Annotated in this window: 51 protein-coding genes (1 of these 51 running past the window's edge); 17 read left to right on the top strand and 34 right to left on the bottom strand. The window is 71.7% G+C overall.

The features are described 5' to 3' along the window. Nucleotides 1-204: the 5' portion of a sigma 54-interacting transcriptional regulator gene (locus tag LZ198_RS30835; protein WP_253975691.1), read on the bottom strand. The gene continues 1521 nt to the left of window position 1, outside the view; only the first 204 of its 1725 coding nucleotides appear in the window; it begins with the start codon at nt 202-204; its stop codon lies beyond the left edge, outside the window. A 587-nt stretch (nt 205-791) separates the two neighbouring features. Here LZ198_RS30835 and LZ198_RS30830 point away from each other — a divergent pair. Continuing rightward, nucleotides 792-1778: a tetratricopeptide repeat-containing protein kinase family protein gene (locus LZ198_RS30830; RefSeq protein ID WP_253975690.1), complete on the top strand. Its 987-nt coding sequence runs from the start codon at nt 792-794 to the stop codon at nt 1776-1778. Between the two features lie 571 nt (nt 1779-2349). Here LZ198_RS30830 and LZ198_RS30825 read toward each other — a convergent pair. From LZ198_RS30825 to LZ198_RS30785, 9 genes are all read right to left on the bottom strand, one after another. Continuing rightward, nucleotides 2350-3195, bottom strand: coding sequence for a class I SAM-dependent methyltransferase (locus LZ198_RS30825; RefSeq protein WP_253975689.1), 846 nt, complete (start codon nt 3193-3195; stop codon nt 2350-2352). Nucleotides 3196-3270: 75 nt separating this feature from the next. Then, nucleotides 3271-4347 (bottom strand): lysylphosphatidylglycerol synthase transmembrane domain-containing protein, encoded by a 1077-nt coding sequence (locus LZ198_RS30820; RefSeq protein WP_253975688.1) that lies wholly within the window; start codon nt 4345-4347, stop codon nt 3271-3273. A 13-nt stretch (nt 4348-4360) separates the two neighbouring features. Next, nucleotides 4361-4798, bottom strand: a complete 438-nt coding sequence (locus LZ198_RS30815; RefSeq protein ID WP_253975687.1) for a CBS domain-containing protein — start codon at nt 4796-4798, stop codon at nt 4361-4363. A 176-nt stretch (nt 4799-4974) separates the two neighbouring features. After that, nucleotides 4975-5760: a ZIP family metal transporter gene (locus tag LZ198_RS30810; RefSeq protein WP_253975686.1), complete on the bottom strand. Its 786-nt coding sequence runs from the start codon at nt 5758-5760 to the stop codon at nt 4975-4977. A 31-nt stretch (nt 5761-5791) separates the two neighbouring features. Further along, on the bottom strand, nt 5792-7045 hold the full coding sequence (locus LZ198_RS30805; RefSeq protein ID WP_407667481.1) for a COG3014 family protein: 1254 nt from the start codon (nt 7043-7045) through the stop codon (nt 5792-5794). Nucleotides 7046-7049: 4 nt separating this feature from the next. Continuing rightward, complete coding sequence (lpoB, locus tag LZ198_RS30800; protein ID WP_253975684.1) at nt 7050-7658, bottom strand: penicillin-binding protein activator LpoB; 609 nt, start codon at nt 7656-7658, stop codon at nt 7050-7052. 14 nt (nt 7659-7672) lie between these two features. Then, a complete protein-coding gene (locus LZ198_RS30795; protein WP_253975683.1) occupies nt 7673-8503 on the bottom strand; it encodes a hypothetical protein in 831 nt (276 codons plus the stop codon). A 24-nt stretch (nt 8504-8527) separates the two neighbouring features. Continuing rightward, complete coding sequence (locus LZ198_RS30790) at nt 8528-9115, bottom strand: hypothetical protein (RefSeq protein WP_253975682.1); 588 nt, start codon at nt 9113-9115, stop codon at nt 8528-8530. Between the two features lie 121 nt (nt 9116-9236). Beyond that, on the bottom strand, nt 9237-10880 hold the full coding sequence (locus LZ198_RS30785) for a mechanosensitive ion channel family protein (RefSeq protein WP_253975681.1): 1644 nt from the start codon (nt 10878-10880) through the stop codon (nt 9237-9239). Between the two features lie 183 nt (nt 10881-11063). On the opposite strand from LZ198_RS30785, the gene LZ198_RS30780 reads away from it, so the two are divergent. The 4 genes from LZ198_RS30780 (at nt 11064) to LZ198_RS30765 (ending at nt 16678) form a co-directional block, all read left to right on the top strand. After that, nucleotides 11064-11447 carry a response regulator gene (locus LZ198_RS30780; protein ID WP_120202605.1) on the top strand — a complete coding sequence of 128 codons (384 nt, stop codon included), beginning with the start codon at nt 11064-11066 and terminating at the stop codon, nt 11445-11447. Between the two features lie 5 nt (nt 11448-11452). Next, nucleotides 11453-13036: a cytochrome c family protein gene (locus LZ198_RS30775; RefSeq protein WP_253975680.1), complete on the top strand. Its 1584-nt coding sequence runs from the start codon at nt 11453-11455 to the stop codon at nt 13034-13036. Nucleotides 13037-13178: 142 nt separating this feature from the next. Further along, nucleotides 13179-15704, top strand: coding sequence for a LysM peptidoglycan-binding domain-containing protein (locus tag LZ198_RS30770; protein WP_407667480.1), 2526 nt, complete (start codon nt 13179-13181; stop codon nt 15702-15704). A 32-nt stretch (nt 15705-15736) separates the two neighbouring features. After that, nucleotides 15737-16678: a L,D-transpeptidase family protein gene (locus LZ198_RS30765; RefSeq protein WP_253975679.1), complete on the top strand. Its 942-nt coding sequence runs from the start codon at nt 15737-15739 to the stop codon at nt 16676-16678. Nucleotides 16679-16687: 9 nt separating this feature from the next. On the opposite strand, the gene LZ198_RS30760 is transcribed toward LZ198_RS30765, so the two are convergent. The 9 genes from LZ198_RS30760 to LZ198_RS30720 all read right to left on the bottom strand — a co-directional run bounded on the left by LZ198_RS30760 (nt 16688) and on the right by LZ198_RS30720 (nt 28682). Further along, entirely contained in the window at nt 16688-18445 is a 1758-nt protein-coding gene (locus tag LZ198_RS30760; protein ID WP_253975678.1) for an ATP-binding protein, read from the bottom strand. Nucleotides 18446-18551: 106 nt separating this feature from the next. Then, nucleotides 18552-21185: a serine/threonine protein kinase gene (locus tag LZ198_RS30755; RefSeq protein WP_253975677.1), complete on the bottom strand. Its 2634-nt coding sequence runs from the start codon at nt 21183-21185 to the stop codon at nt 18552-18554. A 119-nt stretch (nt 21186-21304) separates the two neighbouring features. Next, the gene (locus tag LZ198_RS30750; RefSeq protein WP_253975676.1) at nt 21305-22081 is read right to left on the bottom strand and encodes a hypothetical protein; all 777 of its coding nucleotides are present in this window, start codon (nt 22079-22081) and stop codon (nt 21305-21307) included. Beyond that, nucleotides 22078-23355: an ABC transporter permease gene (locus tag LZ198_RS30745; RefSeq protein WP_253975675.1), complete on the bottom strand. Its 1278-nt coding sequence runs from the start codon at nt 23353-23355 to the stop codon at nt 22078-22080. Before LZ198_RS30745 ends, LZ198_RS30750 begins: the two co-directional genes overlap by 4 nt. Then, complete coding sequence (locus tag LZ198_RS30740; protein WP_253975674.1) at nt 23352-24053, bottom strand: ABC transporter ATP-binding protein; 702 nt, start codon at nt 24051-24053, stop codon at nt 23352-23354. The genes LZ198_RS30745 and LZ198_RS30740 overlap by 4 nt, the downstream gene beginning before the upstream one ends. Further along, a complete protein-coding gene (locus LZ198_RS30735) occupies nt 24050-25714 on the bottom strand; it encodes a hypothetical protein (protein ID WP_253975673.1) in 1665 nt (554 codons plus the stop codon). The genes LZ198_RS30740 and LZ198_RS30735 overlap by 4 nt, the downstream gene beginning before the upstream one ends. 149 nt (nt 25715-25863) lie before the next feature. Further along, entirely contained in the window at nt 25864-26676 is an 813-nt protein-coding gene (locus LZ198_RS30730; RefSeq protein ID WP_253975672.1) for a hypothetical protein, read from the bottom strand. A gap of 35 nt (nt 26677-26711) precedes the next feature. Further along, the gene (locus LZ198_RS30725) at nt 26712-27899 is read right to left on the bottom strand and encodes an ABC transporter substrate-binding protein (protein ID WP_253975671.1); all 1188 of its coding nucleotides are present in this window, start codon (nt 27897-27899) and stop codon (nt 26712-26714) included. Between the two features lie 45 nt (nt 27900-27944). Next, complete coding sequence (locus LZ198_RS30720) at nt 27945-28682, bottom strand: PspA/IM30 family protein (protein WP_253975670.1); 738 nt, start codon at nt 28680-28682, stop codon at nt 27945-27947. A gap of 249 nt (nt 28683-28931) precedes the next feature. On the opposite strand from LZ198_RS30720, the gene LZ198_RS30715 reads away from it, so the two are divergent. Further along, on the top strand, nt 28932-30296 hold the full coding sequence (locus LZ198_RS30715) for a sensor histidine kinase (RefSeq protein ID WP_253975669.1): 1365 nt from the start codon (nt 28932-28934) through the stop codon (nt 30294-30296). A gap of 6 nt (nt 30297-30302) precedes the next feature. Here LZ198_RS30715 and LZ198_RS30710 read toward each other — a convergent pair whose 3' ends face one another. From LZ198_RS30710 to LZ198_RS30690, 5 genes are all read right to left on the bottom strand, one after another. Next, nucleotides 30303-31646, bottom strand: a complete 1344-nt coding sequence (locus LZ198_RS30710) for a 5'-deoxyadenosine deaminase (protein ID WP_253975668.1) — start codon at nt 31644-31646, stop codon at nt 30303-30305. Nucleotides 31647-31660: 14 nt separating this feature from the next. Then, nucleotides 31661-32065 (bottom strand): cytidine deaminase, encoded by a 405-nt coding sequence (locus LZ198_RS30705; RefSeq protein WP_253975667.1) that lies wholly within the window; start codon nt 32063-32065, stop codon nt 31661-31663. A gap of 33 nt (nt 32066-32098) precedes the next feature. After that, complete coding sequence (locus LZ198_RS30700; protein WP_253975666.1) at nt 32099-32443, bottom strand: PilZ domain-containing protein; 345 nt, start codon at nt 32441-32443, stop codon at nt 32099-32101. Between the two features lie 41 nt (nt 32444-32484). After that, nucleotides 32485-32685 (bottom strand): hypothetical protein, encoded by a 201-nt coding sequence (locus LZ198_RS30695; protein WP_253975665.1) that lies wholly within the window; start codon nt 32683-32685, stop codon nt 32485-32487. 159 nt (nt 32686-32844) lie between these two features. After that, entirely contained in the window at nt 32845-33255 is a 411-nt protein-coding gene (locus tag LZ198_RS30690; protein ID WP_253975664.1) for an SET domain-containing protein-lysine N-methyltransferase, read from the bottom strand. Nucleotides 33256-33618: 363 nt separating this feature from the next. On the opposite strand from LZ198_RS30690, the gene LZ198_RS30685 reads away from it, so the two are divergent. Continuing rightward, nucleotides 33619-34173, top strand: a complete 555-nt coding sequence (locus tag LZ198_RS30685; RefSeq protein WP_253975663.1) for a DUF4328 domain-containing protein — start codon at nt 33619-33621, stop codon at nt 34171-34173. Between the two features lie 39 nt (nt 34174-34212). Here LZ198_RS30685 and LZ198_RS30680 read toward each other — a convergent pair whose 3' ends face one another. Further along, on the bottom strand, nt 34213-34821 hold the full coding sequence (locus LZ198_RS30680) for a TetR/AcrR family transcriptional regulator (protein ID WP_253975662.1): 609 nt from the start codon (nt 34819-34821) through the stop codon (nt 34213-34215). A 160-nt stretch (nt 34822-34981) separates the two neighbouring features. Between LZ198_RS30680 and LZ198_RS30675 the strand changes: the two genes are divergently transcribed. Beyond that, entirely contained in the window at nt 34982-35731 is a 750-nt protein-coding gene (locus LZ198_RS30675) for an SDR family NAD(P)-dependent oxidoreductase (RefSeq protein ID WP_253975661.1), read from the top strand. 126 nt (nt 35732-35857) lie between these two features. Here the strand turns inward: LZ198_RS30675 and LZ198_RS30670 are convergent, their stop codons facing one another. Continuing rightward, nucleotides 35858-37162 carry a thymidine phosphorylase gene (locus tag LZ198_RS30670; protein WP_253975660.1) on the bottom strand — a complete coding sequence of 435 codons (1305 nt, stop codon included), beginning with the start codon at nt 37160-37162 and terminating at the stop codon, nt 35858-35860. Between the two features lie 75 nt (nt 37163-37237). On the opposite strand from LZ198_RS30670, the gene LZ198_RS30665 reads away from it, so the two are divergent. The 5 genes from LZ198_RS30665 to LZ198_RS30645 all read left to right on the top strand — a co-directional run bounded on the left by LZ198_RS30665 (nt 37238) and on the right by LZ198_RS30645 (nt 43515). After that, nucleotides 37238-38431, top strand: a complete 1194-nt coding sequence (locus LZ198_RS30665; protein ID WP_253975659.1) for a BMP family lipoprotein — start codon at nt 37238-37240, stop codon at nt 38429-38431. A gap of 53 nt (nt 38432-38484) precedes the next feature. After that, nucleotides 38485-39945, top strand: a complete 1461-nt coding sequence (locus LZ198_RS30660; RefSeq protein ID WP_253975658.1) for an ABC transporter ATP-binding protein — start codon at nt 38485-38487, stop codon at nt 39943-39945. After that, a complete protein-coding gene (locus LZ198_RS30655; RefSeq protein WP_253975657.1) occupies nt 39938-41083 on the top strand; it encodes an ABC transporter permease in 1146 nt (381 codons plus the stop codon). Before LZ198_RS30660 ends, LZ198_RS30655 begins: the two co-directional genes overlap by 8 nt. Continuing rightward, the gene (locus LZ198_RS30650; RefSeq protein WP_253975656.1) at nt 41076-42005 is read left to right on the top strand and encodes an ABC transporter permease; all 930 of its coding nucleotides are present in this window, start codon (nt 41076-41078) and stop codon (nt 42003-42005) included. Before LZ198_RS30655 ends, LZ198_RS30650 begins: the two co-directional genes overlap by 8 nt. Nucleotides 42006-42351: 346 nt before the next feature. Continuing rightward, nucleotides 42352-43515, top strand: coding sequence for a sensor histidine kinase (locus LZ198_RS30645; RefSeq protein WP_253975655.1), 1164 nt, complete (start codon nt 42352-42354; stop codon nt 43513-43515). Nucleotides 43516-43599: 84 nt separating this feature from the next. On the opposite strand, the gene LZ198_RS30640 is transcribed toward LZ198_RS30645, so the two are convergent. Genes LZ198_RS30640 through LZ198_RS30630 form a run of 3 tightly spaced genes read right to left on the bottom strand, consistent with a single transcriptional unit; the run spans nt 43600 to nt 47427 of the window. Further along, nucleotides 43600-44208, bottom strand: coding sequence for an HMA2 domain-containing protein (locus tag LZ198_RS30640; protein WP_253975654.1), 609 nt, complete (start codon nt 44206-44208; stop codon nt 43600-43602). Between the two features lie 10 nt (nt 44209-44218). Continuing rightward, nucleotides 44219-44461, bottom strand: coding sequence for a hypothetical protein (locus tag LZ198_RS30635; protein WP_253975653.1), 243 nt, complete (start codon nt 44459-44461; stop codon nt 44219-44221). After that, on the bottom strand, nt 44458-47427 hold the full coding sequence (locus LZ198_RS30630; RefSeq protein WP_253975652.1) for a cation-translocating P-type ATPase: 2970 nt from the start codon (nt 47425-47427) through the stop codon (nt 44458-44460). The genes LZ198_RS30635 and LZ198_RS30630 overlap by 4 nt, the downstream gene beginning before the upstream one ends. A gap of 336 nt (nt 47428-47763) precedes the next feature. Between LZ198_RS30630 and LZ198_RS30625 the strand changes: the two genes are divergently transcribed. Further along, nucleotides 47764-48852, top strand: coding sequence for a YcjF family protein (locus tag LZ198_RS30625; RefSeq protein ID WP_253975651.1), 1089 nt, complete (start codon nt 47764-47766; stop codon nt 48850-48852). A gap of 21 nt (nt 48853-48873) precedes the next feature. Here LZ198_RS30625 and LZ198_RS30620 read toward each other — a convergent pair whose 3' ends face one another. The 4 genes from LZ198_RS30620 to deoC all read right to left on the bottom strand — a co-directional run bounded on the left by LZ198_RS30620 (nt 48874) and on the right by deoC (nt 52641). Next, nucleotides 48874-49512 (bottom strand): hypothetical protein, encoded by a 639-nt coding sequence (locus LZ198_RS30620; RefSeq protein ID WP_253975650.1) that lies wholly within the window; start codon nt 49510-49512, stop codon nt 48874-48876. Between the two features lie 82 nt (nt 49513-49594). Then, complete coding sequence (locus LZ198_RS30615; RefSeq protein WP_253975649.1) at nt 49595-51328, bottom strand: phospho-sugar mutase; 1734 nt, start codon at nt 51326-51328, stop codon at nt 49595-49597. Nucleotides 51329-51393: 65 nt separating this feature from the next. Then, nucleotides 51394-51786 carry a TraR/DksA family transcriptional regulator gene (locus LZ198_RS30610; protein ID WP_253975648.1) on the bottom strand — a complete coding sequence of 131 codons (393 nt, stop codon included), beginning with the start codon at nt 51784-51786 and terminating at the stop codon, nt 51394-51396. 15 nt (nt 51787-51801) lie between these two features. After that, complete coding sequence (gene deoC / locus LZ198_RS30605) at nt 51802-52641, bottom strand: deoxyribose-phosphate aldolase (protein ID WP_253975647.1); 840 nt, start codon at nt 52639-52641, stop codon at nt 51802-51804. A 114-nt stretch (nt 52642-52755) separates the two neighbouring features. On the opposite strand from deoC, the gene LZ198_RS30600 reads away from it, so the two are divergent. Genes LZ198_RS30600 through LZ198_RS30590 form a run of 3 tightly spaced genes read left to right on the top strand, consistent with a single transcriptional unit; the run spans nt 52756 to nt 55495 of the window. Then, nucleotides 52756-53988, top strand: coding sequence for a ComEC/Rec2 family competence protein (locus LZ198_RS30600; protein WP_253975749.1), 1233 nt, complete (start codon nt 52756-52758; stop codon nt 53986-53988). Then, nucleotides 53985-55241, top strand: coding sequence for a ComEC/Rec2 family competence protein (locus tag LZ198_RS30595; RefSeq protein ID WP_253975646.1), 1257 nt, complete (start codon nt 53985-53987; stop codon nt 55239-55241). The genes LZ198_RS30600 and LZ198_RS30595 overlap by 4 nt, the downstream gene beginning before the upstream one ends. Beyond that, nucleotides 55238-55495: a DUF3006 domain-containing protein gene (locus LZ198_RS30590; protein WP_253975645.1), complete on the top strand. Its 258-nt coding sequence runs from the start codon at nt 55238-55240 to the stop codon at nt 55493-55495. The genes LZ198_RS30595 and LZ198_RS30590 overlap by 4 nt, the downstream gene beginning before the upstream one ends. Before the next feature lie 34 nt (nt 55496-55529). Here the strand turns inward: LZ198_RS30590 and LZ198_RS30585 are convergent. Continuing rightward, nucleotides 55530-56741, bottom strand: a 1212-nt coding sequence (locus tag LZ198_RS30585) for an AgmX/PglI C-terminal domain-containing protein (RefSeq protein WP_253975644.1), incomplete at its 5' end; no start/stop codon positions are given.

Below are 56741 nucleotides of genomic sequence, written 5' to 3'. Positions count from 1 at the left end.
ATCGAGCGCGGCCAGGCGGCGATAGGCCTCACCGGGCCTCAGGTGGACGATTCCGCGGAGCACGCGGGCACGGGCTGCGTACCGACTGGACGCAACCGCCTCCTGGGCCAGGGCCAGCATCCGCTTGAGGGTCGTGGCCGCCGCCGTCTCGAAGTCCTTCGCCCCCCGCAGCGCGCTCATGAGCTGCGGCATCTCCTCGTGCATCCACTCGCCTCCGTCCGGAACCATCCGACAGTACCCGCCAGGGCCGCGTCGGAGGGAGGCAAGTGTAGCGGAGATGAAGAACGCGGAAGGAGCGGCCCCTCCTTCCGCGTTCCCGAACCTCCATGACGGCTGGGCATCCGGTGTCCCGCGATGCCGCGCGCGATGGCCATGCGCGGCGCGTGCCAACGCCCCGTTTTTCGTCATTCCAAGGGTTTACCGGCCAAGACCCCCTTCCCTACCTCCATCCTGCGTCCAACTGGGACGCGGCTGCGTCCCAACGAGACGCAGAAGGGACGCGGCAGGGCGGACCGGTACCTCGGAACCCCCCATGCCGGTGCATCCAGGGCTCGCTGAGCTACCCGGGGTGGGCGCGACCATCGACCGCTACGAGCTGCTCGAGGTGCTCGGGCACGAAGGGATGGGGGGGCGTGCATCGTCGACGATGCACGCCACGCCCAGGTGGAGCAGCCGCCTGCGCGCGTGGAGCTCCCGGCGGAGGCTCGTCAGGGGCACCTCGGACGCCGCGCGCACCGTCTCCACCACCACAGCGTCGCCGGTCTCTGGATGGGTGGCACCCCTGATACGCGATGGAGCTGCTGCGCGAGCAGACGCTGTCGCTGGCCACGCCACCGCCATCTCCGGGGCCGCTGTTCGACGCGCGGCCGCATGCGACGTTGTCACTGTCGCGAGGGCTGTCCTCGGCACTGGGGCTCCTGCACGCCAACGGCAGCGTCCATCGGGACCCCATGCCGGAGAACCTCTTCCTGCGACCGGATGGAGCGCCGGTGCGGATGGACTTCGGCATCTCCGCGCGCTTCGGCGGTTCGCGCGGGAGGGAGACGCTCGACGTGAGCGGCGCGGTGGTGGGCAGTGATACGTCCATGGCGCCGGAGCAACCGCGCGGGACCTACGTGGACGCGCGCGGATCTCTACGCGCTGGGGTGCATGCGCTACGAGCGGCCCACGGGACGACCGCCCTTCGTCCCCGGACGCGAGGGGTCACCGCCGCACCCGCACCCGCATCTGTCGCCCGTGCCGCCGGAGCTGGACGCGCGGCAGTTGTCGTCGCGGCCGGTGCTGCTCGTGGGCACCTACCGGAGGGACGAGCCGCTGCGCGCGGGCGTGCCTCCTACACCAACGGAGACATCCGCGATGACGCATCCACCCTGGGCGAGGCCGAGGCGTTCTCGCTGAACGCGGACGCGTCCCCGTCGAACGCACGGCCGCTCGCATTTGGAACAGTCTGGGAGGGATTCGGCGAAGCCCTTGCCCTCTCCGGCCGCCAGGCGCAGGCGCGCAAGGCCTTCATGGAGGCCCTGGCACGGATTCAGCAAGTTGCCCGCGTTCGTCGCGCCAACGTGCTGCGGAAGGCAGGCAAGTCCTTGCAAACGCGCCATCAGAACGAAGAAGCGCTGCGAGTCCATGCCCAGACGGGCGGCGCCGAGTTCGGCCCCGCGCCGGGCCCCAGGGCCACCGCGGCAGGAGGGCCAAAGCAATGTGGTGGCAGGAGTGAAGCCAGCGCCAGGAAAGGTGCATCACCACGCACTCCTGGCTGGCCCAGCTCGACGAGATGAAGGACCTGGTGGAGGGGGTGTGCCCAGTGATGCTCGCCCATGGCACACCCCTACGACGCGCTCGCTTGTTCAACTCGACGATTCAGATGCAACTCCATAGCGAAAGTCACCAGGCCTCCGAGGAAACCGTGGCCCACGCCCGGGTCTACGCGCAGTCCGCGCTGGAGTCAGAGGGGGATGCGGAGCCTGCGAGTACCCGGTGCGTGGTGTCCATGGTTCGGCGCTTCCACGATGCGCTGGGGTAGCGCAGGAGGACGTGGACAGGGAGACGGCTACGACGCTGTGCCGGGGATGGCGGACGTCCAGGACAGGGCCCGCGCCAACCGGGCGTGCATTCACCTGCGAGAGGAAGACACCGTCGCCGCGCACGCCACCACCACCGAGGCCCGCCGCCCGTAGGCCCCGTCGCGCATCCACCCCGTTCAAGGGCCGGCGCCCTTGCGCCTTCCTGTCCGTGGTGCAGGTCGAGGAGGCCTCGGGCCATGCGGGCGCGATACGCGCGGTGCATCACCCCTGACCGCCGGACGCGCGCCGGGCCCGCATGGCATTGGCGGTAGGCGCGGCGCCGGGGCTACGCCTTCTTCGCCCGGGCCTTCTTCCGCGCACCTGTCGCCGCGCGGCGGCGCGTGGAACCCTTGGACGGCTTCAGGACGAAGACGCGATCCAACCGCAGGCTGCCGCGCGCCACGGGAGCCGCGAGGTCGTAGTCGAAGTCGTAGACGGCCACGACGTCCAGGCCCGCGTCGCGGAACAGCTTCTGGGCCTGCGGCCCGCTGTACGTGCGGAAGTTCCACGTCGTCTCGATGAGCCAGTCCTTGCCCGGCCCCGTCACGCGCAGGCGGTTGCGCATGGGGGAGCGGCGCGCGCGGCGCTCGGGCAGGCCTTCGTGCGTGTTGCAGACGACGGCGTCCTCGCCCACGCGCCCCACCCACCGCTCGTGCTCCGGCGCGGTGCGCGCGTAGTCCGTCAGGTGGAACCCGAGCACGTAGAGCCCGTCCGGCTTGAGCAGCCGCCGGGTGCCCTTCAGGTGCGCCAGGGCCGCGGCCTCGCTGTCGAGGTAGCGGAAGGTGGAGACCAGGTTGTGCGCCACGTCCACCTTGCCCTCCAGCGAGGGCACGAAGAACTCCTCCATGCGGGACTGGGACAACTTCACGCGGCGCCGCTGCGCGGGCGTCAGACGCTTGCGGGAATGGGCAAGCATCGCATCGGAGATGTCGTAGCCCACCACCTTCTTCCCACGCTTCGCGGCCTCGGCCACCAGCCGTCCCGCGCCGCAGGCCGGCTCCAGCCACAACGAGCCGCCGGTGCCATGGCGCGCGCTGAGCGCCTCGAGGAAGTCCACCTCGCGCACGGTGTCCGTGCCGAAGATGGCTTCGTAGTACGCCGGGTGCTCATACCAGTCGGTGCGCTTTTCCATGAGAGTGCCCGCTCGGGCGCGCGCATCCTCCAGTCCCGCGCCGCGAAAGCCAAGCCAAAGCGTGGCCCGCCCCCCTCACACGTGGCCAGCGTCCGCCTGGGCATCGGACCGCGGGTCGGAGTGCGCCATCACTTCGCGCAACCGGACCCCCAACATCCGATGCAGCAGCACGACGCCGATGGGCAGCGGCAACCACAGCGTGAAGCCACGCAGGAGCAGCACCGCCGTCAGCCCCACCTGCACCGGGACCCCCAGCGACGACAACGTGCCCACGGCGGTGGCCTCGAAGGTGCCCACGCCGCCGGGGATGATGCTCAGGGTCATCACCAGCGTGGCGAGCATGAAGCTGGCGAACACGTCCGGGAGGTCCACGGGGTGCCCCACCGCGACGAGCATGCAGGACAGGGTGAGCGAGTCGAGCACGAAGACGGTGAACTGCCACGCGCTCGCGCGCAGCAGCAGCCCCTTGTTCCGCACCAGCTCCGGCGGCACCTGGGAGATGGACACCAACAGGGACGAGAACCCGGGGATGCGGCGCGTCCAGCGGGGCGGCGTCCAACCGCCATGTCGGGTGAGCCAGAGGATGGCGACGGGCACCGCGCACGCGAGCGCGCCGAAGGCGGTGGCCAGCCCGAGGATGGCCGCGTGCAGGCGGGCGCGGAACCAGAGCACCAGGATGGCGAGGACCACCGCCACCGCCTGCGCGGCGTAGAACGACACCATGTCCACCAGCAGCGCCGCCGTGGCGACGCGCGGCGGCGCACCCTCGCGGTGCAGTCCCCGCATCACCACCACCGAACCACCGATGCCCGCGGTGGGCACGAGCTGGTCGAAGGAGAGCTTCATCACGGACAGGCCCGCGGTCCGCATCACCGGCACCCGCACCCGCGCCAGCTTCAGCACCTGGAGCCAGCACCCCGCCGCCGCCACGTACGACGCCACCTGGAGCACGGCGGCGACCAGCAGCCACTGCGGTCGCGCGTGCCGGAGCATCCGCGCGAACTGCCGCTCCTCGTCGGAGCGCAGCGCCACGAACGCCACGAAGGCCGCCAGCAACACCAGGCCTGGAAGCCAGCTCCACACGCGCCGGGGACGGGTCCGCCGGGGCTCGACGGCGCGCCGGGGCTGGGTGGCGGGGCTCGCGGTGCTCATCCGGTCCTCGGCCTCACGGAGCGGAAGCGCCCAGGGACTCACCCCGGCGGGCCTCGGCCGCCTCCAACAGCCGCACGGCCATGCGCATGAAGTCCGCCTCGGTGATGATGCCCACCAGCCGCCCTCCCGTGTCGACGACGGGCAGGCAGCCGAAGCGGTGGTCCAACAGCTTGTAGATGGCGTCCTGGACGGACAGGTCCGGCCGCGCCGTCACCACGTCCCGAGTCATGATGGAGACGACGGACACGGGCTCGAACCGGGGAGCCCCCACCTGCCGGGCCAGGGCCTGGATGAGGTCGCGGTGGCTCACCAACCCCACGAGCCGCCCCTCCCGCACGACGGGCAGGTGCCGGATGTGGTTGAGCTTCAACAGGTCGTCGCCGCGCAGCAGGTCATCCGCCTCGTCGAGCGTGATGACGTCGCGGGTCATCAGGTCTCCCACCGTGAGCATGGCGCGGTCGCCTCCCCTTCACGTGCGCTCGGCCCCGAGTCGACGCGCGAGCCACGCGCCACTCCAGCCGAAGTCCGCTCGTAGGGTGCTCCCGCCTCGCGGCGCGCGCAGCGTGTCCCCAGTCAGCCGAGCGGGCGCCAGGGGCCTCCGCCGCCTTCCACGGACCGCCGTGGACGTCAGTGCCCGGGGTGACCCGGGTGCCCCACCCAGCGCGCGAGCAGGAACATCAGCGCGAGGCCCACGAAGAGCGCCAGCACGTTGCGCCCCGGCTGGTCCTTGCCGTGGCGATGCACGTGCGGCAGCAGGTCCGACACGGCGATGTAGAGGAACGTGCCCGCCGAGAACGACAGCGCCTTGGGCGCCATGCTCTCGAAGTGCAGCACCGCGTCGAAGACGAAGTACAGGAGCGCGCCCGCGGGCACCATCGCGCCATAGAGCGCGGAGAGCATCAGGATGGCGCCGCGCGAGCGCCCCTCCGACTTGAGGATGGAGGCCAGCGACAGCGCGGACGGAACCTTGTGGGCGACGATGGCCAGCAGCGCCATGAACCCCACGCCCTCCTCCACCGCCGAGCCCAACGCGATGCCGTCGAACAGCGTGTGCGTGGACAGGCCCAGGAACGCGGTGAGCCCGAGCACCTGCCCCGCCTGCTGCGCGGGCCGCCCGTGGCTGGACATGTGGTCCCCCGGCAGGTCCTCTCCCGCGTGCGCCACCAGGTAGCGCTCCAGCACCAGCAGGAACACGAAGCCCGCGGGCATCAACGCGAACGCCCACCACCCGCCCCCGGCATACGCCTCCGGCAGCATGTGGAAGAACGCCGCGCCCAGCATCACGCCGGCGGCGAAGGCCAGGAAGCGCACCATGTGCGTGGCGCGCTCGTTCAACACCACCCCCACCGCGCCGAGCAGCGCGCCGAGGACGATGATGAGGGAATAAAGGGCCGTCGTGGCCAGGACCGACATGGGGCGCGCACCCTACAACAAAACCGCCGGGTTAATAGCGCCGCACCACCAACAGGCCCACCCGCCCCGCTTGGACCTCCACCGAATGCACGGTCTCCCGACCTCCGGCCATCACACGCACGGCGTGCTGCCCCGGCGCCACCCGGAACCGCGCCACCTGGAACTCCGCCGGCAGGGAAAGCCAGGAGCGCAGGTCTGGCGCATTGTTGGCGTTGAGCAGCAGGAACGCGAGCGCGCCCACCCCCTCGCTCTTCGTCAGGGCCCCCACGCCCGCGGCCACGCCCGCCTTCACCGCCACGCCCGCCAACTGCTTGGCCAACATGCCGCCGATGCGGGTCTCCAGGTGCAGACGCGCGACGTTCGCCAGCGACGTCACCGTCATCGCCTCCGTCCGGGCGTCGCCCACCTGGACGCGCACCAGCGGCGCGCTGCCACGGTCGCGGTAGACGGGCACCTCGATGAGGTTGCCGCCGTCACCGTAGTCGCGCGACGCGCGCTGCTTCTCCGGGGACAGGCCCGCCTCCACCACCACGACGACCTGCGCCTCACCGGCCGTCAGCGGCGTATGGGGGATATCCGGATAGCGTTCGGTCAGCTCGCGATACGCGTCGTCGCGGCCCGTCTTCTTCGCCAGGCGCAGGAGCGGCTCCACCAATGAGCCCATGCGCGGCGACAGCTCGTACGCCTTCGCGTAGTCGATGTAGGCGGAATCCCAGTCGTGCTGGTCCTCGCGGATGACGCCGCCCAGGTAGCGGGCGATGGCGAGCTGCTCGTAGGGCTTCTTCTCGTCCGTCACCATCTTCTGGAGGCGCTCGTTGACCTGACGCACCTCCACCATCGCCGCCTCGTCGTCGCCCAGCTCCGCGTAGTTGAGCGCCTGGACGACGGAGATCATCAGCTTCTCGAAGTCCTCGCCCCGGTAGGAGCGCTGGCGCTCGTTGGTGAGCAGCGCCCCCGCCTCCTCGCCGACGGAGACGTAGTCGAGCTGGGAGCTGAGCTTCTCCGCCTCCTCCAGCACGACGTTGCTCTCCGCCCACCGGCCGGCGGTGTGCAGCACCATGCCCCGGTCGAGCAGCACCAGGAGCCGGTCCTTCTCCGTGCCCTCGCGAGCCACGGCATCCAGGACGTCGAGCGCGTGCGAATAGTCCTCGGATTGATACGCGGCGCGCACACCTCGCGTGCGCGCCACGTAGTCACCCGCGCAGCCCGACAGGAGGAGCACGCTCACCAGCCCGAGCATGCCCCACCCTCGGACGCGTGCCGGAGAGCGGGAGGCGGAGGTCATGGAGCTACCAGCTCACCCCGCGCTTCTCGAACTTCTTGCGGATCTGCTTCTCGTCCGTCCACTCGATGAGGCCGGTGCGCACGTTGCTCAGCTTCGCCGTCATCTTGTAGTACACGAGCTTGTCGCGGCCGACCTCCTGGATGATGGAGGCGAGGTCTCCCGTCATGAGGAAGTCCACGGAGACCTGCTGGCCCGGGCCCTTGGCCGCGTTGGGATTCACATAGCCGGAGTTCTGGTACTCGTACTCCTCGGCGATGTCCTGGCGGGCGGACTGGTCCACCATGCCGAAGCGCCCCGTCTGCGCCAGCGCCGTCTGGATCTTGTCCCCCAGCGAGCGCATGTCGATGTGCTCGGAGGTGCTGTTCTTCAGCTTGCCCACGAGGACGATGGGCAGCGAACCGTCCGGACGGGCCTGGCTGAAGCGCGGCGAGCCCGCCAGCGACTCCGCCATCTTCTTGGCGATGAGCTGCAGGTCGTTCTCGTTGAACTGGTCCGACAGCATCTCGATTTCGTTCGGGTCCTCGTAGGTGCCGCGGGTGAACGCACGCGGGCCGCCGCACGCGGCGAGCGACAGGGCGAGGCAGGCGGACAGGATGAGGCGATGGGTCTTCATGGTGGGGGTGGCTCCTAGTTCCATTCGCATTCGAAGCGGCTTCCCTCGAAGTTCCACTTGTAGGCCAGCACCGCGTCGCGGCGGTACCCAGCCGTCAGGCGGCACAGGCTCTGGAGCGAGGCACGGGGGTAGTCGAAGGTGTAGGTCTGCGACTTCGCCCGCTCCTGGTCATTGAGCTGCGAGGGATGGGTGAGCGTGGGGCTGGCGCTGGCGGCCACCAGCACCGTGTGCTTGCCATACGTCTTCAGCGGCACGCGGCCCGCCAGCTCCACCCGGCGCACGGTGCGTGCGACGAGGATGTCGCTGCGGTCCACCATCGACTCGTGGCGGTTGCGGCGCTGCAGGAGCTCCGGGATGTTGGCGGTGAAGACGCGGGTGACGTCGCCGTCCTCCACGAAGAAGTAGAGGAAGGCCTCGCGGGCGGTGCGGCTCTCGCCGGTGAAGTCCAGCGTCACCAGCAGGTTCAGCTCGCGGTTGGGCGCAAGTCCGTGACGCGACACCGCCGCGAGCACGTTCTTGTCGACGCCGGCCTTCTTCAACCGGATGAGGCCGTCCGCGCTCGCGTCACACGCGCAGCGCCGCTCCTCGATCATCTTCACGAGCTGCGCGGGCTCGAAGCCCGCCTGCGACAGCTTGGTCAGCTCCTCGTCCGTGAGCGGGAGCTGGTCCGACCGCTCGTAGATGCGCGGCAGGTTGTTCGGATCCCACTGGATGATGTTGTACGTCTGCACGCTGCTCGACGGGAACGGCAGGCTCATCGTCGGGCTTGCGCCGGCCACGGGCATGCTGATGGTGGCCTGACCGGAGGCCAGCGCCAGGGTGGCGGCGAGGACTTGGGCAATCATGTCGGAACCTCCCCCTTCGCGAGACTAGAAGCGGTACCCCACGGACATTCCCAACCGGTGCGTCACGTAACCGCCACCGATGGGGATGTCCGGCGTGTAGTGCAGCCCCAGGGAGATGTTGTCCCGGTGCCCCACGAGCACCTCGGCGCCGACGTCGGGGGAGATGCCGAAGTGCAGCTCCTCCTTGTCGAACGAGGAGTTGATGTACTCGGGGGTGTAGATGGCGCCCGCACGCAGACCGGCGGAGAACACCAGCGGCCAGCCCCAGGAGCGGAAGCGCGGGCCCACCATGGCGGAGAAGCGGCCACCGTCGAAGACGTAGGTGGCGCTGGCGTCCAGCGCGAACCAGTCCGCGCCCCACCACGACACCGTGGCGCCCACGTACAGCGGAGGGCCATCTGGAGCCGCGCGGGAGGGCTTCTCGTCGTTGATGGCCGCGCCCCAGTCGAGCTGGAACGAGACGCCCGTGCTGTTCGAGCCCGAGTAGCCCCCCTTGCCGTACTCGGACCCCTCGGGCCCGTCCGTACGCCCCCGCTCCTGCGCGCCCGCGGTCAGCGGCGCCGCGGCGGCCAGCAGCACAAGGGCTCCGCACAACCTGGAATGACGCTTCATCTCGAAGACTCCCACATGCGGTAGATGCGAAAACTCCAACGCTCTGACGAAGCGTCCGTCGCAATATTCAAAGACGCCTCGACCCCAGGCAAGCGCTCCCTGTCTCCCCCATTTTCCCAGGTCATGAGCGGGGTCCAAGTCCCTGGGAATCCGGGGGAAGTGCCTCCGGCGCAGGAGAAACGGGCGGGGACGCCGTTCTTGACTCGGTGCGGGTGAACGGCAGCCACTGGGGTTGCTGTCGCAAGAAGGCGACCAGGCGCTCGCGCACGAGGCAGCGCAATTCGAAGAGCTTGTCGGGGTTCGCCGCGCTCACCAGGGCGCGCACGGTGAGCGTGCGGTCCTGCGCCTCGAGCACCACCACCGTCTGGAGGCGACGGTCCCACAGCTTCTTGGTGTCCTGCTCCAGGATGCGCAGCAGCTCGGCGCGCACCGCGTCGATGTCGGTGGAGTAGTCCACCTGGAGGGTGACCGCGCCGAGCAGCTCCGGGCTCGACTTGCTCCAGTTCTGGAACGGCTTGTCGAGGAAGTAGGTGATGGGGATGATCATCCGCCGCTGGTCCCAGACGCGCAGCACCACATACGTCAGGGTGATCTCCTCCACGGTGCCGAACTCGGACTCCACCACCACCTGGTCGCCGATGCGCACCGGCTGGGTGATGGAGAGCTGGATGCCGGCCAGCAGCGTGGAGATGGACTTCTGCGCGGCGAGACCAATCACCAGGCCGGCGATGCCGGCGGAGGCCAGCAGCGACACGCCCACGTTGCGCACGACCTCGAACTGCATGAGCAGCAGCGCCGCGGCGACCACGTACGTCGCCGCCTCGAAGACGGCGCGCAGCACCGCGAACTGGGTGCGCAGCGAGCGGGCGCGCGCGGGGTCCCGCGACTCGCCGGACACGCGGTTCTGCACGAAGCTGGAGAACACGCGCAGGAAGCGCAGGATGAACCACGCCACCGAGACGATGAGCAGCGAGTAGCTCACCCGGTTGAACAGCGTCTGCATGGGCCGGGGCAGCAGGAGGAACGCCGTGCCCGCCGCCAGCAGGATGGCGAAGAAGGGCAGCCGCAGCGGCCCCCGCCCCGCGGCCACCATCTGGTCGTCCAGGGTGATGTGCGTCCAGCGCGCCAGGCGCAGCCCGAACGCCAGCGTCAGCCGCTCCAGCAGCACCGCCAGCCCCAGCGCGCCCACGAGCGTGACGAGGAGCCCCAGCCACTGCCACGGCTCCAGCCCGAGCACCGTCCCGGAGAAGAAGACGGCCGGCAGCCACTCCGCCACGCGCGGGCCGTGGGCCTCGAAGAGCGCGTCCACCATCTTCACGGTGGGCTCGCTGAACACCCACACCTGCTCCCCACCCTGCGTCACGCGCTGCAGGCGGATGGGGACGCTGGCGCCCTCCAGGGGGATGACGCCGAGCTGGTCGTAGCGCGCGTCCGCCGGGTCGCCCTCCGGGGTCTTGTTCACCGAGGACAGGTCGATGGCCAGCTTCCGGTCGAGCACGAACTTGAGCCGGCGCGCCAACTGGAAGCCCCGCTCCGCCTGCTGGTCCCGGGGGATGAAGTCCAGGTCGAGGTAGTGCTCGGCCGTCTTGTAGTCCCCCCGGTGCGCGGCGGCCAGGAAGCCCTGCGCGGTGGCGTGGGGGGTCTGCCGGTCCACCGGGAGGGTCGGCGCGGCCAGTCCGCCGTTGAGGGCCGCGGCGGGCATTGCCCACATGATGCTCCCCACCAGGAGGAGGGCCGCCCAGGGCCGGCTGTCTCGGTGCATCATGGGGTCTTCCTTACTCTTTTTCGGTGCGGTTGCCGGAAGAAGTCCGAATCGCCCCCCTGGGGGGCGGCCGACGGACGGTGGGCATCGCCAGACAGGGTCGCCAGCCCCATTCCCAGGGCGTGGGAAAGGCATTGGTGCGCCGCGTGGGGGTAGGATAAGAAACGGCCCCCAAGGAAGGTCGACGTGTCCGAGAAGCGAAGAATCCTCCTGATTGACGACAGCGAAATCACGCTGGCCATGGAGAAGGCCGTGCTGGAAGCGCGCGGCTATGAGGTCGTCGCTACCTCCACGCTCATGGAGTTCGAGAAAACGCTCCAGAGCTGGCGGCCGGACCTCATCCTCACGGACATCCACATGCCCGAGGCCAAGGGCACGGACATCTGCCGCACCCTGAAGAACGAGTACGGCACCCAGGACATCCCCATCGTGCTGTTCTCCAGCCTGCCCGACGACGAGCTGTCCAAGCTTGCCGAGCAGGTGGGCGCCGACGGCTCCCTGTCGAAGGTGAACGGGCTGGAGGCCATGGGCGAGAAGATCGACGAACTGGTGCAGAGCATCCTCTGGTGACGCGGATGCGCCCCGTCCTGCTCGCCGCCCTCGCGGGCGTGGTGCTCACCGGGTGCATGCGCAAGGACCCGCCGCCCCGCCCCCCCGAAGCGGAAGCGGGGACCCCGTCCACCGGCGCCACCTCCACGGCGGGCGCCACCCTCCTCATCTCCGCGGACACCCAGGGCTACCTCGGCCCGTGCGGCTGTAGCGAGAACATGCGCGGCGGCATCGCGCGCGCGGCGTTCCAGGTGCAGGAGGCGCGCAAGGGCGCCCTGCCCGTCCACTACGTCGACGGCGGCAACAGCCTCTTCGGCGAGACGACCCTCAAGCCCGGCCAGGTCCCGCAGGAGGAGCTGAAGGCGAAGGCCCTGGCGAACGCGATGCGGATGATGGGGCTGACGGTGCGCGCCACCGGCCCCCTGGACGACACGCGCGGCGCCGGCTTCCGCGAGGGGCTGGGCTTGCCGGAGGTGGCTCCCGGCACCGTGAAGCTCGTGCCCGCCGGCCCCCGGAAGGTGGGCATCGTGGCGGCCGACACGACGGAGCAGTTGGTGGCCGCCAGCGCCCGCGCGCGGAAGGAAGGCGCGGACTTCGTCCTGGCGCTGGTGGACCAGACGCTGGAGGAGGCCCAGAAGGTGGCGGAGACCCCCGGTCTCCCGGCGGACCTGCTGGTGGCGACCCGGTCGGAGGCAGGGCTGGGGGGCGAGCAGAACCGGCTGGTCCGCGCCACGGTGCCGGTGGTGGCGCCGCAGAGCCGCGGACGCTCGCTGGTCCGGGTGGACCTGGGCTACGCCGCGCAGCCGGGCCGCTTCGTCTTCCAGAAGGGTCAGGGCGACACCGACCGCGAGGTGGCCGCGCTGGAGCAGCGCACCGCCCTGCTGGACAAGGAGATCAACCTGCCGGGCATCGATGCCCAGCTCAAGGCCCTCAAGCAGGCCAAGCGCGACGAGCTGGTGGCGCGCAAGCAGGCCCTCTTGTCCGCGCCCCCGGTGACGACGCACGACGTGGACGGCTTCTCCGTGCGCTTCGTGCCGTTGGAGTCGGGGCTGCCGTCGCTGCCGGAGGCGCAGTCGCTGGTGGCGAAGTACGACGCGGAGGTGGGGAAGCTGAACCTGGCCTGGGCGAAGGAGCACGGCCAGGACTGTCCCGCGCCCGCCCCGGGCAAGGCGGCCTTCGTCGGCAACGAGCCGTGCCGCGCCTGCCACGAAGAGGCCTTCCCCACGTGGGAGAAGTCCAAGCATCACCACGCCTGGGAGACGCTGGAGGAGGTGGGCAAGCAGTTCCACCTCAACTGCGTGGGGTGCCACGTCACCGGTTGGGAGCAACCCGGCGGCGTGTGCCGGCTCGACAAGGTCGCGGGCCGCGAGGACGTGGGCTGCGAGAGCTGCCACGGACCGGGCTCGCTGCACGCGGACGAGCCGAGCGCCGACAACATCGTCGCCGCGCCGGGCGAGTCCCTCTGCGTCACCTGCCACAACCCGGAGAACTCGCCCCACTTCGACTTCGCGACGTACCTGCCGCGAATCCTGGGGCCGGGCCACGGCAAGCCGGTGGACGCCTCGTCGAAGGGCAAGCCGGCGGACGTCCCGAAGCCCGTCAAACCGTAAAGCAGGCGTCAGCGCCCGGAGGGACGCACCCACGGAGCGTCCTCTGCGTGGCCACACCGCGCGACTCGTTGTTTGACTGTCAAGAAAAAGCGCGAATACTTCGGCCTTCGCCTGCTTCTGGGCGCACTCTTCTTGCGACCCCATGCTGCCTCTCTGCCTCCTCGTGCTGAACCTGGCCCCGCCTCCCGCCTCGGCGGGTGTGCCGCCGCCCATGCCTCCGCCTCCCGCAGGCATGCGCGTGCTCGCGGCCGACGAAACCCGCAGCCTGGCGACCAGCGCCACGCTGGATGCGAAGAGCACGCTGATGACAGCGGGCGGCGCCGCGGCGCAGGCGGCCGTCCCCGCCTCCACGCCGCCGAGCAGCCCGCAGCAGGCGCCAGCCCGCGCGGCAGGCGAGGCCCAGACGGCCTCGGGCAATACGAACGCGGCGCCCGCCACCGCGAGCAGTACGACGCCCCAGGCTCCGGCAACGCGTGGCGCGACGCCCTCCTCGACCGTGAACGGCGCGACGCCCCAGACGCCGACGGCGAGCAGCGCGGCCCAGGCCCCCGTCGCCAGCGGCGTGGCGCCTGCTTCGACCACGAAGGGCACGCCCGCACAGGCGCCGATGGCGACCAACGCGGCGCAGGCTCCGGCCGTGAACGGCGCGACGACCCAGGCGCCGACGGCGAACGACGCGGCGCAGGCTCCGGCCGTGAACGGCGTGACGACGGCGCCCGCGCAGGCGAGCGGTGGGACCACCCCTGCAAGCTCGCAGGCGTCGACGGGCCGTGGCACCACGAACACACCAGCCACGCCGAAGTCCGCCGTCGCGGCGAAGCCCCAGCCCTCGGATGACGAGGCGCTGGACGACAAGCGCGCCTTCGCCAGCGGCACGGCGATGACGGACGCGGAGGACCCCAGCCAGGAGCCGGAGGCGACGAGCGAGGAGGTGGAGTCCGAGTCCGCCGAGTTGGAGGAACTGCGCGCGCTCGAGGGCGCCACGCTGGACCCGGCCGCGAGGCCGAACGCGGAGGTGATGCAGTCGCTGCGCCGGCTGGGGCTCGCCAATCCCCTGCGCCTGCGCATGCTCGACGCGCTGGAGGAGCCCACCTTCCGCGAGGACGACACGCCCGCCGAGCTGCCGCTCATCACCGACCTGGGCAGCTTCGACGTCTCGCAGATTCAAGACCGCTACGACATCCCGGTGGAGATGCAGCCGCTGGTGGCCCAGTACATCCAGTTCTTCCAGGGACCTGGCCGCAAGTGGTTCCGCAAGTGGATGTCCCGCTCGGCGCGCTACCTGCCGGTGATGCAGCCCATCCTCGAGAAGCACGGCCTGCCGCGCGACACGGTGTACCTGGCGATGATCGAGAGCGGCTTCTCCGCGCACGCCTACTCGTGGGCGCACGCGGCCGGGCCCTGGCAGTTCATCTCCAGCACGGGCCGCCAGTACGGCCTCAAGCAGGACTTCTGGGTGGACGAGCGCCGCGACCCGGTCAAGGCCACGCGCGCCGCCGCCACCTACCTCAAGGACCTCCACTCGGAGCTGGGCCACTGGTACCTGGCCTGGGCCGGCTACAACACCGGCTCCTACCGCGTACGGCGCATGGTGGAGCGCTACGGCACCAACAACTTCTGGCTCCTGTCGGAGGAGAAGGGCCTGGCGAAGGAGACCAAGCACTACGTGCCCAAGCTCATCGCCGCCGCGCTGGTGGCGAAGAACCCCACCGCGTTCGGCTTCTCCGAGGAGGAGTTCGACTACGAGCAGCCGCTCGCGTACGACGAGGTGGACCTGCCGGACGCCACGGACCTGGACGTGGTGGCGCGCGCCGCCGGGGTGAACGTCAAGGACGTGCAGGACCTCAACCCGGAGCTCAAGCGCTGGTGCACGCCCCCGGCGACGACGAAGAACCCCTACAAGCTGCGGCTCCCCGTCGGCGCGGCGCCCCGCTTCGCGGAGGGCTTCAAGAAGCTCTCCCCGGCCGAGCGCCTGACGTTCCGCATGCACAAGGTGAAGCGCGGCGACACCCTGTCGCAGATCGCCGAGCGCTACGGCAGCGCGTCCGAGGCCATCCTCCAGATGAACCGCCTCAAGAGCGCGAAGACGCTCAAGCTGGGCGCGGAGCTGGTGATTCCCGTCCCCGCGGGCAAGGCCACCGGCGGCAGCGGCGGCGCCCTGGCGAGCAAGGTGGCCCAGGCGCGGCGCAGCGGCGTCGTGGCGCACCGCCCGGAGGACGAGGTCCCCGCCGGCACCCCCAAGGGCCCCGTGGCCGCCGGCCCCGTGAAGACGGAGACGCTCAACGGCCGCAAGCGCATCACCTACGGCGTGCAGTCGGGCGACAGCCTCTGGGTCATCGCCACCAAGTTCAACGTGTCCGTGGACCACCTCAAGCAGTGGAACAACCTGCGCCGCCGCAACCCCACGCTCCAGGTGGGCTCGCTCATCTACGTGTGGCCCGAGGGCACCGCGCAGGTGCAGGAGCGCGCCGGCACCGTGGTGGCCCGGAACGTGGCCGCCCTCCCCGCCAGGCCGGGCGGCAAGGTCCACTCACTGGCCGAGGGCGAGACGCTCTGGTCCGTGTCCCAGCGCTACGGCGTCAGCGTCGAGGACATCATGCGGTGGAACAACATCAAGGACCACCGCACCATCCCCACCGGCAAGGTGCTCAGCGTCAGCGCGCCGTGAGGACGGGCGAGTGAATTGCAGTGGGACGAGGCATGACCTCGTCCATCGCTCGCGACACGCCCCGCCTCCCGCCCCCTCCCTCCGAGGGGGCCCTCCTCCCCCAGTCCACCCCCGCGACGTCCCCAGCACGCGCGGATGCCCGTCCCGACACACGGACGTCGGTGGAGGACTGGGGCGCCGTCCCCCGGAGCCCCGCCGCGCCCCCGCTCACGCACGCGCGCTTCGCGGGGCAACCCGAACTCACGGAGGTGGCCTCCGGCCTGCGCCTCCTCGGAGCAGGCGCCCAGGGAGACGGCGTGCGCGCCGTCCAGTCGGCCCTGCTGGACATGGGCTTCGCGCTGCACGGGGGCGCGGACGGGAGACTGGGCCAGCAGACGACCCGGGCGTTGCGCAACTTCCAGGTGCACGCCCGCGCCACCTTCCCCACCCTCCAACCCACGGGGGTCCTCGACGCCGCCACGCTGCGCGCGTTGGAGGCGCTGGCCCCCGCCCCGGGCGCTCGTGGCCAGTCGCGCGGCCTGCCCAACCCCCACTACGACGGGCAACCCGTGCGCGTGGTGGTGGCGCTGCGCGAGCACCGCACCTTCCTCTTCGACCCCCGGGGGCAACTGGTGGACGTGTTCCCCAACGCCACGGGCACCGCCGGCACCCCCACGCGCGCGGGGCTCAAGGTCGTCCGGACGAAGTTGGACCAGGTGGCCGCGGAGGCGGCGGGCGCGCGGCTGTGGAACGACCAGCACGTCTTCGGCACGCGACTGTTGGACCTGTCCTGGGCGGATGGTCGCCACTCCGCGGAGGAGCTGCACGGGACGAACGCCCCCGCCCTGCTCGGGGGCAACGTGTCCCACGGCTGCATCCGCCACTCGAACGAGGCCATCGTCGTGCTCCACGACGCGCTGTCCGTCGGAGACCGCGTGGCGGTGGTGGAGCACGTGGACGACCCGCACCTGCGCGTGCCGGTGCCGGTCGCCTGACGAATGTGGCTACCGCTCCTCGAGCAGCGCCTTCAACTCCCGGACGCGGCGGGTGATGACGTCTCGGTCCAGCGTGCGGAAGTTCTCGGGCAGCAGCTCCCGGCTGGTGCACTCCTGCACGGCGACCAGGTTCTGGAGTTCGATCTCCAACGGGTAGCTGGGTGGCACGAAGTCCGCGAGCACCGCCGCCACGTCGTCCTTCGTCACCGACTCACGCCCGTCCGCCAGGGCCCGGAACTTCGAGCGCACCATGACGGCCTCGATGTCCGCGCCGCTGAAGGCGCGCACGCTCGGCGGAATCATGGCGGAGAAGGACTCGATGCCCTCCGCGGAGACGCCCGTCTTCTTCGACATCACCTGGAAGAGCTCGTCACGCTCCGCGTCCGTCTGCGGATAGAAGAGCGCCAGGTGCTCCTCCGCGCGGCCCTGCCGCTTGAGGTCGATGGGCAGCAGGTCCGGCCGGGCCGTCATCAGGAACCAGACGATCTTCCCGCGGTACTGCGTGTTGCCCATGAAGGACGCGATGGAGCCGAACACGCGGCTGCTCGTGCCGGAGTCACCGCCGGAGTCCCGGTTGCCGAGGAACGTGTCCGCCTCGTCGATCATCACCGCCACCGGCCACAAGGCCTTGAGGAGGTTGAAGATCTTCTCCAGGTTGGCCTCGGTGACGCCCTGCCACTGGCTGCGGAAGTTGAGGAACTTCACCACGGGGATGCCAATCTCCCCCGCGAAGCAGCTCACCATGAACGTCTTGCCCGTGCCCACCGGCCCGGACAGCAGATAGCCCATGGGCATGACCTCCAGGCGCCCCTTCTTCAGCGCGCTGGCCGCCTGCCGCAGCATCTGCTTCGCCTTCGCGTGCCCCGCCACCGCGTCCAGCGTGTGCACCGGCTCGATGAACTCCAGGAGGCCGTGGCACTCGGCCTGGATGATCTCCTTCTTCTTCTCCTTCAGGAGGTCCGAGGTGATGCGCACCTCGCGCTCCAGCGCCTCCGTCAGCACGCGGTCCAGGTTGATGCGCGACAGGCCCGCGGTCATCTTCGCCAGGCCCGCCAGCGGCACCTCCGACACGGACTGCAGCCGCTTGCCCTCCAGCTTGAAGCGCACGTACTCCAGCCGCTCCTCCTCGGTGGGCAGGGGCAGCTCGATGGGCGACACGTACGGGTTGCGGGAGATGCGCGGCGCGATGTCCGCCAGGTTCTCCGCCAGCAGCACCACGGACACGTCGCCGGCGAGGAACTGCGGGTCGTGCGCCCACTTGTCCAACGTGGCCAGCACGAAGCGGTCCTCCGAGGACAGGTGGGAGATCTCCCCGCCCGGCACCAGCGTCTCCGCGAAGTCGATGATGAGCGCCAGCGAGCGCCCCTCGCTCAGGCGCATGCGCAGGAAGTTCTCCAGCACCTGGAGCGCCCGGCCTGGATCCCTCGGCATGACCTTGGCGTAGTCCGTGCCGTACATGGCGTCATAGCCGGACATGACCCGCGCCAGGTCCTTCTGCGTCTCCTGCGTGGCCGACCGGATGCCCGACGAGCGGTCATAGAACAGGACGTGGTCCCGCCCGCCGAACAGCTCCTCCGACAGGAACGTCTTCAGCGTGCCGAAGCCCCGCCCGCCGTCCTCCATCTGGAGCGGCTGCAGGTCCCTCACCGCTCCGTAGAGCAGGAAGGTGTTCACCGTCTTCGTGTAGTACTTCCGGGCGAGCTGCTGCGCCCACCGGGGGAGGTCCGCCAATGGATCTGCCTTCTGGACCTTGCGCACCTTGCTCACGGACACACGCCTCCTCTCGCTCCTCCGCTGGGGGAGCTGGCGCACCCGCCTCCGCCCTCACGGGGGAAGCGGGCCTCGAAACCCTTCACCTTAACGGGCCACGCGCTCAGCGACAGCGCGCCTGTCGCTTGAGCGTCACCGTCGCGGTGGAGATGGATTCTCCGGCCTCGGAAGCCGGCACGTCCACCTCCGCGTCGCTGTGGCACTTGAGCTTGAGCGTGAGCTGCCGCACGGACGTGGACAACTGCACCGTGGCCGGCGTCTCGCCCAGCTCCTGGCCGCCCACGAAGATGACGGCGCCCGCCGGACGCGAGTCGACCTTCACCGACACCTTCGTCACCAAGGGCTCCAGCTTGAGCGACACCTCGACCGGTCCCTCGCCGGAGACGGGCACCCGCTTCGACGCGGGCTTGTGCTGCGGCGCGCTGACCTCCACCACCCACTCGTTGCCGCTGATGGGCACGCCCTTGATGAAGGCATCCGAGTGGCCCTGGTCGCGGACCACCTTCCCGTCCACCTTCACCTGGGCATCCGTCGGTTGGGTGACGAGCACCAGCGACGCGGTGCGCACGAGGCTCTCCAGCACGACCTCGACCGGGGTGACCTCCTTGCCGCTGTTGACGGCCACCGTCTTGGTGAAGGTCTTGAAGCCCTCCGCGCTGACCGTGACCATCACCGGCCCGGCCTGCACCTGGCGCAGCAACGTGCTGCCCCCGTCCGCGGGCACCGGCTGCGCGTCGAACGTCACGCTCATGCGCGAGCGCACGTCCTGCGGCACGCGCTGCAGGTCCAGCATGAGGTAGCCCGAACCGGGGCTCAGGCCCCACCAGGCGCCCACGGAGACGAGCACCAGGGCCACCACGCCGACGAGGCCGTAGAGCACCCGCTTGTCGAGCCCCTTGCCGCGGTTGAGCGCGGGCACGGAGGCCGTCGGGAACTCCTCGTCCTCGGACTCCGCGTCTTCCTGGACCGGCGGAGGCTCCGGACGACGCGGGGGCGGGCGCACCGGATTGCCCGCGTTCAACTGGGGCGGGGCCCGGTGGGACGACTGCTGTGCCTCCTGGAGCGCCGCGCGGGAGACCCCCTGCGACACGTCCGGCGGCAGCGCGTTGCGCGGGATGCCCTGGGACACGTCCGGCGGCACGTCACGGGCGATGCGCGGCAGCCCATCCCCGCCCCGGCTGGGACGCTGGCCCGGCGCCTGCGCCGCGACCTCATGGGGGACCAGCGTGGGCACCGTCGTCGACGGGCGCGCCGGCGCCCCGGAGGGCGTCAGCACCGGCATGTTCGCCTGAGACAGGCGCGGCGGAGACAGCGGCGAGGGCGGCGGAATCAGCGCCGTCTTCCCGGACGGATGCTCGTCCTCGTCGACCGCGGGGGGCCGCGTCCCCAGCGGCGTCACCGTGCGCCCCACCTGGGCACCCGGCTGAGTCGTGGGCTCCGGGCTGTCGTCGAAGACGTGGTCGCTGGAGACCAGCTGCGTCGCCTGGACCTCGTCCTCCTTGGGCGCGGGCGCGGCCGTGGCCGCCGTCAGCTTGGGCAGCGCCGCCAGCGTGGGCGAGCGCCGTACCCCCGAGGCCGCGGGGGGCGGACCGCCCGTGACGGCGCCCATCGCGGCGGTGGCGCGGGGCGGCGCCGGCGCCACCGGCTGCACCACGGGCACGGGCACGGGGGCCGGAGGAGGCGGCGCGGACATGCCCCCGCTGGCGTAGCCCTGCGCGGCCTCCAGCGCGGCGAGCATGCCGTCCGGCGGGCGGATGTCCGCGTAGTCCGACAGGCGCTGCTTCTCGCGCTCCACTTCCTCCGCGAAGGTGGACTTCATGTACTGCATGAGGTCCTTGCGGCCGAAGATGGTCTCGCTGGTGATGAGGAAGCGCTGCAGGTCGTCGCCCAGCTCGCTGGCGTACTGGTAGCGCTCGTCCACGTCCTTGGCGAGCGCGCGCATGACGATCTTCTCGAGCGTCTCCGGGATGCGCCGGTTGTACGTGGACGGCGCGGGGACCTCCGCCTTGCGCACCTTCTCCAGCACGCTGAAGTCGCTGTCGCCCACGAAGAGGCGCTCGCCGGTGAGCATCTCGTAGAGACACACGCCGATGGCGAACACGTCCGAGCGCCGGTCCAGCGGCAGGCCGCGGATCTGCTCCGGGCTCATGTAGCCGAACTTGCCCTTGAGGATGCCCGCCTGCGTCTTGGTCGCCTTGCCCGCCGCCTTGGCGATGCCGAAGTCGATGACCTTGACCTCGCCCTCGAAGGAGAGGAGGACGTTCTGGGGCGAGATGTCGCGGTGGACGATGTTCATGTCCCGCCCCATCCCGTCCTTCTTCCGGTGGGCGTAGTCCAGGCCCTCGCACATCTTGGAGATGCAGAACGCCACCAACGGCACGGGCGCGGGCTCCCCCTTCTTCCGGCACCGGTCGAAGATGGCCCGCATGTCCTTGCCGGGGATGTACTCCATCGAGATGAAGTAGCTGCTGGCGATCTGCCCCAGCTCGTAGATCTGCGCGATGTTGGCGTGGCTCAGCTGGACGCTGATCTTCGCCTCATCGATGAACATCGAGATGAACTCTTCGTCCTCCGCGATGTTCGGCAGGATGCGCTTGATGGCCACGAGCCGTTCGAAGCCACTCGCGCCGAATTGCTTGCCGCGCCACACCTCCGCCATGCCGCCGATGTTGATGCGGTCCAGAAGGAGGTACTTCCCGAAAGGGATGGGCTGACGCTTCGGTTGAGAGGTCGTCACGTGGGGGAGGGTCCGTTCGTGAGGAGCCTAGCGATCGCGCGAGCGCAGGGTCAACCACACGAGGCTGCCCTCCGTGCTCGACAGGCGGGCAAGCAACAGGTCTGTGGCACCCCTTCGCGTCAAGGCTGGAGGCTGGAGGTCCCCGCGTCCTGCCCCGCGGGCTCGGGCTTCGTCATGCCATCCCGGAAGGCCCCGGTCGGCTCGGACTCCTCGTCCGGCACCTTGGGGGTGACCAGCAGGAAGCGCGTCTGGCCCCCGGCGGCGAGCACCTCCGGGGCGCCGAAGCGCTTCTCCGCGGGCAGGCCCACCAGCGTCACCCAGGCGCCCTTGCGCTCGGGGGCGACGCAGTACAGCAACGTGCCCACCCGCACCCCGGGTGCATCACGCACCGGGCCTTCGCAGTCCTTGCGGACCTGGAGGGTATAGGCCTGCGCGGGCTCTCCGTGGACCAGGTACGGGGGCCGTCCCAGTTCCTCCAGGAGCGGCTGGAGCATGCGCGGGTCGTCCACCACCGCGTCGAGCGTGGACAGCTCCTGCGCGAGCTTGTGGAAGCGCTGCAGGGACATGGACGCCACGTCCGTGGAGTCGATGGGGATGCGGCTCTCCGCCAGCATGAGGTCCGCGAAGAGCGACCCCACCAGCACGATGGGCAGGAGCCGGTAGCCCTTGAAGCCCTCGGGGAGCTTCCGGACGAGCCCGAAGAGGACGGCGGCCGTGGCGAGCGCCGTCAGCCCCAGCACCACGGCGGGGCGCACCGGCGAGGGCAGCTCCACGAGCGCGGACACGTCCGCGGTACGGGCCCTGAGGGCGTCGGAGAAGTCGCCGCCGTAGATCCAGGCGATGGCGGCCAGGCTGAGCACGTTGCTCAGCAGGGTCTTGCGCGAAGGGAGCGTCATCCAGCGAGCGTCCGTGCGGGGTCTGTGGCGGCGGCGCGGCGACTGGGGAAGTAGGCCCCGGCGAGCGCCGCCAGGAGGCCCAGCACCACCCCACCCAGCACCACCGGCCAGGGGAAGGAGAAGAAGCTGTCGGGTTTGTACGGGAAGTTGGGCAGGTAGCCCGCGGCGAGGCGGTTCACGCCGAACGACGCCGCGAGCGCCACCGCGGTGCCCACGGCACCACCGGCCAGGCCCACCACGGCGGCCTCGGCCAGGACGATGGCGCGGATGTCCGCGCGCGAGGCCCCCACCGCCTGCATCACGCCAATCTCCCGCGCGCGGGCGCGCACGGAGGCGGACAGCGCGTGGGCGATGTTCACCGCGGCCAGGAAGCAGATGAGGATGGACAGGAGCGCCAGCGCGGAGGTGGTGAGCGCCACCGCCGCGCCCGTGTTCTCCGCCATGCGGCGCTCCTGGTCGTCGATCTCCAACCCCATGGCCTTCACCGCGTCCACCAGCGCCGGGACGTGGGACGGGTCCACGGCCACCAGCGTGACGCCGGAGTAGTTCTCCGCGTCCACGCCCGCCTGGCGGTTGATGCGCACCGCGGTCTCCAGCGGGAGGGTGATGCCCGCGAACATGGCCCGGTCGGACGCGCCCACCACCTGCGTCTGCGAGGAGACCGAGGGCCCCGTCGCCGAGGCGGAGACGTAGGAGCGGTTGAACTCCACCGGGAAGCCGAAGCCGACGATCATCCCCGACGACAACTGCGGCAGCTTGCGCGCCGGGGCGAACGTCTTGTTGTACAGCTCCAGCAGGCGCGTGGACACCAGCGCGGGGATGGGCTGGCCCTCGCCGGCGTCCTTGAACTCGCCCAGTTGCACGTCGCCCTTCACCAGGTCCGGGTCCACGCCGACGGCGAGCACCTCCATGCCCATGCGCAGCCGCGTGCCGAAGAAGACGCCGTCGTAGCGCGTCACCGCGGGCACGCGCACGCTCATCTTCCGGTGCGCGGCCTCCACGCCGGGCAGCGCGCGCAGCCGCTCCACCGCCTCCGCGTCCAGCTTGCCGCCGCCCAACAACCCGAGCGACACCGACGAGGGCACCACGTCCACCAGCCGCGCGTCGGTGGGGAAGATCTTCTCGCGGATGACGCGCCCCACCCCCAGCCCCAGGCCGATGAAGAACACCAGCGTGCCCACGCCCATGGCCACGCCGAAGGCGGAGAAGAACGCGCCCTTGCGCTCGCGCGCGAGGCTCAGCCGCACCAGCCGCGACAGCGCGTCCAGCCTCATGACGCGTCCCCCGAGGCCGCCTGGGCCGTGGCGCGCTCCTCCACGAGCTTGCCCTCCTTGAGCCGCAGCACGCGCCGCGCGGCGGCGCTCATCCGCTCCTCGTGGGTGACGGCCAGCACGGTGAGGCCCTCGCGGTGCAGCTCCTGGAACAACTGGATGACCCCCGCGCCCGTGGCCGCGTCCAGGTTGCCCGTGGGCTCGTCGCACAGGAGCAGCTTTGGACCTCCGTAGAGCGCCCGGGCGATGGCCACCCGCTGGCGCTCGCCGCCGGACAGCCGCACCGGGGCGCGGTCCTTCTTGGCCGCGAGGCCCACGCGCTCCAGCAGCGCCTCGCCGCGCTTCACGGCGTCCGGGGGCTTCGCGCCGAAGTGCGACGGCAGCAGCACGTTCTCCAGCGCGGAGAGGTTGGGGATGAGGTGGAAGGACTGGAAGACGAAGCCCACGTGGGTGTTGCGGAAGCGCGCCAGGGCCTTGTCGCCCAGGCCCGCCAGCTTCACGCCGCCCACGGACACCTCGCCCCGGTAGTCGACGTCGAGCCCTCCCAGCAGGTGCAGCAGCGTGGACTTGCCGCTGCCGGAGGGGCCCACCACGGCGACGAAGTCCCCCGCGTCCACGTCGAGGGACATGCCGTCGAGCACCCGGACCCGGGTGCCATCTCCATCGATGTATTCCTTGGTGACGTCTCGGGCGTGAATCACGGAGTGGCCGGCTGGGTCGTGGTGGAGGTCGCGGAGGTGGGGGTGAGCCGGAGGGACAGCTCCGCCTGGAGCGCGCGCTCCTTGCGGGTCACGGCGAGCGTCACGGCGCGCAGGTCGTCGGTGGCCTCCAGCCAGCGCACGGTGGTGGCCTTGATGGCGAACCCACCGATGCCCCAGGCCTCCGACGGGAGGTTCTTCACCGCGTCCGCCAGCCGGCGCAGGTCGAGCACCGCGACGAAGGCGGCGTCCTTGCCCGCGTCGCGCAGGTCCGCGGAGAGCGGCCCCTCGGAGGCCTTCTGCGCGAGCGCGGCCAGCGACGCCTCCAACTGCGCCTGCGGCGAGGCGATGAGCAGCCGCCCGTTGGGCGCGAGCGCGAAGTGCGCGCCCTCCCCCGCCCGGTACGACGTGAGGTAGACGCGCTGCCCCTTCAGGTCCGAGCCCTCCACCTTCGCGCCGAAGTTCTCGGAGAACTGGGGCACCCGCTCCAGCAACGCCTGGGTGCGCGCCGAGTCCTCCAGCTCCGACACGGCGACCAGGTGCACGAAACGGAACGGGTTGGTGCGGCGCAGGTCGAGCGCCGGCATGCCCATGCCCAGGTTCACCTTGGGCGACAGGGCCAGCCCCAGCACGAGGCCCGGCTTGAGGTTGTCGAGCAGCTCCGCCTTCATGTCGAGGCCGCTCTTCTGGATGGCGCGCGTGAGGTAGTCCCCCACCAGGTACGGCCACGCGCCGTCGAGCTGCGACGGGTCACCGCTGAAGCGCGCCACGAAGAAGCTGTCCTGGGGCAGGTAGCCGCGCAGGTCCGGGGTGTCCTTCACGCGGTCCAGCGCGGCCAGCGACGCCTGCGTGTCCGGCCACGGGGCGTCCGCCTGCACGGTGACGGCGGCGTCCTCCACGCGGCCCGTCAGCGTCAGGCCCTGCACCGTGCCCGCCGGCAGCAGGAGCCCCGCGCCGCCGGGGAGGTACACGTGGAAGTCGCGCTGCGCGGGCAGGCGCTGGAGCGACGCGGCCAGCACCGGCTCCTTCGCGAGCGAGCGGTCCTCCGGCTGCGTGGCGAACCCGCGCAGCGACGCGACGGAGGGGCCGGCGCCCAGGAGCGCGAAGGAGCCGCCGTCGATGAAGAGCAGGCCCAGCGCCGGCTCGGTGGCGCCGGGGCGGCTGAAGGTGACGAGCCGTCCGCCCGCGCCCTTCTCCTGCTTCGCCTCGGACGCGCCCAGCCGCGTGCTCGCGAAGCCGGCGAAGGTGGCCTCCAGCTTCTCCGCGTCCTTGACGCCGACCACGGAGACGGCGCGGCTGCCGCCGAGGAACGCGGCGCCCGCGCCCCGCTCGGGGGCGATGCCCGCGGCCTCCAGGGCCTGGCGGCTGCGCAGGTCGACGCCCACCTGCCGCATCACCGCGTTCACGTACCCCTCCGCGGAGGAGAAGTTGCGCAGCTGCGCGGCGAAGGACGCGGCCTTCAACTTCTGGAAGCGGGCCAGCTTCTCGCCCAGCGCGCCCAGGTCGTCGATGACGACGGAGGCCTGGGCGTCGCGCGGGAGGAACCGGGCCGGGCCCGAGGCCCCCGCGGCGGCGACGGGCCCCTTGTCCTTGTCACCACAACGCGAGCAGCCCGCGACAGCGAGTACGAGGAGGAGGGTCGGTAGCCAGGCTCGGCGGAACATGAGGGCAGGACAGGACGGCTGGGCCAGAGAGTCAATCTATTCGTGTGCGACGCCGGTATCCGCCGCCCGGCCAGGGGCCCGGATGACGGCCAGGCAACTGACCGCGTCCAGGACCTCCGGGGTCGCGCCCCGCCCCACCGTCCCCGGCTTCAGCGCACCCGCGAGCCATGCGGCAGCGGGCCGCGCGTCTCCTCGGTGAACTCGAGGAACTGCTCCATCTGCCGCACGGACTCCTCGGTGGCCTCGGCCTCCGCGCTGAGCACGGTGAGCTGCCGGTTGACGCTTTCCGGGTCGCGGATGGCGATGGACTGCTCGTGCGTCAGCCGCATCAGGTCCTCGATGCCCGCGAGCTGGTGGCTCACCACCTCGCGGCTCTCGCCCGCCTGCTCGAAGCGCGACAGGCGCTTGCGCAGGATGTCCAGGCGGTTCTGCTTCACCTCGCGAAGCCGGGGGTTGGCCTCCCCCGCCATGTCCGCCTCCAGCTCCCGGACGTCCTTCTCCAGGTTCTCCCGGTCGGAGCTGTTGAGGAACGAGCGGTGCTGGTTGAGCGTGGAGATGAGGCGCAGGAACGACGTGAGCAGCGCGTCCATCCGCGGCTCGCTCTCCGACTCCAGCACCTTGCCGCCCGGCAGCTTGCGGTAGTTGGCGAGAATCTTCTCCTTCAGCCCGACGAGCTGCTGGTAGTGCTCACGCTGGGAGGGCGACAAATCTCCCAGGAGCGAGTCCACCGCCTTGCGCGCCTCCTCCGGGTCCGCCGGCTCGCGCGAGCGCACCGCGCGCTGGAAGCGCGGCACGGACGAGAAGAGCCCCAGGTACAACCCCTCCAACCCCAGCGCGACCAGGGCCGGCAGCGGCTCGCCCGTCAGCGCCGCCGAGGCGGCCGCCGTGCCCAGCCCCACCAGGTTGGCGGGCATCAGGAATGCGGCCTTGATGTAGTTCGGCGACTTCTTCGCCACGTCCATCCTCCCGTCCCGGGGCCTCGCCCGGGCCGTACGCCTCAGGGCCCTCGCGCCTCCGACACGTACTTCAACGCCCCCAAGTCCCGCGTATCCTCCGCCAGCGGCACCGGGGGGCCCTGCTTGAGCTTCTGGAACAGCGCGGCGGCGCTCTGGTACAGCTCGTCATAGGTGACCGGCGCCTCGCCGGAAAGGCCGAAGAACGCCCGATTGTCCGCCAGCGTCGCGGGAGGCGCGCTGCGGATGGCCTCGATGGGGTCGCCCAGGTACGGCGCCACCTCGCCGAGCATCCTCGCCCCCGCCGTGGGGTCCTTGAGCACGTTCTGTCCGGCATCCAGCATGCCGCGCAGCACGCGGCGGACCGCGTCCGGGTACCGGGCCGCGAAGTCGCCCCGCGCCACCAGCACCGTGGCCACCAGGTGGGGCGCGTCCGCCGTCGTCGCCAGCACCGCGCCGCCCCGGTCCCGGGCCGCCAGCTCCACGTCGCCCCACAGCCCCACCACCGCGTCCGCCCGGCCCTCGCGCAGCGCACGCCCCGCGTCGAGCGTGGACGGCAGGTCCACCCAGCGCACGTCCGAGGTGCGCAGGCCCGCCCGCGCCAGCACCCACAGCGCGAAGTAGTGCGTGGAGCTGAAGGGATAGACGCCCACGCGCTTGCCGCGCAGGCTCGCCAGGTCCGTGACGCCCACCGCCGCGAGCGCCTCCTGCCCGCGGCTGCGCCCGGCCAGCAGCACCGTGCGCGGCGCCGCGTCCCGCAGGCCCGGCGCCCACGACGCCAGCCGGTCCACCGACAGCATGGCCATGTCCACGCCGCCGTTCTCCGCGCCGATGGCCAACGCCTGCCGCAGCTCCTCCTCCCGGCCGAACAGCACCGCGCGGGCATCCAGCGCGTAGGCCGTCTTGAGCACGCCCTGCGCGGCGCCCGCGGGCGCCGTGGGGTTGTCCAGCGTGGTGGCCCCGCCCGCGGCGACGAGCAGGCCCGCCGCCGAGCCGCGCGGCGTGAAGCCGACGAGCACGGGACGCAGCGGCACGGACGCCACGTCCGCCACGGGCGCGGACACGCCCGCGGGGAAGTCACCCGGGGACAGCCGCACGGCCTCGCGCGTGGCGGGGAAGAAGCGCGCCTGGAGCCTGTCCAGGTACCCCATGCGGGACGCGACCACCCAGCCCGCGCCCAGCACGCACAGGGAGAGGAAGAGGAAGAGGCCTGGTCCGCGGTGGAGCTTCATCCGTCAGTTCCCAGGCCTCGTCTCCTCGTTCCGGACCACGGGGGCCTACTCGACCCCCACCTTCTTGCCGATGGTCTTCCCCGTCGCGCCGCTCACGTCGGACACCGGGGCGGGGCTGTCCATCATCCCCATCTCCATCTTGAACTGCTTCACGAGCTCGTTGGCCTGGATCTTCTCGGCCTCCTCCTCGATCTGCGCGGCCTGGTGGTCCACCGACTCGAGCGCCATCTGCATGCGCGCCTCGTTCACGGCGGTGCGCTCCTCCACCTTGCGCAGCATCTCGTCGTGCGTCGAGTCGATGCCCGCGACGGTGAAGGACTCCATCGTGTCGGCCACCTTGGCCTGCCACTTGGCGCGCCGCGCGTCGCGGATGGCCGTCATGGCCTCCTGCGTCTTGCGGTCCTTCTCGCGCATGAACGCCTTCTTGACGTTCAGGGCCTTCTCGTAGGCCTGGCGCGCGGTGGCCAGTTGCGCCTCGTTGCGCTCGAGCGCCTCCTTCTCGACCTGGAGCTTGGTCGCGTACTGCGCGGCCAGGTCGTCGCGACCGGCCTGGATGGCGGCCTTCACCTTCGCCGTCATCCCGCGCACGTCCTCCTTGTACTTGGCGTTCTCCTTCTCGAGCAGCGTCACGTTCGCCCGGACCATGGCGATGGACTCGTTCATCTTCGGGACCTGGTCGTTCAGGTCACGGATGTTCTGCTCGAGGATGAGCTCCGGATCCTCGATGGAGGAGACGAAGAAGCCCGCGAAGCTGCGCAATGCCCTCTTGAGTCTGTCCCACATGTCGGCGGTCTACCTCCGTCCAGACCTACTTCAGGCCACCTTACACGAACTCCGGGGCGGGCAAGCAGCCACAACCGCCCCCGCTGATCAGTGCTACGTGCACTCACCTAAGGTGATTGCCGGCGCGCCACAAGCCCGTCCATCGCGGTCGGCACGCTCGCGCCCCGCACCTGCGTCGCAGCGCCCGCCCGGCGCCTCCCCCTCTAGAGAACTTGCCCTGGCCCGGGAACTGAGGAAAACCCATGACCCGTGGACGGGACGCTGGCGTGGCCCCAACGCTTCGAGGACTCGCTGGCGCGGGCGGTGGACGCCCAGCGCCGCAGCGTGCTGGGCACGGGGGCGGCCGTGCGTCTGGTCGGCGCCGCCATCTTCCTGGTCCTGACCACCACGCTGTGGCAGGCGGGGGGCGAGGACTGGGAGCCCTACCCGGCCATCCTGGGGCCCTACGTGGGCGTGGCCGCCGTGCTGTTCGTGGTGAGGAAGCGGCCGGAGGCGCGGTGGCTCGGGGCGGCGCAGTCGCTGATGGACGTGGCGCTCGTCTACGGCCTCCAGCACGTGGCGCTGCCCATCTCCCCCTTCCCCGCGGGCGTGGCCGGCTTCAGCCTGGGGCTGTTCGCGCTCGTCGTCGCGCTCAGCGGCCTGACGCTGCAACCAGGGGTCGTCTACGCCACGGCGTCCCTGGGCGCGCTCGCGCAGGGCGCGCTGATGCGCGAGGCCTCCGTCAGTTGGGGGCCGGTGGTCATCGCCGTGGTGACGCTGCTGATGATGGCCGGGGTCAGCCACTACAAGACGCGGCGGCTGCGCCTGGCCGCCGTCGCCCTCACCCGCGCGGAGGTGGAGCGGGCCCTGGAGGCACGGCGCTTCCAGGAGGTGGAGGAGGCGCGGCGCACCATCGAGCGGCTGCTCGCGGCGGAGCATGCGCGCAACGACCAGTTGTCCGCGCTGCAACGGGACAAGGAGACGCTGACGCAGTTCCTGGTGCACGACCTGCGCTCGCCCCTGTCCGCGCTCACCATGACGCTGTCGTGGATGGAGCACGAGCTGAAGGTGGAGAGCCTCCTGGAGTCCGTGCGCACGGGCCTGGCCGTCACCGCCCGCCTGGACCGGATGATCGCCGACCTGATGGATGTCCCCCGGCTGGAGGAAGGCCGGCTGGAGCCGCGCAAGACGCCGCTGCTGGTCGGCGCGCTCCTGGAGGACGTGCGCCGCTCCATGCAGAGCGTGGCGCGCGCCCGCCGCATCACCCTCGACGTCGAAATCCCCGAGCGGCTGGAGCTGGTCGGTGACCTGGACCTGCTGGTGCGCGTGGTGGAGAACCTGGCCACCAACGCCGTGCGCTATGCCCCCACCGGGGGCCGGGTGCGGCTGGAGGGTGGCGTGGACGCGAGGGGACGGTGGCTGGCGGTGCGCAACGACGGCGTCCCCATCCCCGCCGAGCTGCGCGCCCGCCTCTTCGACAAGTACGTGCAGGGCGACCTGGAGCGCGACAGCCGCCGGGGCTACGGCCTGGGCCTGTACTTCTCGCGGCTCGCGGCGGAGGCCCACGGCGGGCGGTTGGTGCTGGAGGACGCGCCCGGGTGGGCGACGTCCTTCGTGGTGTGGCTGCCGGCGTGAGGCCGTTCAGCTGCTCCGGGCGCGCTTGCGGCGCTGGAGGATGCGCTCGACGTTGGCGTTGGCGTTGGCCACCACGGAGGCGCGGTCCAGCGTGGTGAGCACGCCGTCCTTGAGCACGGGCCGCCCGTCGATGAAGACGTGCGTCACGTCCGTGGCCCGGCCGGAGTAGACCAGCGGCGCGAGCACGTCCTCCGGCGTGGGGGCGGCGTGCAGGTCGGACAGGTCCACCACCGTGATGTCGGCGCGCTTGCCCGGCTCCAGCGAGCCCACCTGGTCCTCGAGCCCCAGCGCCCGGGCGCCATGCAGCGTGGCCATCTCCAGCACGCGCATGGGCGTCATCGCCAGCGGGCCCACGCGCGGGTTGTGGAGCACCGCCGCGAGCCGCATCTCGTTGAACATGTCGAGCGTGTTGTTGCAGGGCGCGCCGTCCGCGCCGAGCGCCACGGTGATGCCGGCCTCCAGCATCTCCGGCACCTTGGCGATGCCCGAGCCCAGCTTCAGGTTGGAGCCCGGGCAGTGGCACACCACGGTGCGCGTGTCGCGCAAGAGCTCCTGCTCCTCGGCGGACAGCCACACGCAGTGGGCCAGCGTCACGTGCGGCCCGCTGACGCCCAGCGTGTGGAAGAAGTCGACGTTGTCCCGGCCGCCCGAGTACTGGCGCACCGCGTCCGTCTCCTTCGCGTTCTCGCTGGCGTGCGTGTGGATGCGCACGTCGTGCTCGCGCGACAGCCGCGCCACCTCGCGCATCAGCTCCGGCGTGCAGGACAGGACGAAGCGGGGCGCGAAGGCGTAGCGCAGCCGGCCCTCGTGCGTGTCGTGCCAGCGCTCCAGCAACTGGAGGCTGTGGGCCAGCGACTCCGCGGTGGACTCGCGCAGGCCGTCGGGCACGTTCGCGCCCGCGTCCATCATCGCCTTGCCCCCCACCAGCCGGAAGCCGGCGTCCCGCGCCGACTCGAAGACGGCGTCGTAGTGGTGCACGCTGCCCATGTCGAGCGCGGCGGTGGAGCCCGAGCGGATGAGCTCCGCGAACGTCAGGTCCGCCGACGCGCGCATGGACGCCGCGTCATGCGACGCCTCGAAGGGCCAGATGCGCTCGCGCAGCCAGTCGAGCAGCTCCAGGCCGTCCGCGCGGCCCCGGAACAGCGTCTGGCAGGCGTGCAGGTGGCCATGGATGAAGCCGGGGAGCACCACCTTCCCCGTCACATCCACCACCCGGCGCGTCCCGCGGGGCTTCAGCCCGCGTCCCACCTTGGCGATGCGCCCGTCCTGGACGAGCACGTCCGCCTCCACGAGCACCTCGCGCTCGCGGTTCATCGTCACCACGGTTCCGCCAGTCAGGAGCAGATCCACGCGTACGGGCTTTCCTAGAAGAAGTCCTTGGTGAAGGCGTGCGGCAGCAGCTCGCCCAGGGTGTAGCGCGCCTCGTCCCCCTTCGGGGTCCTGCTGCGCACCGACAATGCGTTTCCGGCGAACTCCGCCATCACCTGCCGGCACATGCCACACGGCGGGCACGGCACGTCCGTGTTCGCGACGATGGCCACCGCCACGGGGCGCGAGCGCCCCTGCGCCACGCCCGCGGCGAAGGCGTTGCGCTCGGCGCAGACGGTCAGCCCGTAGGTGGCGTTCTCCACGTTGCAGCCCGCGACCACCGAGCCGTCCGCGTAGAGGATGGCCGCCCCCACCGGGAAGCGGGAGTACGGCACGTGCGCGCGCTCGCGCACGCGCGTGGCGTCCTCGAACAGGCGCTCCCAGGGAATGTCATCCGCCATGGAGGCTTCCTCGCGCGCTACGGGGTGGGGCCTTCAGCTCTTGCCGCCGGAGAGCTGCACGTCGTCCAGGTAGCGGGCGATGGCCAGCTCCGCCTCGACCGGCAGGTCCATGAAGCGCACGTGCGCGGCGGGCCCCTGCGGGCCATCCGTGACGTGGAGCACCTCGCCCCGGGCCTCGACCTCGTCCGGGAGCAGGGGCAGGTTGAAGCGCACCTCGACCTGGGCGCCCGCCTCCAGCCCGGGACCATTCCAGGCGCAGCCCCCCAGGGACAGGTCGCCCTCCCCCGCCTCGAAGTCCGCCGAGCTTCCCGCCCGTCGCACCTTCAGGCGCATGGGAATCCGTGGGGAGTCGCGCCGGTCCTCGGCCTTGTCACTCATCGAATCGTTCCTCTCGGCCATCGCCGTCACAGTCCTGCCGCTCATGCCCCCGCCATCATCCGTATCTGGCCGGAGACGGCGGCCCCTCCTGGCACGGTGTGCATGAACACCGGCGTCGAGCCCGGGGCAAGAGGCATGCGCAGCTCCGCCGACGCGTCCGCGAGGTCATCCACCCCCGCCTCCCGCGCCCAGGCCCCCCGGCGAACCTCCGCCGAGCCCTTCTCGTGTGCTCGCAGCCCCATCAGGCGGGCATCATACCCGCCCCCACCCGGGAGAGAGGGCCGGAATTTCATCCACCCCACCCTCCGCCCAGAAGAATGTCTTGTACCGAGAGTGCGCCCGCGTTGCGCCCCGCGTCCAGGCGTGTGGACCCGCGCCCACCCCCGCGAGGCCGCCCTGGTTCAGGGAGGCACACCCTGGCCCCGCGAGTCCCACCACTCGTCGCCGTAGCTGATGAACACCTGCTCGCCGGGGTGGATGTCGCGCAGGGCGTAGAAGGTGAAGAGGTCGCGGTCCACCGCGCGGTAATACGCGGCGTTGGGCTCCTTGGCGTGGTTGTAGAGCATGCCGTAGCCCAGCACGAGCGCGACCCAGTCCCCCGCGGGCTGCTGCTCCCGTTCGCTCCAGCGGATCTGGAAGACGTAGTCGTCGAGCGGGGGGTGGCGCGTGTGCTTCTGGAGCACCTTGAGGTAGCGGCACTCCTCGATGAGGTCGCCCGCCTTGATGAACTCGTCGGTGAAGACACCGTAGCCCCATTCACAGGGCCGGACCTTCACACCCGGATGGAGGTGCAGTGCTTCGCCTGTGTTCATGCGTGTCCGCCAGTGCGCGGCACATTGCCGTGTTCCGGGGCCGGCGGGAAGCAGGGAGCGTGGGCGTCCCCTCGCCTCCCACAGCCAAGGCCTGTCACACCATACGTATGATGTTGGTTCGACCCGCCAGTTCGTCCCTCCATGCCGACAACCTCCACCGCTCCCGCCATCGATGCCACCTGTGCCTGGCATCCAGACCAGGCCGCGGTGGGAACATGTCCCCGCTGTGGGAGCTTCGTCTGCGAGCAGTGTGAAGGACGCGGCGCCCAGGCATGCACGACCTGCCTCGCGCGATGTCGGCGACAACCCCTGCCTCCGACCCGTCCATGGGCGCTCGTCACGACCTGGAGCATCAGCCTCCGCATGGTCGTCGAGCTCGCCTATCTCGTCGTGTACGTCTGGGTCTACAGCACCCTCCGAGCACTCGGGTACTCGAAGCCCGAGGCCTTCGAAGTCTACGGAACCTGCCTCCTCGTCGTGAGGCTGACCGGCACCGTGACGCTCACGTGCAGCATCGTCGGGTTCCTGACGTGGCAATTCCGGGTGACACGGGCCACGACGATGCTCGGGGGCAACCCGCGCTCCCCGCTCTGGGCCATCCTGTCCTGGTTCATCCCGGGCCCGAGCCTCTTCACGCCCTATCAGTGGTTCAGGGATGTCTGGCGCGACCTGGGGGGAGATGTCCACCGGCCCCGGCAGATACGCGCATGGTGGTGCGCCACGCTGCTCACCCTCGCGCTCGGAATCGGGAACGTCTGGGTCATCGGCCGCGACGACCTCTCGGAGTTCGGAATCAAGGCGCTCCGCATCACGTACACCGCGATGCTCCTCATGAGCACGGTGCTGTGCGTCCGCGTCGTGACACACCTCCAACGACGGCTCACCCAGAAGCAGCAAGAGGTGCACGGCGACGCCTGAGAACGGCCTCGCCGATAGACGAAGGCCACCTCGCGCGCACTACGTCGGCCACGCGGCCAGGGACATGCGGGCCACGCGCCGCAGGTCCTCGCGGCTCGTGCCGGTGGCGGCCTGGACGGCCATGCCCTGGGTGACGGTGTTGATGTAGCGGGCGAGGTCCGCGCAGTCGACGTGCGGGGGTACGTCGCCGTCGCGCTGGCCCTGCTCCAGTCGCTCGCGGATCGCCTTCTCTCCCGCCAGACGACGCGCGGCCAGCTCCTTCTGGATGGGCGCGGCCGCCTCTCCGCTCACCAGCGCGCCTTGGACGGTGATGCAGCCCCGAGGCCCTCGCGGCAGCGTCTGCGCATCCGCCAACCCGAGCACCAGATGCTCCATCGCCTCGCGCGCCGTCGGCTTCGCGAACGCCTCCCGGTAGAGGATGAGGTGGTGCTCCACGTAACGCTCCAGCGCCTTGCGGAACAGCTCCTCCTTGTTGCCGAAGGCCGCGTAGAGGCTCGGCCGGTTGATGCCCAGCTCCTCCGTCAGGTCCGACAACGACGTGCCCTCATAGCCCTGGCGCCAGAACAGGCGCAGCGCACGGTCCAACGCCTCGTCCACGTCGAAGGCTCGGGGGCGCCCCACCGGGGCGGCTTCCGTCCTGGGTTTCATACCGTTCGATACTAATTGCCTTGCTTCACGGCGGCCACGGCCGTAAATCCGTACTCATCGGTACACAATCCACGGCCGCTCCCCGCGACGAAGCGCGGCGGGAGGGGTGCGTCCGCGCCCAATTATGTACCGAACGACACACATCCACGAGGGAACGAACATGGCGAAGAAGCTGGCAGGCAAGGTGGCGCTGGTGACGGGTGGGTCGCGGGGGATTGGCGCGGCGACGGCGCGGGCGCTCGCGGAGGAAGGCGCGGACGTGGCCATCAGCTACGTGGCGTCGGAGGAGAAGGCGCGGGTGTTGGTGGAGGAGCTGAAGGCCCAGGGGGTCCGTGCGGCGGCATTCCAGGCCGACCAGGGTGTGGCGGCGGAGGTGACACAGTTGGTGCACGCGGTGGCGCGGCACTTCGGGCGGCTGGACATCCTCGTCAACAACGCGGGCATGGCGGTGGGCGGCGCGGTGGATGGGACCGGGAGCGACGTAACGACGTTCGACCGGCAGAGCGACGTCAACGTCACGGGCGTCATCACCGCCATTCGCGAGGCGGTGAAGGTGATGGGCCACGGAGGCCGCATCATCACGGTGGGCTCCAGCGTTGCTGACCGCGTGGGGATGCCCGGGATGGCGGACTACACGGCGACGAAGGCCGCCGTCGTCGGGTTCAGCAAGGGCGCGGCGAGAGACCTCGGGCCCAAAGGCATCACCGTCAACGTGGTGCAGCCCGGGTTCACGGACACGGACCTGTCCGCGGGGCTCGAGCCACTCAAGCCCGCCATCAACGCCACCATCCCCGTGGGACGCTTCGGCCGCCCGGAGGAGGTCGCCGCGAGCGTCGTGTTCCTCGCCAGCCCCGGTGCGTCCTACGTCACGGGCACCGTGCTCACCGTGGATGGCGGCCAGGGCGCCTGACCCCCGCGGGCCCCTCCACGCCACGGCCACCCGCTGACCACGAAGTCTCCGGGACGAGGGTTACCCTCCCGAGCACGCGGCGGAGGCGACCTCGACCTCCGCCGCCGGGGACCCGTGGGCGCCGCCCTACTCCACCCGCTCGCGAACCAGCGGGCGGGGCGCGGGAGCCGCGTCGCCGAAGCGGTACGCGGCCAGGAGGCGCGCCTTCACGTTCTCCACCGGGCCCTCGTCGTTGAAGTGGACGCGCACCACGGGCTCGCCCTCCTTCACGGCCTCGCCCGTCTTCTTCAAGAGGGTGAAGCCCACGGCCGGGTCGATCTTGCTGTCCACCCGCTGACGCCCGGCGCCGAGCGCCACGCCCGCGAGGCCCACGCCCTCGGTGTCGATGCCCGTCACGTATCCATCCCGGGGCGCCACCACGTCCACGGTGGAGCGCGCCTGGGGCAGGAGCGAGTAGTCGTCGATGGAGCGCGGATCGCCGCCCTGCACCTGGACGATCTCCTTGAGCTTGCGGATGGCGCTGCCGTCCTCGACCACGCGGCGCAGCTTGTCGCGCGCCTCGTCCACCGTGGCGGCCTTCTTGCCCAACACGAGCATCTCCGCCGTCAGCGCGTAGGTGATCTCGGTGTAGTCCTCCGGCGCCTCGCCCCGGAGCATGTCCACCGCCTCCATCACCTCCAGCGAGTTGCCCACCTTGCGGCCGAGCGGCTGGTCCATGTCCGTCAACAGGGCCACCACCTTGCGCCCCATCTCCGCGCCCAGGCCGATCATCGTCTTCGCCAACGTGCGGGCGTCCTCGTCGCGCTTCATGAAGGCGCCACTGCCCACCTTCACGTCCAGCACCAGCGCGTCGATGCCCTCCGCCAGCTTCTTGCTCATGATGGACGAGGCGATGAGCGGGATGCAGTCCACCGTCGCCGTGACATCGCGCAGCGCGTAGAGCTTCTTGTCCGCGGGGGCCACCTGCGCCGTCTGGCCAATCAGGCAGCAGCCCACCTCACGCACCAGTTGGCGATACTCGGTCGTCGACAGGTTGACGTTGAAGCCGGGGATCGACTCCAGCTTGTCGAGCGTCCCACCCGTGTGGCCCAGGCCGCGGCCGGAGATCATGGGCACCGGCACCCCGCACGCGGCGGCCAGCGGAGCCAGGCTGAGGGACACCTTGTCCCCCACCCCTCCGGTCGAGTGTTTGTCCACCTTCACCCCCGGGGTGTCGGACAGGTCCAGCACCTCGCCGGACTCCAACATGGCCCGCGCCCAGGCCCCCAGCTCCCGGGAGTCCAGCCCCTGGAAGAAGATGGCCATGCACATGGCCGACATCTGGTAGTCGGCCACCGTTCCCGCCGTATATGCCTGGATGAACGCGAGGATGTCCGCCGGGGCGAGCCGGCCGCCATCCCGCTTGGTCTTGATGAGCTCGTAGGGTTGCACGGACCTGCCATACCAGGAACCCGGCCCCCCATGCACTTCCGCGAAAGGCCGCCGCATCTGCTAGATAGGCCGGCCATGATGCTCCGCCTCCAGGTCCTCGCCCTCACCGCGCTCCTGTGCGCCTGTAGCAAGAAGCAGGAAGAGACGCCCACCCAGGGCTCCCAGGCTCCCTCCACGGCCCAGCAGCCGGCGAAGAAGGCCGTCCCGGTGGGGCTCGTCATCGACGTGGGCGGCCGGGGAGATCACTCGTTCAACGACGCCGCCCTGCGGGGCCTGGAGCTGTGGGCCGCCGGCAAGCGTTACGAGGGAGGCAAGTACGTGGACGCCGCCCCGGACGAGGTGCGCAAGTCCCTGCCCGCCCACCTGACGACCCTCGCCACCTCGCTCCAGGCCCTGCCCGTGCAGCCCGTCGTCCTCCAGAGCAAGGCCCAGGAGGACTACATCCCCAACCTCCAGCTCCTCGTGGACCGGGGCGCCCAGCTCACCATCGGCAACGGCTACATGCTGGCCAACGCGGTGCGGACGGCGGCCCAGGAGAACCCGCAGTCGCGCTTCCTGCTCATCGACAGCCAGGTGCTGGACGCCCAGGGCAAGGCGCTGAAGCTGCCCAACGTGCGCACCGTCCTCTTCAAGGAGCACGAGGGCAGCTTCCTCGTGGGCGCGCTGGCGGGCCTGGTGACGAAGACGGGCAAGGTGGGCTTCGTGGGCGGCATCGAGGTGCCCCTCATCCAGCGCTTCGAGGTGGGCTACCGCGCCGGCGTGAAGACGACGAAGCCGGAGGCCGCCCAGACGCTCATGTCCGTCTACACCGGCAGCTTCAACGACATGGCCGCGGGCAAGCAGGTGGCCCAGGACCTCATCGCCAAGGGCGCGGACGTCATCTTCCACGCGGCGGGCGCGGACGGCATCGGCGTCATCCAGGCGGTGAAGGAGGCGCGCGCGGCGGGCAAGAGCGTCTACGCCATCGGCGTGGACTCGGACCAGTCGCACGTGGCGCCGGACGCCATCCTCACCTCGATGCTGAAGCACAGCGACCTGGCCGTGTACCAGGCCGCGCGGGACCTGGTGGACGGCAAGTTCGCGGCGGAGGATCAGCTCCTCGGACTCAAGGAGCACGGCGTGGGCATGGCCGAGGTGCGCGTGGACTTCCCGGGCAAGGCGGAGGCGCTCCAGAAGGTGGAGGCGCTGCGCCAGCGCGTCGTCGCCGGCGAAATCAAGGTGCCCTCCGTCCCGGCGGACCTCGCCTCCTTCCAGGCCCCCGCGCCCTGATCTCCCTCAAGCACATCCAGAAGCGGTTCGGCGCCGTCACGGCGCTGGACGACGTGTCCCTCGACATCCACGCGGGCGAGCTGCTCGCGGTGGTCGGCGAGAACGGCGCGGGCAAGTCCAGCCTGATGAACGTGCTCTACGGGCTGTACCACCCGGACTCGGGCGAGGTGTCCGTCGAGGGCAGGCCCGAGCGCTTCAGGAGCCCCCGCGACGCCATCGACCGGGGCATCGGCATGGTGCACCAGCACTTCATGCTCGTGCCCACGCTCACGGTGGCGGAGAACGTGGTGCTCGGCCGCGAGCCCACGCGCTGGGGACGGCTGGACATGGAGCGCGCCGTGCGCGAGGTGGCCGACACCTGCGCCCGCTTCGGCTTCACGCTCGACCCCAGGGCCCGGGTGGACGCCCTCACCGTGGGCTCGCAGCAGAAGGTCGAGATCGTCAAGGCGCTGCACCGGGGCGCGCGCGTGCTCGTCCTCGACGAGCCCACCGCGGTGCTCACGCCCCAGGAGGCCGACGAGCTGGCGCGCGTGATGAAGGACCTGGTCCGCGCCGGGCGCACCGTCGTCCTCATCAGCCACAAGCTGAAGGAGGTGCTCGGCGTGGCGGACCGCATCGCCGTCATGCGCCGGGGCCGACTGGTGACGGAGGTGCGCGCGGCCGACACGACCGCGGACCAGCTCGCCGCCCTCATGGTGGGTGACGCGCCGCGCGCCGCCACCGACGAGCCCGCCCCCGTCGCGCAGGCGCCGGGCGAGGTGCTCGTCGAGGCGAAGGCGCTGCACGCCCTGGGGGACAACCACTGCCCCGCGCTGCGCGGCGTGGACCTCACGGTGCGCGCGGGAGAGGTCGTCGGCATCGCGGGGGTGGACGGCAACGGGCAGCGCGAGCTGGCCGAGGTGCTCACCGGGCTGCGGAGGCTGACGTCGGGCGGAGGCACGCTGCTGGGCGGACCGCTCGCGCGCCTCACCCCGGCCGTGGCGCGCGAGCGCGGCGTGGGGCACGTGCCCGAGGACCGGCTGCGCCGCGCGGTGGTGAAGGCGCTGAGCGTCGAGGAGAACGTGGCGCTGGGCCGGCACACGAAGCCGCCCTTCGCCAAGGGGCCGTGGATCGACTTCGCCGGACGCCGCGAGCGCACCCGCGAGCTGCTGGCCGCGTACGACGTGCGCCCGCCCGAGCCCACGCTGGTGCTGCAGGCCCTGTCCGGCGGCAACCAGCAGAAGGTGGTGGTGGCGCGCGAGCTGGACGCGAAGCCACGGCTGCTGGTGGTGGTGCAGCCCACGCGCGGCCTGGACATCGGCGCGGTGGCCCAGGTGCACGCGCGGCTGCGCGAGGCGCGCCGCCAGGGCACGGGCGTGGTGCTGGTGTCGCTCGACCTGGAGGAGGTGCTGGCCCTGGCGGACCGCGTCTACGTCCTGTTCGAGGGCCGCGTGACGGGCGAGTTCACCCGGCCGGACTACGACGAACGGGAGCTGGGACGGCGCATGTTGGGAGCGGAGCGGGCCCATGGGTGAGCGCGCGAGGCAGGCCCTGCCATCGGTGCTGTCGGTGTTGCTGTCGCTCGTCGTGTGCTGGCTGCTCATCGCCCTCACGCGCGATGCGGACGGGTTCACCACCGCGACGGCCGCGTACCTCCAGATGCTCTGGGGCGGCATCGGCGACTGGCCGACCTTCCTGGGAGGCAGCCCCGTGGCGGTGCTCACGCGCCCCATCGGCGAGGCGGCGATGAAGGCCGCGCTGCTCACGCTCACGGGCCTGTCCGTGGCGGTGGCCTTCAAGGTCGGCCTCTTCAACATCGGCGCGCAGGGGCAGATGCTGCTCGGCGCGCTCGCGGCCGCGGTGGTGGGCTCCCACGTCGAGCTGCCCGCGCTGCTGCACATCCCGGCGGCGCTCCTGGGCGCGGCGCTGGCCGGGGCCGCGTGGGCGGGCATCGCCGCCGCGCTCCGGCTGTACCGGGGCGTACACGAGGTCATCTCCACCATCATGCTCAACTGGGTGGCGCTGCGGCTGGTGGACAACTGGCTCGTGGTGGGCCCGCTGCGCGGCGTGGCCCAGGCGGGCGCGTCCATCACCGGCACGGCCGAAATCCACGCGAGCGCCGCGCTGCCCCGGCTCCTGGGCGACGTGTCGCGCCTCAACCTGGGCTTCCCGCTGGCCATGCTCGCGGCGGTGGCGGTGTGGCTGTGGCTGGAGCGCACGCGCACGGGCTTCGAGACGCGCGCGGTGGGCCTGGGCGACGAGGCGGCGCGCGCCGCGGGCATCCCCGTGGCGCGGCGCGCGGGGCTCGCCATGGCGCTGGCGGGCGCGCTCGCGGGCAGCGCGGGCGCGGTGCTCGTGCTGGGCACGGAGGGTCGCTATCCGGGCACGCTCGGCGCCCCCTACGGCTTCGACGGCATCGCCATCTCCCTCATCGGGAACAACCACCCGCTGGGCGTGGCGCTGGCCGCGCTCTTCTTCGGCGCCATCCGCGCGGGCGGCACGCGCATGCAACTGCTCGACGTGCACAAGAGCTTCCCCGAGCTCATCCAGGGGCTCGCCCTGCTCTTCGTCGCCGGGCGCCTCATCTGGCTTTCCGTGCTGCGCCGCCGCCGCGCGCCCGCGCCCGTCCTCTCCGCGCCCACCGCCCCCACCCCGGAGGCGCCCCATGCTTGAAATCGTCACCCGGCTGCTGTTCGCCACGCTGGACGCCGCCCCGGCGCTCGTCTTCGCCGCCCTGGGCGCGGTGCTCTCCGAGCGCGCGGGCGTGGTGGCCGTGGGCATCGAGGGGATGATGCGCGTGGGCGCCTTCTGCGCCGCCGTGGCCGCGCTCACCGTGCCCACGCCCCTGGCCGTGGTCGGCGGCATGCTCGCCGGCGCCGCGCTCGCGGCCGTGCACGCCTACCTGTGCATCCGCTGGCGCTCCGACCAGGTGGTGTCCGGCATCGCGCTCAACCTCGTGGCGCTCGCCGGCGGCACCTTCCTGCTGGAGACGCACTACGGCCCCAACGGCACCCCGCCCATCCAGCAGCTCACCGCGTGGGACTGGCCCGCGCTGTCCTCGGTGCCCCTGCTGGGCGCGCTCTCCGGCCACGCCGCGCCCACCTACCTCGCGCTGGCGCTGCCCTTCCTCCTCCAGGCGCTCCTGACACGCACGCCCCTGGGCCTGCGGCTGCGCGCCGTGGGCGACAAGCCACACGCCGTGGCCACGCTCGGCCTGTCCGTGCCGGCGCTGCGCTGGGGCGCCGTCGTCGGCGGAGGGCTGCTCGCGGGGCTCGGCGGCGCGGTGCTGTCCACCACCGTGCTGGACCGCTTCGAGCAACACACGCCCGCGGGCCTGGGCTTCATGGCCCTGGCCGCCATGGTGTTCGGCCGGTGGACGCCCCTGGGCGCCTTCCTCGCCGCCGCGTTCTTCGCCTTCGGCAACGCCCTGCGCATCGGCCTCGCCTCCAGCGCCCCGGGCCTCCTGGAGCTCGTACCGCAGGGCGTCTTGCTCGCCCTGCCCTACGTCCTCACCCTGCTCGTCCTCACGCTCCAGGGACAGCGCAGCCGCGCCCCAGCCGCACTCGGCGTGCCCTACGAGCAGGAGTCGCGCTGATCGCCCTCACCGGATTGAGTCATTCGACACCCGGGTCTATTATGATTCCTGGTCGGAAGTGACACCTGGGTGTTGGCTGGCGAACGCCCTTCTCTTCGGTGACTGGAGGAACCCGGTGCGCCAACCCCCTGCCGTTACTTGGGCGTTCCTCGGGTTTCTCCGGGATTGAGACACAGGGCGTCGTGCTCACGCGCGGCACGAGGCTCGCATGTAGCACCCGCGACGAGCCGTGCCGAAGTGGAGCCGGCCTTAGGGGGAAGGCTTCATCCATTCCGACGCGTCCTTCGTAGGGACTCCTTGTGAAACCCGGGCCCGGTCCGCCCGGTCAACACGGTGGGGGTGGGTGATGCTGGAGACGACGGGAACGACCGAGACGTACCGTCCGCGGGTGTTGGCGGTCGACGTGGAGTCAGCGGGCATGGAGCGGCTGTGCTCCATCCTGGCGCCAGCCGGGTACGACGTGCTCCCCGCGGGAGACACGAACGCGGCCTCACGCCAGACGGCGGACCTGGTGTTGCTCGATGTCGAGCGACCGGGGACGGATGGCCTGGCGGCGTATCGCCGGCTCCAGGCGGAGCTGGGGGCGCCGTCGGTGCCGGTGCTCATGCTCACCCGGAGCTCGGACCGCCAGGCGCGGCAGCAGGTCCTGGAGGCCGGGGTGGACGACATCCTGACCACCGAGCCGCTGGACCCGCTGGAGCTGAAGGTCCGCGTGCACACCCTGCTGGAGCTCAAGGCGCACCGCGAGCGCGGCGGCCAGCGCGCCGAAGCGCTGCAGGATCCACGCACCCGCTGGGTGGAGATGGAGCGGCTGGCGCGCGTGGGCACGCTGGCGGCGGACGTCGCGCAGAACATGGGCCACATCGGCGAGGGGTTCCAGCGGGCGCTGGGCCACGTGCGCAGCCGCGCGATGCAGGGCCTGCTCCCGGACGTGGAGGAGCTCAAGAAGCTGGGCGTCGCCGGTGAGCAGATGCGGCTGTACGGCCAGCACCTGTTGTCGCTCGGCCCCACCAACCCCAAGGACATCCAGCGCTTCGACCTGCGGGAGCTGGTGCCGGTGGTGGTGGAGCGGCTGCGCGCCAACGGCCGGTTGAACAGCACCGTGGAGGTGACGGTGCTCCTGCCGGAGGACCCCTTCGCGGTCGTCTTCAACCGCCGGCAGCTCGAGCAGGTGCTGGTGGAGCTGCTGGTGAACGCGTCCGACGCGGTGGAGGACGTGAAGGACCGGCCGCGCCGCGTGCACGTGGGCCTGGAGCTGCCGGACCTGTTCGGCGACTTCGGCCCGCGCATGTTCGTCAAGGACACCGGCATCGGCATCTTCGAGGACGAGCTGCAGGCCGTCTTCGAGCCCTACTACACGACGAAGTCGCCGGAGAAGGCCGCGGGCCTGGGCCTCACCGTGGCGCGCGCGCTGGTCGAGTCCATGGGCGGCAAGCTCACGGTGCAGAGCCGCGTCAACCTGGGCAGCACCTTCACGGTGGAGCTGCCGGAGCAGACGTCGTCCTGGTAGCGAGCCGGGCCGCCCCCGCGCGACGGGGGCGCGCCACCGCCTCCCAAGGCCACGCGGCGAGCCCTCCATGACGCCTGGGCGCCGCTACGGATGCACGCCGTCCTCGTCTCGCGTCCCCACCGGCGACGACTCCGGCGCACCGCCGCGCACGGGCGCATCCGTGTTGTTGATGGCCGCGCGCTCCGAACCGTTGAAGGTGGCGAAGGCCCACCACGCCAGGCTGAACCAGTCCGGCGTGGGGATGCGCCGGGTGGCGATGATCTTGGTGGCGCCGGCCGCGACGAACGACAGCGACGTGAGCACCCCCAGGCCCACCTTGCCCTGGGTGGCGCGGAGCACCTCCAGGTCGATGCCCTTGGCGAAGCGACTCACGGCGCGGGCCATGTCGCTGCCCACCACCAGGGCCTCCAGCAGCGTCTCCTCTTCGGGCGGCTCCTCGCCCGGACGCACGACCAGGTCGATTCCGGTGAACCCCTTCACCGCCGCCACCACGACGTCCGTCTCGAGCACGTCCGGGTCATGCTGACACAGGACGCTCCCGGTGAAGGGCCGCACCTCCACCTCCTCCATGCCCTCGAGGGCCAGGAGCCCCTCCGCGAGCGCGTTGGCGACCGCGCCGTGCTCGCGCAGCCAAGGCAGGCGCAGGCGCAGGCGGCCCGGCAGGACGTGGACCACGTAGATGAAGCGCGCCATGACGCCCTCCTCAAGCCCTGGCGTGGCCATTCGCATGGCCGTTGGCGGTGGCGCGTCGGGCCCGGGCCTTGGCCTCGGCGAGCAGGTCCTCCAGGTCCTCCTGCTTGATGGCCGTCCGGGCCATCACCATGTCCCCGAACCGGTAGGCGGAGGTGGCCAGCTCCACGAGCAACGGGCGCACGTGCCGGCTCAACAGCACCGACCCCGCGCCAGCGGTGTAGCCCAACAGGAACGACGGCAGATGGAACTTCATGGGGACATCTCCAGATCAGCGGGAACGAGGACGGAAGCGCGCGGCGCGGCGCGGCGCAGGACGCGGCGCCCCTGGCGGTACAACCCGGAGACCGTCATGGGCAGGACGAGCCCCGTCGCCAGGCCCGCGAAGGCCCTCCAGGTCGGCGCGGGCAGGCCCAGCACGGCGCGCAACGGCGGCACGACGAGCGCCAGCCCCTGCATCGCCACCGCGCCCCCCACCAGCACGGTGAAGCGTCCGGAGCCCTGGTAGCCGCCGCCGTGGATGTGACGCGGCGCCCGACACACCGGCGCGTAGCCGAGCTGCGCGGCGGTGAGCATGCCGAACGCCAGGGGCGGCCCCCCCAGCACCATGCCCGCGGCGCCCAGGCCCGCCATCAGCAGCGCGTCGCGCACCACCTGCCGCGCCATGTCCCCCGGAAGGAGCGGCGCGTCCGGAGGCGCCGGGGGGCGGTCCAGGATGTCCGCGTCCCCCGGCTCCAACGCCAACGCGAGCCCGGGGAGCGTGTCCGTCAACAGGTTGAGCCACAGCAACTGGAGCGGCAGGAGCGGCTCGCGCGCGTTCAACAGGGAGGCGCCCACCACCAGCGCCATCTCCGACAGGTTGGTGGCGAAGAGGAAGCGGATGGAGCGGCGCAGGTTGTCCTGGACGATGCGCCCCTCTCCCACCGCGTGGATGATGCCCCGCAGGTCCTCCCCGGCCATGACGACGTCCGCCATCTGCCGGGCCATGTCGCTGGAGCGCGCGCCCACCGCCACGCCCACGTCCGCGGCCTTCAACGCGGGCGCGTCGTTGATGCCGTCTCCCGCCATGGCCACGATTTCGCCGCGCGCGCGCAGGGCCCGCACCAGCGCCATCTTGTCCTCGGGAGTCACCCGCGCGAGCACCGACACGCGCTCCAGCCAGTCCCCCTCCGCGCCTCCTGGAGAGGACAGCCGGGCCGTGACCTCCTTCGCGACCAGCGTCTCGCCCCGCAGGCCCACCTGCCGGGCGACGGCCTCGGCCGTGTGCTTCTGGTCGCCGGTGAGGATGATGGTGCGGATGCCGGCCACGCGCGCCTGCCGCAAGGTGTCCGCGGCGCCCTCGCGCAGCGGGTCCCGCAACCCCATGAAGCCGATGAAGGTGTAGTCCGCGTCCCGGGCCTCGTCGCGTGACAGGTCCACCCGGCGCCAGCCCAGCGCCAGCACCCGCAGGCCGTCCTCGGCCAGGGCCTGGTTGCGCTTCAGCAGCCGCTCACGCGACCGCGCGTCCAGGGGACCGTTCGCGTCGCGCGAGCACAGGCGGATGATCTGCTCCGGCGCGCCCTTGACGAAGGCCACCCCTCCTTCGGGGGCTTCGTGGAGGCTCACCACGTAGTGGATGCCCTCGGAGCGCTCCATCAACCGTCGCCGGGGATAGGCGCGGCGGAGCTGCGCGCCGTCGAGCCCCGCGTCATGGGCGGCCGTCACCAGGGCGCGCTCGGTGGCGCTGCCGGCGATGATGACCTCGTGCCCGTTGCGGTGCACGTCCACGTCGCTGTTGAGCAGCGCCGCCGCGAGCGCCAGCGACGGCGCATCCTCCAGCACGGCGTCCGGCCGCGCGCGCAGCGACGCGAGGTCCACCGCCCCCTGCCCGACGTCCAGGACCTCCAGCCGCATCTCGTTGCGCGTGAGGGTGCCCGTCTTGTCCGCGCAGATGACGGTGACGCCTCCCAGCGCCTCCGCCGAGGCCACCCGGCGCACCACCATGCCGCGCGCGTGGAGCCGTTGCATCGAGCGGACCAGGGCCGCGGTCGCGACGATGGGCAGGCCCTCCGGCAGGGCCGCCACGCCCAGCGCCACCGCGCCGCGCAGCACCTGCGCCAGCGGCCGGCCGTGCGCCAGCCCCACCGCGCCGGACAACACCGTGGCGCCCACGGAGAACAGCGCCACGCGCCGGTCCAGCCGGTCCAGCTTCCGCGACATGGGCGTGGGAGGCGCGACGGTCTCCTCCACCAGCTTGCGCACCCGCGCCAGGGCCATGGCCGAGCCCGTGGCCACGATGACCGCGCGGCCGTGGCCGGACGACACCGCGGTGCCGGCGTACAGCATGGCGTGGCGCTCGGCCAGCGGCGCGTCCTCCGCCACGGGGTCGGCCCCCTTGGGCTGGGGCTCGCTCTCCCCGGTGAGGGGGGCCTCGTCCACGCTGAGCCGGTGGGACTCCAGCACCCGCGCGTCCGCGGGCAGCACGTCCCCCGCGCGAACCAGCAGCACGTCGCCCACGACCAGGTCCGAGGCCGGCACGTCCTGGAGGACGCCGTCGCGCAGCACCTGGGCCTGTCCCGCCTCCAGCCGCTGCCAGGACGCCAGCAGCGCCTCGTTGCGCCGCTCGATGCGATAGCCGATGCCCGCGTTGAGCCCCACCACCGCGAGGATGGCGGTGGACTCCAGCACGTCCCCCGCCAGCGCGGAGGCCGCGGCCGAGCCCATCAACAACCCCATGGGCACGGTGGCCACCTGCGCGCGCAGCAGCGACCACCGCGAGCGCGGCGGGCAGCCGTTGACGACGTTGGCGCCGTGGCGCTTGAGCCGCGCCGCCGCCTCCGCGCGGGACAGGCCCTGCCGGTCCGTGCGGCACCGGCGCAGCACCTCGTCCACCGTGCGCGCGTGCCAGGGCTCCTCGTCCGGAGGGGGCTGGGCGGGGGCCTGGGGCCGCCGCGGCGGCGGCTCGTGCGCGGCAGGCGCCTCCGAGGAGACGTCTTCGCCCTCTTCCTCCAGACGCTCGAGCAGCGGGGCCTCGGGGCCATAGCGCAGCAGCAGGCGCCCGCTGCGCGGCTCCGCCTTCACCTCCTCCACGCCGGGCCAGGCGTGGAGCGTGCGCTCCAGGCGCCGTCCCATGTAGCGGTTGCCCAACAGCCCAGGCACCGCGAGCCGCAGGCGTCGCGACGCCACCGCGTGCCGCACCACCTTCGCGGGCGACGCCTGCCCATCAATGAGGATCACCACCATCCGCCGCCCCCGAGGAGCCCAACGTGGCGGCGTGCCTCCCGGCGAGCAAGGCGGCCCGCTGCACGGCCTTCCTGGAGAGCAGTGGACACGGCACGCGGAGCGCGGGGCCTCGCACGGTGCGCGTGGGAGCGCCGCCCCGCCTGGAGTCCGTGGAGCGCGAGGGCAGGCGACGGAGCGACCCACCGCCCACCGGGCCGCCCCCGGCGACCGGGAGGACGAGGCGCTGTCTTGCCCCTGTCACGTGGCCCGGAGGCGCCCTTCCGCTACGCTTCGAAGAGGAGCATGCCCCACGTATCGGGGCGAAGGTCCTCTCCCCCGGGAGGACGACGAGGCGTCATGGACCTCCATCTGGCAGAAGAGATTCGCAAGCAGGTCGAAGAGGCCTTCCGCAAGCGCGGTCGGGTCAACATCGTCATCGCGGGCCGCAGCGGCGTGGGCAAGAGCACGCTCGTCAACGCGGTCTTCCACGGGCGCATCGCCGACACAGGGCAGGGCCGCCCGGTGACGCGGGAGACGCGCGAGTACACCAAGGACGGCATCCCGGTGAGCATCCTCGACACGCGAGGCATGGAGCTGGGCGCCTTCCAGGAGACGTTGACGCACCTGGAGGACCTGGTGGCCGCGCGCGCGCGGGACCTGGACGCGACGCGGCACCTGCACTGCGCCTGGCTGTGCATCGGCGAGGATTCCCGGCGCGTCGAGGACGGCGACCTGGAGGTCGCTCGGATGCTGGCGCGCCACATGCCCGTCGTCGCCGTGGTCACCAAGGCCCGCAACGACCAGGGGTTCCGGGCGGAGGTGGAGCGACTGCTGCCCATGGCCCGCAACGTCATGCGCGTGCGCGCCCTCCAGGAGACGGACGACGAGGGCCACACCCTCCACGCTCGCGGGCTCGTCGAGCTGGTGGAGCTCACCATGGAGCTGGTGCCCGAGGCCCAGCGCAACGCCTTCGCCGCCGCCCAGCGGGTGAGCATCGACCAGAAGCGACGGCGGGCCCACGGCATCGTCGCGAGCGCCGCCGCGACGGCGGCCATCATCGGAGCCACGCCCATCCCTTTCGCCGACGCCGCCCTGCTCGTCCCCACGCAGGTCGGAATGCTGGCGGGGATTAGCAGCGTGTTCGGACTGCCCCTCACGGAGGCCTTCCTCTCCACCCTGGTGAGCTCCATCGTCACGGGCCTGGGGGCCACGTTCACCGGCCAGGCCATCGTGTCCGGGCTGCTCAAGGCCCTCCCCGGCGCGGGCTCGGTGGCGGGGGCGCTCATCGCCGCGTCCACCGCCACCGCGCTCACCACGCTGTTCGGGGAGACCTACGTCGCCGTGCTCGCGGGGCTGATGGAGCGCCGCTCCGGCGAGCTGCCCTCCGAGCAGGACGTCATCCTCGCCTTCCGGGAGGAGCTGACGCTGCGCAGGGCCACGGCGTAGCCCCGCGCGCGCCTCCCGCGCTCAGAACCGGTACGCGACGCCGAAGAGCGCCTCCAGGGTGAACTCGCTGTCGTCGAAGTCGGGGATGAGCGCGGGCCCCATGCGCAGGTTGAAGGTGGCCGCCAGCCGGCTGTCGATGAAGTACTCCAGGCCGCCGCCCACGAGGACGGGGATGACGGGGCCGATGCTCTCGCCGAAGTAGACGTGGAACGGGATGTCCAGGCCCACGTTCACCATCATCGCGCTGCTGGCGGGGATGCCCACGACGAACGCCACCGGCAGCGCCAGGCCCACGTCCGTCTCACCGTGGTGGAAGTAGAACAGCGGACCGGGCTGGAAGGTGACGGCGAAGGACACGTTGCCCGACTTCGCCAGCATGTAGCGCATCCACGCCTGCAGCTTGATGCCGGCGGTGGTGTCGCGCACCCAGCCCTCGCGCCCCCAGTTGAAGTTGAACTTGCCGCCGATGTCGAAGCGCTCCGACGTGCCATGCAGCACGCCGAGCGTCAGGCCCGGCCAGCCGATCTGCCCGGAGAAGGCGGTGTTGTTGCGTCCCAGGGTGTCCGCCGCGAGGACGGACCAGCCCTGCCCGCGCGCCAGGGCGGCGCCCGGAAGAGTCAGGAGACAGGCGAGGAGGAATCCAGGGATGAGGCGCTTCACACGCGGACCTTTCGAGAAGGGGCCGCGCACGCGCGAGGCGCGCGCGACCAGGGGGTGGACGAAACAGGGGCCGGGGGCTCGCCTACGGCTGGCCGCGCTCACGCGCGAGCGCGAGGAAGGCCTCGATGAAGGCCCCCAACCGCGCCTCCGCGCGCACGCGGGCCTGGGCCAGCGGCTCGCCGGCGGCGGGCGTCTCCTTGTGCTCGAAGTAGTATTTGATCTTCGGCTCGGTGCCGGAGGGCCGGAGCGTGACGCGCCCCCCACCCTCCATCTCCAGCGCGACCACGTTGGAGGGAGGCAGTCCGTTGACGCCGCGCTTGTAGTCGAGCACCGCGCGCACCGGCTCCCCGCCGACGTGCGAGGGCGGAGAGGCGCGGAAGGCCTCCATGATGCCGCGGATGAGCTGCGCGCCCGCGGCGCCGGGGAGCGTGACGTTGCGCTGGGCGCCGACATAGAGGCCGTGCTGGCGCTGGATCTCCTCCAGGTAGCCCAGCACCGTCGTGCCCCGCGACTCGCACCACGCGGCCAGGTCCGCCATGACGACCGCCGCGCCCACGCCGTCCTTGTCCCGCGTCACGGTGCCGGCGGTGTAGCCGAGCGCTTCCTCGTAGCCGAAGACGAACTGGGTGCCCTCCGCGCGCTCGCGCTCCAGGGCCCGGTTGGCGATCCACTTGAAGCCCGTGAGCACCTCGTCGTACGCGGCGCCGAGCGCCCGGGCGATGGCGCCCAGCTGCGTCGAGGAGACGATGGTGGTGACGACGTGCGGGCGCGCGTGCTTCGTCCCCTGCGTGAGCAGGAAGTGGCCCAGGAGCACCCCCACCTCGTTGCCGGTGAGCATGCGCAGCGTCCCGTCCGCGTCGCGCGCCATGACGGCGAGCCGGTCCGCGTCCGGGTCGTTGGCCAGCACCACGTCCGCCTTCACGCGCTCGGCGGTGGCGGTCGACAGGTCCATCGCGCCCGGCTCCTCCGGGTTGGGGAAGCGCACGGTGGGGAAGCGGCCGTCCGGCTCCTGCTGCTCCGCCACCGGGGTGAAGCGGGGGAAGCCCGCCTCGCGCAGGGCACGCTCCGCCCACACGCCGCCCACCCCGTGCATCGCCGTGTAGACGAGCGACAGCGTGTCCGAGCCCTTCTTGTACACGCGCAGCCCGAGGATGGCGCGCACGTAGGCGTCCCCCATCGCGTCCGGGACGTCGCGCCACAGCCCCTTCGCGCGCGCCGCCTCCACGGTGAGCAACGGCACGCGGTTGGCCGGCTCCACCTGCGCGATGGCGGCGGCGATGCCGGTGTCGTGCGGGGGGATGATTTGGGCGCCGTTGCCCCAGTACACCTTGTAACCGTTGTACTCGGGTGGATTGTGGCTGGCCGTCACCATGATGGCGGCGGCGGCGTTCAACTGGAGGCACGCGTACGCGGTGAGCGGCGTGGGCACGGGCGTGGGGAAGACGTGCGCGGGGATGCCCTCGGCGGCGAGGACGGCGGCGGTGTCCTCGGCCAGCTCCGCGCTCAGCCGGCGCGCGTCCCGGCCCACGACCACGCCCCGCGTGGCGGCGTCGGGCACGTGCTGCTTGAGGTAGCGCGCCAGCCCCGCGGTGGTGCGGCGCACCACGGCGCGGTTCATCCGGTTGGGGCCCGCGCCGAGCACGCCACGCAGCCCCGCGGTGCCGAACTCGAGGTCCCCCGCGAAGCGGTCCGCGAGGTCCGCGAGACTGGCGGGGTCGCCCTTGGCGAGCACGTCGGCCAGCTCCGCCCGGGTGGTGGGGTCCGGGTCCGCCTGGCGCCACGCCTCCGCCCGCTCTCTCAGTCCGGTGTCGTTCATGAGGGCCTCGCTGCCTCGTCCAAGGGTGAGGGCGCGCGGGCCGCGTGGCTCGAGCGCCGCGTTGTTCAGGTGTAGTCGGTGAGCTTGCGGCGCGTGTGGCGACCCTTGGGGTTGTCCTTGCCCCCCTGGCACGTCACGCACAGCTCCGCGTACGGCATGGCGCGCAGCCGGCCGAGCGGGACCTCGTCGCCGCACTCCTCGCACTCGCCGAAGCCGTCCGGGTCGTCGCGCAGCTTGCCCAGCGCCTTGATGACCCGCGCCAGCACGCCGTCCATGTTCCGGTTCCGGTTGGAGGCGATGGCCTGCATCATCTCGTTGAGGGGCTGCTCGTCCTCGTCGCCGCCGATGCGCGCGTCGTCCGTGCGGTTCGGTTCGATCCTCGCCGGCGTCTTCTCCGTCAGCTCCGCGTGGAGGGCCAAGAGCAGCTTCTTGAATTCCTCGCGCTGTTTCGCGTTCACGTCGGCACCGCCGTGTCAGTACTTCGCGCTGGAGACCTGCCCGTTGACGATGGCGACGGACGCGGACGCGCCCAGGCGGTTGGCGCCCGCGCGCAGCATCTTCATCGCGTCGTCGGCGGAGCGGATGCCGCCGGAGGCCTTCACGCCCACGTCCTCGCCCACCGTGAGGCGCATCAGCGCCACGTCCTCCACCGTCGCGCCGCCGGAGCCGAAGCCCGTGGACGTCTTCACGAACGCGGCGCCCGCCGCCTTGGACAGCACGCAGGCGATGACCTTCTCCTCGTCCGTCAGGAGCGACGTCTCCAGGATGACCTTCACCGGCCAGGGGCGGCTGGCCTCCACCACGGCGACGATGTCCTGGTGGACGCGCGCCAGCTCGCGGGCCTTGAGCGCGCCCACGTGGACGACCATGTCGATTTCACGCGCCCCGGCGCGGATGGCCTCGCGCGCCTCGAACGCCTTCGACGACGGCAGCCCCACGCCCAGCGGGAACCCCACCACGGCGATGGGCACCGTCCTGGAGCCCGCCAGCACCTTCGCGGCGGCGGCCACGTGCGAGCTGTTCACGCACACGGTGGCGAAGCCGTACTGGCGCGCCTCCTCGGAGAGCTTCACCACGTCCTCGGTGCGCGCCTCGGGCTTGAGCAGCGTGTGGTCGATGTACGGCGCCACGTCCGCGGCGGAGCGCAGCGACTCCGGCGCGACCCTTCCGGTGGACGGCCACGGCGCGCTCCCGGGAGCCACGTCCGCCTGCGCGGCGGACGCCTCGGAGGCCGCCTTCCACTCACTCATGTGGCGGCGGACCCGCGCTGTGATTTCCTCGACGAACTCGGAGAGGTCCCTGGAGTCGGACATAGCGGTCCCTTAACGCACTTCGCCCCCCTCGGGAAGCGCTCGGACGATCCGCCGCATGCCACTCACACACGAGGTACCGAGAGTGGGAGCCAGGCGGTAGAGTTCCGCCCCGTGATGTCCTTCGCCCGGTTGTCCTGCGTCCTCGCCCTGCTGCTGACCTCGCTTCCGAGCCTCGCCGCGGAAGCCCTGCCCACCGCCGGTCCCGGCAAGCCCCTCACGGTGTACTTCTTCGACGTGGGCCAGGGCGACGCCGCCCTCGTCGTCTCGCCCACGGGCAAGACGGTGCTCATCGACGGCGGCCCCCCGGAGTCCCGCGAGAAGCTGGCGGCGCGGCTGAAGGAGCTCGTCTCCGGCCCGCTGGACCTGGCCATCCTCACGCATCCGCACCTGGACCACCTGGGCGGCTTCATCCCGGCGCTGCGCGCGGTGGGCGCCAGGCGCTTCATGGACCCGGGCTTCAACCACCCCAGCGAGGCGTACCGGGACCTGCTCCAGTTCGTGGGCGAGTCCGTGGGCCAGGTGATGACGCCCACGCCCAACCCGGCCGCCCCGCACACGCTGCTCACCATCGGCCTGGGCGAGGGCGTGTCGCTCACCGTGCTCTGGCCGCGCGTGCCCCAGGAGCCGTTCCTCGCCGGGACGCGGTCGGACGCGAACTCCAACTCCATCGTGGCCAAGCTGACGTACGGGCGCACGGCCTTCCTCCTGGTGGGCGACGCCGAACCCGACACGGAGGCCACGCTGCTCCAGAAGCCGCTGGACCTCACGGCCACCGTGCTGAAGGTGGCCCACCACGGCGGGCGCCACTCGTCGACCGCGCCGTTCCTCCAGGCGGTCAAGCCCCAGGCGGCGGTCATCTCCTGCGGCGCGCGGAACGACTACGGACATCCCTCCCCGGAGACGCTGGAGCGGCTGGCGGGCGTGGGCGCCCGGGTGTTCCGCACGGACCAGGACGGCGAGGTGGTGGCCTCCAGCGACGGGCGCACCATCGCGCTGCGCGCCCACGGCGGCACGGGCCCCCTGCTGGTGGTCCCCGGGGAGTTGACGCCCGGTCCCATCGCGCTCGGCCCCGTGGAGGCCACGCCCCGAGGCCAGGAGCCCGGGCGCAAGGCCAGCGAACCGAAGCGTGAAGCGGTCGTCATCGAGCGCGGCGCGTCCGGCGCGACGAAAGAGGGGGCGTCCGCAACCCCCGCGACGAACGAGCGATATATCAGCCTGAAGAACAGCAAGGTCTTCCACAAGGAGAGCTGTTCGACGCTGAAGCGCTCGAAGTCGGAGCGCACCTTCTACACGAACCGGGACGCCGCCCTCCGCGAGCGCCGCCCCGCCGAGGATTGTCACCCATGAGTCCGCGTCATCTCGCTCTCCTCGGAACCCTGCTGTTCCTGTCCGCCTGCAAGGACCCGCCCCCGCCCGCCCGCGCCGAGGCGCGGCGCTACTTCGGCGCGCCGCCGGACGGGAAGCTGCACGTCTACTTCTTCGACGTGGGCCAGGGCGACGCCGCCCTCATCGTGTCTCCCGAGGGGCACACGGTGCTCGTGGACACCGGCCCGGCCACCGCCGCCAACCACCTGGTGAACCGCCTGCCGGAGCTGCTCTCCAAGCCGCTCGACCTGGTCATCCTCACGCACCCGCACAACGACCACCACGGCGCGCTGGAGCCCGTGCTGAAGCGGGTGGGCGCGCGCCAGCTCATGGAGCCGCAGCTCCCCAAGGCGCCGGACGCCTACGACGCCCTGCTCACCACCGTGAGCCAGCGCGGCGTGCAGGTCATCTCCCCCGCCCCGCCCACGGGCACCCCCAACGCGCCCCAGCGCATCGCCCTGGGCCAGGGCGTGTTCCTGACGGTGCTGTGGCCGCGCGCGCCCTCCGACGCCCTCCTGGAGTCCACGGACGCCTCGCTGGAGGTCAACTCCATCATCCTGCGGCTGTCCTATGGGGAGACGTCCGTGCTGTTCATGGGCGACGCGCTGGCGGAGACGGAGGAGTACCTGCTGGCGCGCGACGTCACCGTGCAGTCCACCCTGCTGAAGGTGGGCGCCCACGGCCTGGCCCGCGCCACCACCGCGCCGTTCCTCTCCCGCGTGGGCGCTCGCGCCGCGGTCATCTCCGTGGGCGCCGGCAACGAGTTCAAGGCCCCCGCCCCCGCCACGCTGGAGCGCCTGAAGGCGGCGGGCGTCCAGGCCTTCCGCACCGACGTGGACGGCGAGGTCCAGCTCGTCAGCGACGGCAAGGCGCTCACCGTCACGCCGCAGACGCTCCCCCTGGGCACCCCCTCCGACACGCGCTACACGCTGAAGGGACAGGGGCCCACGCCGGAGCCGAACGTGTGGGCCGGCAAGCCCCTGGCCGCGAAGCAGCCCGCGCCGCCCGTCGAGCAGGCGCCGCCGGAGCCCCCTCCGGCCGCGAAGAGCGCCGAGGCCCCGAAGTCGAACGGGAAGAAGTCCAAGGGCCCCTTCCACGCCAGCCGGATCCGCGAGCTGTACCACACCCCCGACTGCCGGGCCGCCCACGCCATCGCCGCCAGGAACCTCGTCGTCTACAAGACGCGCGAGGAAGCCGAGAAGGACAACCACATCCCCCACGACTGCATCCAATGAAGACCCGTACCCCTGGAGTCCGCGCCACCGTGGACCGCATCGAGGATGACCTCGCCGTGCTCGTCGTGGACGGCCGCGAGGTGACACGCCCCCTGGCGTCGCTGCCCGAGGGCGTGCGCGAGGGAGACGTGCTGGACTGGGAAGCGCAGGAGGTGGACCGCGAGGCCACCGAGGCCCTGCGCGCCGAGGTGGAGGAGGCGCGCCAGCGGGCCCTGCGCGGCAAGACGCCGCCGCCGGGAGACTTCGACCTCTGAGGGAGGGAAGTCGTCCCGGCCAGGCGGCGCCCGACTACCGCCCGGAGAGCACGAGCGGAATCTCCAGGTCCACGTCGTCTCCGGAGAACTTGGAGAAGACCATGGCCTTGGCGCGGTCCCGGATGCAGGTGCCCACGCTGGAGCCGCCGTTGTTGAGCTCCTTGCGGCTGAAGGTCGCGGCCTTCACCTTGCCGGAGGCCCCCACCGTCGCGGTGAGCGTCACCTTGCCGCCGCGGAAGCCGGGGTTGCGCTTGAGCTCCTGGTCGACGCAGTCGCGGAACGACTGCTGCGTCTGATCGACCACGCGCTCCACCTCATCGTCGGAGGGACCACCCACCTCCTCGGCGTCCGGAGCCGCCACCGGCTCGTCGGCGCGGACCTCCGGGGCGACGTCCTTCTTCTCGCCGTCGGCGTAGACCTTCTCCATCTGCGCGGCGGACGGAGGGGGCGCGGCGGCGCCCTCGTTGCCCGCGGCGGGCGCGGCGGGCTCGGCCTTGGGCTCCGGCGTCGCGGCCGGCTTGGGGGCCGGCGCGGGCGGAGGCTTCACGGGCGCGGGGGGCGCGTTGCCCAGCAGCTTGTCGCGCAGCGCGCCCACGCCCTCACCGGAGAAGACGGAGCGCTGCACCGGATTGCCGGCCGGGTCCACCGTGTCCACGCGCAGGGGCATGATCTCCAGCGCGTCCGACAGCACGTACAGCACCGCCACCGGCAGGGCGATCATCAGCAGCGCGAAGACGACGTACTTCGCCGGGGAGTTGCGGCGCGTGACGCCCGCCTTCTTGGCGAAGTGGCGCGTGTCCTCGCGGGGCTTGCTCTCCTTCTCGTCGCCGCCGCCCAGCGCGGCCATCGGGTCTTCGTCGGAGCCCTCGCCCTCCTCGCCCTTCTCCGGGAGGTCCAGGTCGGAGAACAGCTCGTTGAGCGGAGCCGCGTTGCTCGCGGGCGCGGCGGCGCCCCGGCGCGGCTGGGGCTGGGTCTCCTCCTGCTCCTGCTGCGCGTTCGGATCACCGAAGTACGTCGTGTCCGGGTCCTCCTCCGGCACCCACGCGCGCTGCTGCGGCTGCTCGGGCTCCGGCTCCGGCTGATACTGGGGCTCGGGCTCCGGGAGGAAGGCCTGCGGCTGCGGCTCCGGCTCCCGGCGCGCGGGACGGGCCGCGCGCGGCGCGGGCGCCGGCTCCGGCACGGGAGGAGGCGGGGGCGGAGGCTCCGGCGCGGGCGGCGGCGCGAACAGGGCGGCGAGCTCCGGGAC

The sequence above is a fragment of the Myxococcus dinghuensis genome, from assembly GCF_024198235.1.
Taxonomy (GTDB): domain Bacteria; phylum Myxococcota; class Myxococcia; order Myxococcales; family Myxococcaceae; genus Myxococcus; species Myxococcus dinghuensis.
This window is presented reverse-complemented; position numbering and strand designations above follow the sequence as displayed.

What these genes read in the sequence shown, in the direction of transcription:
- LZ198_RS30830 (WP_253975690.1), top strand. Translation starts at nt 792, where the DNA reads ATGGAGCTGCTGCGCGAGCAGACGCTGTCGCTGGCCACGCCACCGCCA.
- LZ198_RS30825 (WP_253975689.1), bottom strand. Translation starts at nt 3,195, where the DNA reads ATGGAAAAGCGCACCGACTGGTATGAGCACCCGGCGTACTACGAAGCC.
- LZ198_RS30820 (WP_253975688.1), bottom strand. Translation starts at nt 4,347, where the DNA reads ATGAGCACCGCGAGCCCCGCCACCCAGCCCCGGCGCGCCGTCGAGCCC.
- LZ198_RS30815 (WP_253975687.1), bottom strand. Translation starts at nt 4,798, where the DNA reads ATGCTCACGGTGGGAGACCTGATGACCCGCGACGTCATCACGCTCGAC.
- LZ198_RS30810 (WP_253975686.1), bottom strand. Translation starts at nt 5,760, where the DNA reads ATGTCGGTCCTGGCCACGACGGCCCTTTATTCCCTCATCATCGTCCTC.
- LZ198_RS30805 (WP_407667481.1), bottom strand. Translation starts at nt 7,045, where the DNA reads ATGACCTCCGCCTCCCGCTCTCCGGCACGCGTCCGAGGGTGGGGCATG.
- lpoB (WP_253975684.1), bottom strand. Translation starts at nt 7,658, where the DNA reads ATGAAGACCCATCGCCTCATCCTGTCCGCCTGCCTCGCCCTGTCGCTC.
- LZ198_RS30795 (WP_253975683.1), bottom strand. Translation starts at nt 8,503, where the DNA reads ATGATTGCCCAAGTCCTCGCCGCCACCCTGGCGCTGGCCTCCGGTCAG.
- LZ198_RS30790 (WP_253975682.1), bottom strand. Translation starts at nt 9,115, where the DNA reads ATGAAGCGTCATTCCAGGTTGTGCGGAGCCCTTGTGCTGCTGGCCGCC.
- LZ198_RS30785 (WP_253975681.1), bottom strand. Translation starts at nt 10,880, where the DNA reads ATGATGCACCGAGACAGCCGGCCCTGGGCGGCCCTCCTCCTGGTGGGG.
- LZ198_RS30775 (WP_253975680.1), top strand. Translation starts at nt 11,453, where the DNA reads ATGCGCCCCGTCCTGCTCGCCGCCCTCGCGGGCGTGGTGCTCACCGGG.
- LZ198_RS30770 (WP_407667480.1), top strand. Translation starts at nt 13,179, where the DNA reads ATGCTGCCTCTCTGCCTCCTCGTGCTGAACCTGGCCCCGCCTCCCGCC.
- LZ198_RS30765 (WP_253975679.1), top strand. Translation starts at nt 15,737, where the DNA reads ATGACCTCGTCCATCGCTCGCGACACGCCCCGCCTCCCGCCCCCTCCC.
- LZ198_RS30750 (WP_253975676.1), bottom strand. Translation starts at nt 22,081, where the DNA reads ATGACGCTCCCTTCGCGCAAGACCCTGCTGAGCAACGTGCTCAGCCTG.
- LZ198_RS30745 (WP_253975675.1), bottom strand. Translation starts at nt 23,355, where the DNA reads ATGAGGCTGGACGCGCTGTCGCGGCTGGTGCGGCTGAGCCTCGCGCGC.
- LZ198_RS30735 (WP_253975673.1), bottom strand. Translation starts at nt 25,714, where the DNA reads ATGTTCCGCCGAGCCTGGCTACCGACCCTCCTCCTCGTACTCGCTGTC.
- LZ198_RS30730 (WP_253975672.1), bottom strand. Translation starts at nt 26,676, where the DNA reads ATGGACGTGGCGAAGAAGTCGCCGAACTACATCAAGGCCGCATTCCTG.
- LZ198_RS30725 (WP_253975671.1), bottom strand. Translation starts at nt 27,899, where the DNA reads ATGAAGCTCCACCGCGGACCAGGCCTCTTCCTCTTCCTCTCCCTGTGC.
- LZ198_RS30720 (WP_253975670.1), bottom strand. Translation starts at nt 28,682, where the DNA reads ATGTGGGACAGACTCAAGAGGGCATTGCGCAGCTTCGCGGGCTTCTTC.
- LZ198_RS30705 (WP_253975667.1), bottom strand. Translation starts at nt 32,065, where the DNA reads ATGGCGGATGACATTCCCTGGGAGCGCCTGTTCGAGGACGCCACGCGC.
- LZ198_RS30700 (WP_253975666.1), bottom strand. Translation starts at nt 32,443, where the DNA reads ATGAGTGACAAGGCCGAGGACCGGCGCGACTCCCCACGGATTCCCATG.
- LZ198_RS30695 (WP_253975665.1), bottom strand. Translation starts at nt 32,685, where the DNA reads ATGGGGCTGCGAGCACACGAGAAGGGCTCGGCGGAGGTTCGCCGGGGG.
- LZ198_RS30690 (WP_253975664.1), bottom strand. Translation starts at nt 33,255, where the DNA reads ATGAACACAGGCGAAGCACTGCACCTCCATCCGGGTGTGAAGGTCCGG.
- LZ198_RS30685 (WP_253975663.1), top strand. Translation starts at nt 33,619, where the DNA reads ATGGTCGTCGAGCTCGCCTATCTCGTCGTGTACGTCTGGGTCTACAGC.
- LZ198_RS30680 (WP_253975662.1), bottom strand. Translation starts at nt 34,821, where the DNA reads ATGAAACCCAGGACGGAAGCCGCCCCGGTGGGGCGCCCCCGAGCCTTC.
- LZ198_RS30675 (WP_253975661.1), top strand. Translation starts at nt 34,982, where the DNA reads ATGGCGAAGAAGCTGGCAGGCAAGGTGGCGCTGGTGACGGGTGGGTCG.
- LZ198_RS30665 (WP_253975659.1), top strand. Translation starts at nt 37,238, where the DNA reads ATGATGCTCCGCCTCCAGGTCCTCGCCCTCACCGCGCTCCTGTGCGCC.
- LZ198_RS30655 (WP_253975657.1), top strand. Translation starts at nt 39,938, where the DNA reads ATGGGTGAGCGCGCGAGGCAGGCCCTGCCATCGGTGCTGTCGGTGTTG.
- LZ198_RS30650 (WP_253975656.1), top strand. Translation starts at nt 41,076, where the DNA reads ATGCTTGAAATCGTCACCCGGCTGCTGTTCGCCACGCTGGACGCCGCC.
- LZ198_RS30645 (WP_253975655.1), top strand. Translation starts at nt 42,352, where the DNA reads ATGCTGGAGACGACGGGAACGACCGAGACGTACCGTCCGCGGGTGTTG.
- LZ198_RS30640 (WP_253975654.1), bottom strand. Translation starts at nt 44,208, where the DNA reads ATGGCGCGCTTCATCTACGTGGTCCACGTCCTGCCGGGCCGCCTGCGC.
- LZ198_RS30635 (WP_253975653.1), bottom strand. Translation starts at nt 44,461, where the DNA reads ATGAAGTTCCATCTGCCGTCGTTCCTGTTGGGCTACACCGCTGGCGCG.
- LZ198_RS30630 (WP_253975652.1), bottom strand. Translation starts at nt 47,427, where the DNA reads ATGGTGGTGATCCTCATTGATGGGCAGGCGTCGCCCGCGAAGGTGGTG.
- LZ198_RS30625 (WP_253975651.1), top strand. Translation starts at nt 47,764, where the DNA reads ATGGACCTCCATCTGGCAGAAGAGATTCGCAAGCAGGTCGAAGAGGCC.
- LZ198_RS30615 (WP_253975649.1), bottom strand. Translation starts at nt 51,328, where the DNA reads ATGAACGACACCGGACTGAGAGAGCGGGCGGAGGCGTGGCGCCAGGCG.
- deoC (WP_253975647.1), bottom strand. Translation starts at nt 52,641, where the DNA reads ATGTCCGACTCCAGGGACCTCTCCGAGTTCGTCGAGGAAATCACAGCG.
- LZ198_RS30600 (WP_253975749.1), top strand. Translation starts at nt 52,756, where the DNA reads ATGTCCTTCGCCCGGTTGTCCTGCGTCCTCGCCCTGCTGCTGACCTCG.
- LZ198_RS30595 (WP_253975646.1), top strand. Translation starts at nt 53,985, where the DNA reads ATGAGTCCGCGTCATCTCGCTCTCCTCGGAACCCTGCTGTTCCTGTCC.
- LZ198_RS30590 (WP_253975645.1), top strand. Translation starts at nt 55,238, where the DNA reads ATGAAGACCCGTACCCCTGGAGTCCGCGCCACCGTGGACCGCATCGAG.